This window comes from Corallococcus sicarius (assembly GCF_003611735.1).
Classification (GTDB): Bacteria; Myxococcota; Myxococcia; order Myxococcales; family Myxococcaceae; genus Corallococcus; species Corallococcus sicarius.
On record NZ_RAWG01000062.1, the window covers coordinates 1 to 40644 of the forward strand.

Sequence of the window (40644 nt, forward strand, 5' to 3'; positions counted from 1 at the left end):
AGATGTGTATACGAGACAGGACGGCGGCAGCCCGATGAGGGTCTCCCGACGCGGCTCCGACACGTCCTGCCAGGCCGACGGCACGGGCGTGGCGATGGGCGGAGCAGCCACCGGACCCGCCGCGCCCAGCTCCAGCGCCGGCATGGCCACCCGGTGGGTGCGCGACGGGGGCACGGGCGGCGGGCCTGCATGGGACGGGATCTGGGGCACCCCGGCACCGGCCTCCACCTCCGCCTCGTCCAGCAGCAGCTCCGGCGGCGGCGGCGGGACGCTGCTCATGGGCTCGTCGTCGTCCAGCGGGCGGCCAATGTGCGTGGCGTCCTCGGGCGCGAGGAGCTGATCGGCGAAGAACTCGTCCACCTCCGAGGCGAAGCGGTCCTGCAGGTCCCCGCCCACCACCCGCTCGCCCTGTTCGGTGAGCTTGAGCTGGGCCTCGCGGTCCATGGCGATGTAGTGGAACTTGCGCAGGAAGAAGAAGTAGTTGTCGAACTCCAGCGAGACGGACGGTTCGAGGGCGGCCTTCACGTCGGCCAGCTTGTTCGAGCGTCCCAGGCGGCCGTTCTCCCGCAGATTCTGCAGGATGAGCAGCGCCTCGCCACTGACGGTGTCACGATGGATTGCGGGCTTCGTCATGGGTGCGCGCGACTCTACGCGCCCCCGCCCCGCTGCTTCAACGTCTGCCGCGACGAACTACTTGATGCGCAGCAGCTGCTTCACCGTCTCCAGGACTTCCACGAACCGGACCGGCTTGCGCAGGTAGATGTCCACGCCCAGCTGCATGGCCCGGTCCTGGGCCTCCTTGCCGCCCGCGGAGATGGCGATGACCGGGATGGACTTGAGCGCCTCCTCCTCGCGGATGCGCTCCACCAGGGCAAAGCCGTCCATCACCGGCATGTAGAGGTCCAGCATCACCAGGCTGAAGCGGTCCTCGCGCAGCCGCAGCAGGGCGTGGTGCCCGTCCGGCGCGAAGTGGACCTCCAGCGGCACCTTGCCGTGCAGGTCGTTGCTCGCGAGCTTCTTCAGCACGTAGCTGTACATCTCGATGATGTGGGGGTTGTCCTCGACGATGAGCACACGGTACCCGTCCTGCTCGGAGGGGGTCGTCGCGCTGTCGTCCGGTTCCGCCACAGTCAAGAGATCACCCAGTCGCCGCCGATCCTGCTCGCTCTCCACACGGATGCCGACGCCCCCCGGCTGATCGGGGGCGGCCAGCCGCACCCAGGCCACGGTGCCGCCGACTTCTACCGGATCCAGCAGTCCCGGGAAAGAAAGTGCAAGCCGAAGCTCGTCCCCGACGACGAAGAGCTGCTCCGTCTGCACGAAGAAACCCCCGGCGGACAGGTTCTCCGTCACGTCCCGGAGCGGACGCCCATGCGGGTAGTCCACCCGGAGGATGGTGGGGATACGGGGGTGCTGCCGCTGGTCCGCAGGGTCCGGGCTCATAACAAGGGGTTGAAATCGCTCGGAAATTTGCTGATGGCGGTCCAGTCTACCGCCGAGGGTTTATGTTGACAACGAAGCCATTGCGGCAATACGTACGGCCCGCCATGGCGGAGCCCCTGTTCACTCCTGAAGAGCAGAAGAAGTTCGACGCGGGGATCGCGGAAATCCTCTCGCACTACCCCTCTGATCGCAAAAGCGCCGGGATGTTGCCCGCGCTTCGCCTGCTTCAGGACCTCAAGGGCTGGTTGCCGCCCGAAGGCCTGCGGTTGGTCGCGAAGAATCTGGAAGTCACGCCGGAGCGCGCCTACGAGGTCGCCAGCTTCTACGTGATGTACCACCTGAAGAAACCGGGCAAGTACGTCATCGACGTCTGCACCAACCTGTCCTGCTCGCTGTGGGGGGCGGAGAAGATGCTCGCCTACCTGGAGCAGAAGCTGGGCATGACGGCGGGGGAGACGAACGAGAAGTTCACCCTGCGCGAGACCGAGTGCCTGGCGTCCTGCGGAACGGCGCCCTGCCTGCAGATCAACGAGGACCACCACGAGCGCCTGACCCAGGCCAAGCTGGACGCCATCCTGGCCCGGCTGTCGTGAGTCGCCCCTCCTCCCCCTCGCTTTCCTAGGACACCCATCCATGGCCTCTACGGCAAAGGCGGTTGAACCCGTCATCTCGGCGGCCTGGGGCAAGCCCCAGTCCTGGACCCTGGACAGCTACCGTCAGCGCGGTGGCTACGACGGGCTCAAGCGGGCGCTCACGATGGAGCCTGCGGCCATCATCGACGAGGTGAAGAAGTCCAACCTCCGCGGGCGCGGCGGCGCGGGCTTCCCCACGGGCATGAAGTGGAGCTTCGTCCCCAAGGACAGCCCCAAGCCCAAGTACCTCGCGGTCAACGGCGACGAGTCCGAGCCGGGCACCTTCAAGGACCGCTACATCCTGGAGAACGACCCGCACATGATGCTGGAGGGCATCGCCATCGCGTCGTACGCGCTGGGCGTGCACACCTGCTACGTGTACCTGCGCGGTGAGTTCAAGTTCCAGGCGGAGCGCACCCAGGCGGCCATCGACGAGGCCTACAAGGCCGGCATCTTCGGCAAGTCCATGCTGGGCAAGGACTTCCAGTTGGACTGCTACGTCGTCCGCGGCGCCGGCGCGTACATCTGCGGCGAGGAGACGGCGCTGCTGGAGAGCCTGGAGGGCAAGAAGGGCTGGCCGCGCCTGAAGCCGCCCTTCCCCGCCGTGGTGGGCCTGTTCGGCAGCCCCACCGTGGTGAACAACGTGGAGACGCTCGCCAGCGTGCCCTGCATCCTCGCCAAGGGCGCGGAGTGGTACGCGAAGCTGGGCACGGACAAGTCGGGCGGCACGCACCTGGTGTGCCTGTCGGGGTCGGTGAACCGGCCGGGCGTCTACGAGGTGGGGATGCACACCACCATTCTGGAGCTCATCCACGACGACCAGTACGGCCAGGGCATGCCCAAGGGCCGCAAGGTGAAGGCGGTCATCCCGGGCGGGTCCTCCGCGCCGGTGCTGGGCGCGGACGAGCTGGACGTGGCGCTGGAGTTCGAGGCGCTGAAGATGAAGCAGACGATGGCCGGCTCCGGCGGCGTCATCGTGATGGACGACGCCACCTGCATGGTGCGCAGCCTGTGGCGCGTGGCCCGCTTCTACGCGGAAGAGTCCTGCGGCCAGTGCACGCCGTGCCGCGAGGGCACGCCCTGGCAGACGCGCCTCTTGCGCAAGATTGAAGAGGGCCGGGGCGAGCCGGGCGACATCGACATGCTGTCGAACGTGGCGTCCTCCATCGCGCCCTACCCGCCCATCGGCCTGGGCAACACCATCTGCGCGCTGGGCGACGCGGCGGCACTGCCCACGCACTCCTTCCTCATGCGGTTCCGGGACGAGTTCGAGGCTCACCTGCGGGAGAAGCGCTGCCCGTTCGGTGACCGCCCCTGGGGTTCCTACGGAGACTGGTCTTGAACATCGAGTTGGCTCTCTTCGGCGTTTTCGCCGTCATGACGCTGGTGTCGGCGGGGCTCGTCATCACGGCGCGCAGCCCCATCAACTCCGCCATGGCCCTGGTGTCGACGTTCTTCTTCCTGGCCGGCATCTACGTGCTCCTGTGGGCGCACACGGTGGCCGTCATGCAGGTGCTCGTCTACGCGGGCGCCATCATGGTGCTCTTCCTGTTCGTCATCATGCTGCTGAACCTGGGGGACGCGGCCCACCGCGGGCGCCCCACGGTGACGCGCATCCTGGGAGGGGCCTCCGCGTTCGGCCTGCTCGCCGTGCTGGCCGTGACGCTCGGCCGCACCCAGGCGATGCCCGCCGAACTGGGCCCCCAGGCCCAGGCGACGTTCGGCACCATGGCGGCCATCGGGCAGTCCATCTTCACCTCCTGGCTGCTCCCCTTCGAAGCCGTCAGCCTGCTGCTCCTGGTGGCGATGGTGGGCGCGGTGGTCGTGGCCAAGTCCCGGATCTGATCCCCGCCTTCGGACAACTTCTGCTAGATGGCGCGGGCGGGCTGGTGCAGCCGTCCGCCTGAAAGCCAAGAGCTTCCGCACATGGTCCCCATCACCTACTACCTCCTGCTGGCCGCCGCGCTCTTCTGCATGGGCATGTTCGGCGTGCTGGTGCGCACCAACGCGCTGGTCGTCTTCATGTGCGTGGAGCTGATGCTCAACGCGGTGAACCTCACGTTCCTGGCCTTCGCCCGCATGCACGGCGACGGCATCGGGCATGTGTCCGCCTTCTTCGTCATCGCCGTGGCGGCCGCGGAAGCGGCCATCGGTCTGGCCATCGTCATCGCGGTCTTCCGCAGTCGCGGCTCCGTGAACGTGGACGACATCCGGACGATGAAGCACTGAATCCCGTCACTCCCTGAGCCCATCCATGGACGGAATCGTCGAATTCTTCAGAACGGCACCCATCCCCCCCGAGGTGTTCGCACCCTCGCTGGGATTGATCATCCTGCTGCCGCTCCTGGGCGCGTTCGTGTGCGGCGTGTTCGGCAAGTGGCTGGGCCGGGCGAACGTGCACCTGGTGGCGTGCTCCGCCATCGCCGGCGCCTTCGTGCTGAGCCTGATGGCCTTCTGGGCCACCAGCGACGCGGCGGGCGGGCGCGTGGTGAGCATGCCCAACGCGTTCGGCCTGGACCGGGACGTGGTGCGCTACGCCATCGCGCATGACTACGGCACCTGGTTCGCCGCGGGCGACTTCCGCGTGAACTTCGGCCTGCTGGTGGACCACCTGTCGGGCATCCTGCTGCTGGTCATCACCGGCGTGGGCTTCCTCATCCACCTGTACTCCACCAGCTACATGGAGCACGACGACGGGTACTGGCGCTTCTTCGCGTACCTGAACCTCTTCGTCGCCGCGATGCTGACGCTGGTGATGGCCGACAACCTGGTCCTGCTCTTCGTGGGCTGGGAGGGCGTGGGCATGGCCAGCTACCTGCTCATCGGCTTCTGGTACACGGACAGCGCCAAGGCGTGGGCCGGCCGCAAGGCGTTCGTCACCAACCGCATCGGTGACTTCGCGTTCCTCATCGGCACGTTCCTGCTCATCCTCACGGTGAGCGCGTTCAACCGCCAGGCGGACGCGCGGGACTACGCCGCCGCGGGCAGCGCGAAGGCACGCTACGAGCAGGGCCTGTCGGAGAAGGGCCCCGTCACCTTCAAGGGCCTGGAGAAGATGGCCCTCGCCCTCCCGGAAGGGGTGGGCGGCGCGGTGTCCCTGTCCACGCCCATCGAAGCGGGGCCACTGTCCGGCTACACCTTCGGCGGCGTGATGACGGCCACGATGCTGCTGTTCCTCCTGGGCGCCGCGGGCAAGAGCGCGCAGCTGCCGCTGTACGTCTGGCTGCCGGACGCGATGGCCGGCCCCACGCCGGTGTCCGCGCTCATCCACGCCGCCACGATGGTCACGGCGGGCGTGTACCTGTTCTGCCGCATGAGTTCGCTCCTGGTGCTCTCCCCCACCGCCATGGCGACCATCGCCATCGTGGGCGCGCTCACGTCGCTGCTGGCGGCGCTCATCGCGTTCGCGCAGGACGACATCAAGAAGGTGCTCGCCTACTCCACGGTGTCGCAGCTGGGCATCATGTTCATGGGCGTGGGCATGGGCGTCTTCTGGGCGGCCGCGCTGCACCTGGTGACGCACGCGTGCTTCAAGGCCTGCCTCTTCCTGGGCGCCGGCAGCGTGATGCACGGCAACGGGGATGAGACGGACATCAAGAAGCTGGGCGGCCTGTGGAAGGAGATGAAGTGGACGCACGCCACGTTCCTCGTCTCCACGCTGGCCATCACCGGCATCATTCCGCTCTCCGGCTTCTTCTCCAAGGACGCCGTGTTCCACGGCGTGCACCACAACCACCTGCACGAGCTGCACTGGGTGTCGGGGCTGGTCTACGCGCTGGGCCTGGTCATCACCGCGTGCACGGCGTTCTACATGTCGCGCGTGTACCTGCTGACCTTCACGGGCCGGCGCTCCCCGGAGGCCAGGGTGGCGCACGCGCACGAGAGCGCGTGGCACATGACGCTGCCCCTGGTCATCCTGGCGTTCCTCAGCGTCGTGACGCTGGTGTACGCGCTGCCGCTGATGCCCCGCTCCGGCGGCGGCTTCCAGCCCCTGTTCGAGAACTTCCTGAGCCCCGTGCTGCGCCCGGCGGAGGCCGTGGCCCGCGCGGCGAAGACGGTGGTGCTGGACAACAGCACGCCGGGCTTCGTGGACTACCTCATCGCGTGGATGGTGGCCCTGTCGGGCGGCGCGACGGCGGCGTTCCTCTACCTGAAGTTCTTCCCCGCCCAGGTGGGCAAGCCGGTGCCGGCGTTCGCCCGCGCGGTGCGCCGCACGGCGCAGAACAAGTTCTACGTGGATGAGCTGTACGAGTTCATCCTCATCCGGCCGGTGAAGTTCGTGGCCTTCATCCTCTTCCGCGTGGTGGACGCGCTCGTCATCGACACGGTGCTGGTGCGCGGCACCGCCTACGTGACGGAGAAGGTGGGCTTCGGGCTGCGCCGGCTCCAGACGGGTGACGCGCAGGCCTACGCCGCCATCATGGCGCTCGCCATCCTGGGCGGCGCGGTCTACGCCCTCCTGCAGGTGCTTTCATGAGCTTCTTCGACACCCACCTGTTGAACGTCGTCATCTACCTGCCGCTCGTGTTCGCGGCGCTGGTGCTGATGCTGCCCGCCACGGAGCACGGGCAGGTCCGCACCATCACGTTCGTGGGCATGCTGCTGGACCTGGTGTTCGGCGTCTGGGCGTACTTCCGCTTCGAGCCCTCCGGCGCGGAGTTCCAGATGGAGTACCGCGTCCCGTGGTTCGAGCAGTTCGGGATGAGCTACCACCTGGGCGTGGACGGCCTGGCGGTGAGCCTGCTGCTGCTCACGGTGTTCCTGGGCCCGCTGGTGGTGCTGGCCTCCACCACGTACATCCAGCACCGCATCAAGGAGTTCCACCTGGCGCTGCTGGTGCTCCAGACGACGATGCTGGGCGCGCTGGCGTCCATGGACGTCCTGCTCTTCTACATCTTCTTCGAAGCCATGCTCATCCCCATGTACCTGCTGGTGGGCGTGTGGGGCGCCGAGGACCGGCGCATGGCCGCGGTGAAGTTCTTCCTCTACACGCTGGTCGGCTCGCTGCTGATGCTGGTGGCCATCGTGGCGCTGTACTTCGTGAGCGGCGCCCCGGGCACGCGCTCGTTCGACTACGGCACGCTCTACAACAACCTGCTCGCCGCCAATCAGCAGCTGGCCGCGTGCGCCAACGGACCTGAAGGCGCGTGCGCGTCGCTGACGGGCCTTGCCGCCACGCTGCACACGTATGGCCCGTGGATGTTCGCCGCGTTCGCGCTGGCGTTCGCCATCAAGGTCCCGATGTGGCCGGTGCACACCTGGTTGCCGGACGCGCACGTGCAGGCGCCGGTGGCGGGTTCCATGATCCTGGCCGGCGTGATGCTGAAGATGGGCACCTACGGCTTCTGGCGCTTCGCGATTCCCCTCTTCCCGGTGGCGGCCCAGGCGGCGCGGCCGTTCCTCGCGGTGCTGGCGGTGATTGGCATCGTGTACGGGGCGCTGATGTGCCTGGCGCAGCGGGACATCAAGAAGCTCATCGCGTACTCGTCCGTCAGCCACCTGGGCTACTGCATGCTGGGCCTCCTGGCGGTGACGACCGAGGGCGCCACGGGCAGCGCGTACCAGATGCTGAACCACGGCGTGTCCACGGGCGCGCTGTTCCTCCTGTTCGGCTTCCTCTACGAGCGCCGCCACACGCGCCTCATGTCGGACTACGGCGGCATCGCCAAGGTGATGCCGGTGTTCACCGCGGCGTTCGTCATCATCACGTTCTCGTCGGTGGCGGTGCCGGGCACCAACGGATTCATCGGTGAGTTCCTGGTGCTGATGGGCACCTTCAAGAGCACCCTGCCCATGGGCTTCGGCGCGTTCGCCACGCTGGGCGTCATCCTGGGCGCGGCGTACATGCTGTGGATGGTGCAGAAGGTGTTCTTCGGCGGCATCACCCACCGGGAGAACCAGCACCTGCGCGACATGAACATCCGCGAGATGCTCACCACGGCGCCCTTCATCGTGCTGGTGGCGGTGATGGGCCTGATGCCGCAGCCCTTCCTGGACCGCATCGCCCCGTCCACGGACCGCTACGTGGCGCGCGCCAGCGTGGGCGCTCCGGGCGCCCCCCAGGCGAAGGACGACCAGCTGCGCGTGGAGGTGATGTCGCTGCCCTCCACGGCCACCGTGGCCCGCCCCTCCGTTCCCGCCGCGCCGCTCGCCGCGCGCGAGTAGGCCCCGAAAGACTCCATGAACCTGCCAAACCTCACCCTGGCGGATTTCCTCCCCCTGCTGCCCGCCATCATCATGGTGGTGGCGGCCTCCGTCCTGCTGCTGTCGGAGGTGTTCCTCTCCGCCACCGCGTCCCGCGGCTACCAGGCGGTGCTCACCGTCGTGGCGGCGCTGGCCAGCGGCGCCGTGGCCGTGGGCCTGATGTTCGAGCCTCCGCAGGAGGTGTTCCTCGGCTTCGGCGTGTTGGACCCCTTCTCCAGCTTCCTCACCCTGGTGGTGAGCGTGGGCCTGGGACTGGCGGCGCTGAGCGCGGTGGGCTTCCTGCGCAAGCGCGGGGCGGAGCGCGGTGAGTTCTACGCGCTGATGCTCTTCGCGTCCGCGGGCATGAGCCTGCTGGCCATGTCGACGGAGTTCATCACCATCTTCATCAACATCGAGGTGCTCTCCATCGCGACGTACGCGCTGACGGCGTACCTGCGCCGCGGCACCCGGCCGAGCGAGGCGGGCTTCAAGTACTTCATCCTCGGCGCCTTCTCCTCCGCCATCCTGCTGTACGGCACGGCGCTGCTGTACGGGGCCACGGGCACGACGAAGCTCAACGACATGGTGGGCCCGCTGCAGCAGGCGCTCGCCACCAACCCGGCGCTCGTCTACGTGGGCGCGGTGCTCATCGCCGCGGGCTTCGCGTTCAAGGTGGCGGCCGTTCCGTTCCACATGTGGACGCCGGACGTGTACGAGGGCGCCCCCACGCCGGTGACGGCGCTGATGAGCGCGGGCGTGAAGGCGGCGGCGTTCGCCTCGCTGGTGCGCGTGTTCCTCACGGTGGGCAAGGGCATGGACCCCAAGCTGCCGCTGATGCTGTTCGCCACGCTGGCGCTGCTCACCATGGTGGCCGGCAACCTGATGGCCATCCCGCAGCGCAACGTGAAGCGCATGCTGGCGTACTCCTCCATCGCCCACGCGGGCTACCTGCTGTTGGGCGTGGCGGCGCTGTTCGTCACCGCGCCGGGCGAGAGCTTCCGCGTGCTGTCCGCCTCGTCGCTGACGGGTGGGACGCCGCTGGACGTGGCGCGCTCGGACGCGCTGCGCGGCATCCTGTACTACCTGCTGGCGTACACCTTCAGCGCGGTGGGCGCGTTCGCGATGGTGTCCGCGCTGGAGCGCCGCGAGGACGAAGAGAAGGGCACCGCGTGGGACCTGGAGCGCTTCGCGGGCCTGGCGCAGCGCCGGCCGGGCTGGGCATTCGCCATGGCGGCCTTCATGCTGTCCCTGGGCGGCATCCCCCCCACCGTGGGCTTCATGAGCAAGCTGGTCATCTTCCAGGCCGCCATCGACGTGGGCCTCGTGGGCCTCACCATCGTGGCGGTGCTCTCCAGCGCCGCGGGCGCGTATTACTACCTGCGCGTCGTCGTCTACATGTTCATGCACCCCGTCCCGGAGGGCGCGCAGCCCCTGGAGCGCAACTGGGGCACCGAGGCCGCGCTGGTCATCTCCACCGTGGCCGTCATCCTCCTGGGCATCCTCCCCGGCCACGTCACCGAGTGGCTCGCCCAGGCAGGCACGCTGTTCGGCCAGTAGCTCCTGCTTCCGGAGCGCCCGCAGCACCCGACGCCCGTCGCGGCCCCCTGGCCCGGCGGGCGTTGTCGTTGCGGGCTCGCCAGGGCGCGTGACGCAGGCTGGCAGCGGATCCGCGTGACGCAGGCTGGCAGCAACGCATCAGCGGCACCCCATGCGGCGTCACGGGCCGGCGCGCGTTGCAGAAGTGAAATGGGCGGAGGGCGCTGCGAAGATGCCTGGAGCGGAAAAGAAGGCGGCCCGGCACCCGGAAGGGTGTCGGGCCGCGGGTCTTCTCAAGGTGACACACCGGAAGTGCTGAAAGGGTGGGGGGGAACCACTTTCAGCCTCGCTTCGATGCGTCCCGGACCTAAGCCTTAGCAGGTGCCATGCCAGCCGCTTCGCGAAGCGAAACTCCAAGGTTCTCGGGCACTTGGACGAGAGCTCAACACTCCCGCCCCCACCCTTCCGCATTGCAGGGCTGAAATCACGTTTCAGATTTGAAAAGGCCCAACAAATCCAGGGGTTTGTTTTTTTCAACCTTGAACGGGCCCGATTTCGGATCTGCACTCACCCTTGGGAGGGGTGCGACATGGGCTCCGGGGGCCTACTCGCGGGCGTCGGCGGGGGGCCGGAGGTTGAGGCGCTTCATCTTCCGCCACAGCGTGGTGGAGGAGACGCCCAGCTCGTCGGCCACGCGGGCCAGGTCCACGCCGTGGCGCTCCAGGGCCTGGACGATGGCGCGGCGCTCGGCCTCCTCCACCACCTCCGCCAGCGTGGGGCCGGACGACTCCGGGCCGGTGGCGCGGGCGTCCGTGGGGGGCAGGCCCGGGGAGGCCGCCGGCAGCACGCGGCCCTGGGGGCGCAGCGGGAAGTCCTCGGGCAGCAGCTCATCCGCCTCCGCCAGCGCGGCGGCCTGCTCCACCAGGTTCTCCAGCTCGCGCACGTTGCCGGGGAAGTTGTACGTCATCAGGTGCTCCACGGCGGTGGCGGACAGGCGCCGGGGCCGGGGGCTGCGGAGGTTGGAGCGCTGCAGGAAGTGCTCGGCCAGGGCGGGCACGTCCTCCAGGCGCTCGCGCAGCGGGGGCACGCGCAGCATCACCACGTTGAGGCGGTAGTAGAGGTCCTGGCGGAAGCGCTTCTCCCGCACCTCCAGCTCGATGTCGCGGTTGGTGGCCGCGGCGATGCGCACGTCCACGCGCAGCGCGGTGGACTCGCCCACGCGGCGCACCTCTCCGTCCTGGAGCGTGCGCAGGAGCTTGGACTGGAAGGTGGGGCTCGTCTCCGTCACCTCGTCGATGAAGAGCGTGCCGCCGTCCGCCTCCTCGAAGAGGCCCCGGCGCGTCTTCACCGCGCCGGTGAAGGCGCCCTTGGCGTGGCCGAAGAGCTCGCTCTCCAGGAGCGTCTCGCTGATGGCCGCGCAGTTGACGGGCACGAAGGGCTGGCCGCTGCGGCGGCTGTGGGTGTGGAGGGCGCGGGCCACCAGCTCCTTGCCGGTGCCGCTCTCGCCCTGGATGAGGACGGTGGCGTCACTCTGCGCGACGCGCAGCAGGCGCGTGGTGAGTTCGCGCATCGCCTGGCTGCGGCCCACCAGCGCGGACAGGCCGTGGCGCTGGTTGAATTCGGTGGCGAAGTTGTCCACCGCCTTCTGCAGCTTGGCCCGCTCCAGGGCGCGCTCCACGCGGTAGCGCAGCTCGCCTTCCTTGAAGGGCTTGGTGACGTAGTCGTACGCCCCCAGGCGCATGGCCTCCACGGCGCTCTCGATGGAGCCGAAGGCCGTCATCATGATGGCCTGGAGGCGCGGGGCCACCTCCAGCCCGCGCTTGAGCAGCGTGAGCCCGTCCATGGGCTCCATCTTCAGGTCCGTGAGCAGCAGGTCCACCTGGCCCTGGGAGAGGACGCCCAGGGCCTCCTCGCCGGTGGCGGCCTCGGACACGGTGTAGCCCTCACCGCGCAAGAGCAGCGCGGTGGTGGCGCGCATGTTGCGCTGGTCGTCCACCACGAGGATGCGTCCTCGGGGAATCGGCGTGGTCGCGTCGGTCATGGGAAGGACAGGGGCTGCGTGAGCGGCAGCCGGAAGGTGAAGGTGGTTCCGCGTCCCGGGGCGCTCTCCACCGCGATTTCACCGCGGTGCTCCTCCAGGATGCGCTTCACCACCGCGAGCCCCAGGCCGGTGCCCTGGGCCTTGGTGGTGAAGAAGGGTTCGAAGACGCGGTGGAGCAGCTCCGCGGGGATGCCCGGCCCCTGGTCCGTCACGTCGATGCGCAGCTGCTCCCGGCCGCCGTGCGCCTCGCGGCGGGCCTTCACCTGCAACTGGCCGCCCTGGGGCATGGACTGCAGGGCGTTGACGGCCACGTTGACGAGCGCCTGGCGGATGAGCCGCCGGTCCATGGGCACCAGGGGCATGCCGGGCTCCACCTCCGAGTGGATGTGCACCGGCCGCTCCGTGGCACCCAGCGCCTTCGCCGCCTCCAGCGAGTCCTGGAGCACGCGCGGCAGGTCCTCGTTCTGGAGCACCGGGTTGCGCGGGCGGGTGTAGTCCAGCAGGTCGCCCACCATCCGGTTGAGGCGGTCGCTCTCCTCCACCAGGATGTCCATCAGCATGGCGGCGTCCCCTTCCAGCTTCATGATCCGCCGGAGCGAGGCCACCGCGTTGAAGATGACCCCCAGGGGGTTTCGCACTTCGTGCGCGACGATGGCGGACAATTCGCCCAGGGCCGCCAGGCGCTCGCGCTTCACCATCTCCGCGCGGGTGGCGGCCAGCTCCGCGTAGCTGGCCCAGAGGGACTCGTAGAGGCGCGCGTTCGCGATGGAGAGCGCGAGCTGGCCGCAGGTGGCCTCCGCCAGGTCGATGAGCTCCGGGCCGAAGGGGCGCGGGCCGCGCACGTCGTCCACCATCACCACGCCGATGAGCTCCTCGCGCGACGTGAGCGGCAGGCACAGCAGGGCCTTCTCTCCCAGGCGCTCCACGAGCACGGTGCTGGCGGACGCGCCGCCCCGGGACAGGTCCTCGATGGCGATGGGCTTGCGCTCCCGGGCCACGCGCGCGGCCAGGTCGTCGCTGTCGAGCGGCACCACCACCGTGCGGAACAGGTCGCGGTGCGCCGCCGACGCCGCCGCGCCCCGGAGCACCTTGGCCTGCTCGTCGTAGAGCAGGATGAAGCAGTTGGACACGTCCAGCAGGTGCACGAGGAAGTCGGACGCGACGTCCAGGATGCTCGCCGTCTCCAGCACGCCGGACGTGGTGCGCGCCAGGTCCAGCAGCAGGCGCGTCTCGGTGAGCTGGCGCGCGGACTCGGCCTTGAGGCGGCGCCGCTCCAGCAGCATCACCAGCAGCTCCGCGAGCGTGCCCAGCAGGCGCGCGTCGCGCGCGTCGAACGGCTTCTCCTTCTGCCGCAGGGCCTGCACCGCGCCCACGTCCTCCCCTCCCCGGGTGAGTCGCGCCGCCGCGCCACAGCCGAAGAGGCCCCCGGACAGCGCCTCCAGCGCGCGGCCCTGGGCGTCGGAGGACAGCACGCCCCCATCCTCCCGCAGCGACGCGGCCAGCAGCACGCCGGTGAGGCGCTCCGGGTCCCCACCCTCCGGGTGCCCCTCCAGGCCCACGTGCGCGAAGAGCCGCGAGGGCTGGCCCGGCTCCGGGGCGACGTGCAGTGCCACCGCGCGGGCGTGGAGCAGGTCCGCCATCCGGGCGAGGAACGTCTCCGGCGGCGGGGGCACCGGCTGCGCCACGAAGCGCGCCATCTCCGCCACCGCATCCACCTCCCAGCGGCTGCGCGCGCCGTCCGCCTGGAGGTGCGCGTCCGCGAGCGCGGCGCCCACCACCTTCGCGAACAGCGTCAGCACCGAGCCGTGCCGGGGCGCCACCCACGGCCCCGCCACCCACAGCACCTCCGCTTGCGGCCCGCCCACGGGGAGATACGCATGCGTGGGCTCCGCCTGGTCCGCGCCGCCGAACACCGGGCGCCCGTCCGACAGTGCCTCCAGCGCGAGGTGCGCGTCCGCGGGCGGGGACACGCCGTCACGCACCACCAGCCGCGTGCCCTCCCAGCGCAAGAGCCGCGCCCGGAAGCCCGCGCGCTCCAGCCCCTCCAGCGCCACGCGCCGCACCGCCTCTTCCGAGCGCGCGGACACGAGCCCCGCGGAGGTGTCCACCAGCCCCTCCGCCACCGCCAGCTCCAGCGGCCGGTGCGGCTGGAGGAGGCAGTTGAGGAGCAGGCCGTAGCCGCCGCCTTCCAGTTGCAGCTCCGAGGCCTGCACGGACACCTCGCTCATCCGTCCCTGGAGGCTCGTCACCCGGTAGAGCTGCGTGCGCCCGTCCAGGGGTGAGCCCTTCGCCAGCCGCTGGTAGCGCTCCGCCAGCCGGCTGCGCTCCTCCGCCTGCACGAAGTCCAGGAAGGAGTGGCCCTCCACCTCCTCGCGGGACAGGCCCAGCAGCCGCACGTACGCGTCGTTGGCCACCCAGACGCGGCCGGCACCGTCCAACACCAGCACGGGGTTGGAGAAGGGCTCCACGAGGGCCCGCAGGTCCCTCTGGCTGTAGGTCTTGGGACTCATCCGCGACGCAGCACCCGTTTGTCACCCACCCGGAGCGTCACCTTCTCCCGGTCGAAGTACTCCGACAAGGGGATGATGAACTTGCGGCTCTGCCCGACCAGGTCCTTGAAGCCCTGGGTGGTGATCTCCTTCTGCTCCCGCAGGTGGGCCACCAGCCGCTCCCGCAGGGCCGCGAGCGCGTTCGCGTCGAAGCACAGCTCCTCGCTCACGCGCACCCCGGTCCCCTGCGCCACCAGGACCTTCAACAGCTCCTGGAGCTTCTCCGGGGACAGCCCCAGCTTGCGCGCCAGCTCGGTGACGGTGGGAGGCGCCAGGCCCGCTGCGGACAGCTCCGCCGCCAGGCGCGTGCGCGCGGCCTCGTCCCCCAGCGTGAGCGTGCGGCCCCGGCCCTTCAGGCGCACCACGTCCTTCTCCGACTCCACCTTCCCCGCGTCCACCAGCGCCTGCACCACGCGCTGGAACAGGCGGGCATCCAGCTGCGCGGAGAGCCGCTGGCGGAGCTCCTCGCGCGACAGCCCCTCGCGCATCGGTTCGCGCTCGTGGAACGCGGCGAGCAGCGCGAGCGACCGCTGGCGCAGGCCCTCGAACACGTCGTGCGAGACGTAGAGCCGCTTCTCGCGGTCCACCAGCAGCACCTGGCCCTTCGCGCCCAGCAGCTCCAGCGTGCGCGCCAGCACCTTCGGCCCCAGCCCCGAGCGGCCGAACAGCTCCGTCTGCATCAGCCCCGCGTAGCCCGCCTGTCGCAGAAGCCACGCCACCTGCCCGGCCGCGTCCGCCTCCAGCAGCGGCCGCACCACCGCGGATGCGCCCCGGCGACGTCGCGGCGGGGTGATGGACAGCACGCGTCCTCCGGCCACCGTGGCGCCCCGGCCCGGCAGCGCGCGCGAGCCTCGCAGGATGAAGCGCTGCCCCACGAGCGCGCCCACGGGCGACTGCAACCGCAGCTGCGCGAGCGCCGTCTCCCCGGGCGCCAGCGTGTCCAGGTCCAGGAGCGCCACCGTGGCCTCCACCTGCGCGGTGCCCAGGTGCAGGAGCAGCTTGCGGCGCTTGGCGAGCGGGGCCTCCGCGGCGGGCAGCAGCGTCAGCTCCACATCCAGCATGGACGTCTCCGGTAGCTCGCCCGCGCGCGTGAGCACCATGCCCCGGTGCACATCCTCCGTCTCCACGCCCGTCACGTTCACCGCCGCGCGCTGTCCGGCCTCCACGCGCGTCACCGGCTGGCCGTGGACCTGCACGCCCCGGACGCGGAAGGGGCCGGCCCTTCCTCCCGCCTGCGCCGGCAGGAGCGCTACCGCGTCGTCCACCGCCAGGGTGCCGGACAGCAGCGTGCCCGTGACGACCGTGCCGAAGCCCTTGATGCTGAAGGCGCGGTCCACCGGCAGGAACATGGGCCCCTCCGCGGGGCGCTCCGGCAGCGTCGTGCCCGCGCGGGAGAGCGCCGTCTTGAGATCGCCCAGGCCCGCGCCCGTCCTGGAGGACACCGGCACCACGGGCGCGCCCTCCAGGAAGGTGCCCGCGGTGAGCGCGGCGAGGTCCGCCTCCACCAGCGCGCGCCAGTCATCCCCCAGCGCGTCGAGCAGGTCCGACTTGGTGAGCGCGACGACGCCCGCCTTCACGCCGAGCAGCCGGCAGATGTCCAGGTGCTCGCGCGTCTGCGGCATGACGCCCTCGTCGGCGGCCACCACCAGCACCGCCAGGTCCACGCCGCCCGCGCCCGCGGCCATGGCCTTCACGAAGCGCTCGTGGCCGGGCACGTCCACCACGCCCGCCACCTGCCCGTCGTCCAGGGGCAGGTGGGCGAAGCCCAGCTCCAGCGTGATGCCCCGGCGCTTCTCCTCCGGGAGCCGGTCGGTGTCGATGCCGGTCAGCGCCTTCACCAGGGACGTCTTGCCGTGGTCGATGTGCCCCGCCGTCCCGATGATCATCGCCGCGTCAGCGCCCCGGTCCTGCGCAGGACGCTAGGCCCCGGCCTTGTCGGGATCGTCGTCGAAGTGCGCTTCGGCCATCACGGGCTCGTAGTCCCAGGGGAAGACGAAGAGCGCGTCGGTGGACATGCCAGCATGGTCCGGCGTGAAGCCCTCCGGCCGCGCCACGAGGCACGCCGTCTTGATCTCCTTCGCGCCCATCTTGCGCGCGAGCGCCGTCGCCAGCTCCAGCGTGTCCCCGCTGGACGCGATGTCGTCCACGATGAGCACGCGCAGGCCCTTGATGGCCGGGGGCATCTCCTCGCTCACCTGCTGCTGGGCGCGGTTCTTCGTGCGCTCGACCTTGTCGCGGCTGCGGCGGCTGATGCGCACGGGGAAGAACTGGCAGCCGAGCGCGCCCGCGAGCGCCCCGCCCACGTACACGCCGCCATGGGCCACGCCCACCACCGCCTGCGGCTCAAAGGACTGGCGGATGGTGCGCGCCAGCTTCTGCACGGAACGGTCGAACTCCGCCCACGACAGCTCCACCACCCCGTTGGGCTTCTGCCGGGATTGGTCTCGGCCGGTGGGTTGGCGCGGGGCCTCCACCTGGGGCGCGAGCACCAGGTCGTTGGGGATGGAGACGATCTTCTCCGCCTCCTGCTTCTGGGCGGCGGACGGGATGGGCTGCTTCGGGGAAGGGTTGCGCTGGTCCTGGGACTTCGGCCCAGGCGCTGCCCGCTTGGTGGCCACGGCGAAAGCTCCGGGTGAGGTGCGGCGGCCTTGTCATATCCCGGGCCTCGCGCCCTCGCCACAACCGCCACGCCTGCTTCCTCGGAGGGGGGGAAGCAACGAAGCATCGTTGGGACGCAGAAGATGGCGGCGTCAGACGCTCCCCTCGGTCAGCATCTGCTGGATTTCCACGCCCGGGATGACATAGCGCGTCGTGCAGAACTGGCACGTGGCCTCCGCCTGGCCTTCCTTCTCCAGCAGGTCCTGGAGCTCCTCGCGGCCCATCGCGAGCAGCGCGAGCTTCACGCGGTCGCGGCTGCACGAGCAGGTGAAGCGCAGCGGGTAGCGCGACATCACCTCCAGGTCCGCCTCCGGCACGAGCGAGCGCAGGAGCGTCAGCGCCCCGTCCTCCGCGTGCGCCCGCACCGCCGTCTCGAATTGCGCCCGCAGGCGGGGCCCCAGGGCCTTGAAGGCCTCGCGGTCCCCGTTGGGCAGGGGCTGCACGAGCAGGCCGGCGACGGTGCCAAGCGCGTCCGGCTTTCCCTCCACCACGCCGGGGAGCTGGACCATGAGCAGGTGCGAGGGCACCTGATCCGACTGGTGGAAGTAGCGCTCCAGGTCCGCGACCAGGTCGAAGTGCTCCAGCTCCACGGACGAGCGGTAGTACTCACCGCCGCCCTGGTCGCGCAGCACGGACAGGAACCCGTGGTTCCCCAGCACCGGGCGCCAGTGGTAGCTGCCCTCCGTCCCCACGTACTCCACCAGGGTGTTCTTCACGTAGCCGCGCACGACGCCGTTCGCGTCGCCGTCCACGAAGAGGCCGCGCAGGGGGCCGTCGCACTCCAGCTGCAGGTTGACGCGGGAGTCCGTGCCCTTGCGCAGCGCCCCCATCAGGGCCGCGGCGGTGAGGCCCTGGGAGAGCAGGGCCGCGGAGGCGGGCATGCTCTGGTGCGCGGCACGGGCCTGGCGGGACAGGACGCTGGTGGTGGCCAGCATCAGCCGCAGGTCCGACGCCTTCAACAATCCACTGACGAGCTCATCGGGCATAAGGGTGGTTGTTAGCGTGCCCCACCCGGTCGCGCCCGCCAACGGAAGAGGGCCGGGGACAAGACGCCCGCCCGGCGGCCAGCAGCCGGGACGGGGGGCTGGCATCGGCGGGGCTTATGAGTCGGTGTTCCCCCGCTGGCACACACGGATGCGGAAGAAATCCAGCCCGCGCGGCGGAACGGCTATAAACCGCCCCCTGGCCGTCATGACCTGGCCCTGACTTGGGCGCGCGCGGGGTTCCACACCCCACCCTTCGCGTGCCCGCGCTGGAGACTCGATGAGCACCCAAGCCACCGCCGAAGCCATCACCGACCGGACGCCCCTGTTGAAGTCGCGGCTGGGTTCGTTCCTCGCCGTGGTGCCCCTGAGCATCTGGGTCATCAACCATCTGTGGGACAACCTGTCCGCCTTCAACGGCGCGGCGGCCTGGCAGACGTCGGTGACGCAGTACGCGAACCCCTTCGCCCAGGCGTTCACGTTCCTCATCGTCATGCTGCCGCTGCTCATCCACACGGCCTGGGGCCTGGTGCGCATGTTCAGCTTCAAGCCCAACAACCTTGCCTACAGCAACTACGGCAACCTGAAGTACCTGGTGCAGCGCGTGGCGGGCCTGGGCGTGCTCGCGTTCCTCGGCGCCCACATCTGGCTGGCCTTCCTGCACCCGCGCCTGATGGAGGGTGGCCCGGAGCCGTTCGCCGACATCGCGCGGGAGATGCACCACCACGGCCCCACGCTGATGGTCTACCTGCTGGGCACGCTGGGCACCGCGTACCACCTGGCCAACGGCCTGCAGACCTTCGCCATGGGCTGGGGCATCTTCGCCAGCGACCGCTCCATGCGCCGCTTCGAGCCGGTCTCCATCCTCATCTTCCTCGTCCTGCTCGCCATGGCCTGGGGCAGCATCTACGCCCTCTACACCGCGGGCGCCGCGTTCCCCCCGGAGCTGGACCACTAGCGCGAAGCAGCAGCGCACGCTCCCGCCGAAACACGACCGGCCGCCCCTGACTTCCAGGAGCGGCCGGTTCGCTTTTCAGGGGGCCGTGGGCCCGGCGTCAGAACGGGATGTCTTCGTCCGCGCCGCCATGGCTGCCACCGCCCATGCCGTCGTCCATGCCCATGGGCGGCGACGGCTGACCGTACTCGTCCCCGCCGCGCGCGGGCGCGCCGTTGCCCTGCGACCGGCGTCCACCACCAGCACCGGCACCCGCGCCGCCGCTGTAGCCCTCACCGGCGTCACGTCCGCCGAGGAAGGTCACGGAGGTGGCGACGACCTCGGTGGTGTAGTTCTTCTTGTTCTCCTTATCCATCCACTCACGCGTCTGCAGACGACCTTCGACGAAGCACTGCCGTCCCTTCTTGAGGTACTCGCCGCAGAGCTCCGCGAGCTTTCCCCAGACGACGATGCGGTGCCACTCGGTGCGCTCCTGCTTCTGGCCGTTCTTGTCGTTCCAGCTCTCGCTCGTCGCGATGCGGAAGTTCGCCACGGCCTGACCGCCCGGGGTGAAGCGCACCTCGGGGTCCGCGCCGAGATTGCCGATGAGAATGACCTTGTTCACGCCTCCAGCCATGGTTCCTCCCTAACGAGACCTGGCCCACCAAGGGCCAGGTACAACCCGCGGGGACACACGCCCCGACAGGTCCTTCAGCCCATAGCATCCACCACTGACATTCCCCCCGCTAGAAAGCAGCCACGGGAGGCGGGGACGGACGCCCGCCTGTCCTCCGGGCGGAAAAAGGGCCCGGATTCCAGGAGGTTGGAAGGGAGGAAGCGGACGGCTACCCGCCGGGTCGGCTCTCCGCGGTGGCGGGCGCGCCGGGGCTGGACGACGCGGGGGCCACGACCTGGACGGGCTGGGACTTCTGGGCGCGGGCCTCCGCGGACTTGGTGGTGAGGGTGGTGTCCAGGCCCTTGGCGAAGCTGACGACCTGGGGGTCGGTGCCCGTCGTGCCCAGCTTGCGCAGCGCCTTCCAGAAGGGGTGCTCCGCGTCGCCGTTGCGCACCAGCCCCATGGCCAGCAGGGTGGTGGCGGCGTCGCGCTCCGCGGGGCTGGAGGTGCGCAGCGTGGACACCAGCTCCTGGGGCGCCGTGCGGGCCACTTCACCCAGGCCGCTGGCCATCTCACCCTGGGCATCCACGTCCCCGGAGGTGGCGGACGCGCGGCACAGCTCCATCACGCGGGCCATGGCCTCCGTGTTGCCGCCCGCGGCCAGCTCCACCATGGAGCTGACGCCAGGCACGCCCACCGACAGCGTGTGGGCCACCTGGCGCAGCCGCCCGTAGACGTCGTCGCCCGCGGAGTAGCTGTCCAGGAGCGTGCGCGTGCCCAGGTAGTCGTGCGGGTTGGACTGGTAGAGGCTCTCCGCCAGCACGGCGCGCACGGCGGGGTCGCGCTCGCTGCGCCACGCGGTGCGCAGGAAGCCGATGTTGCGCTGATCGCGCTGCTTGCCCAGCTCCAGGTACGTCTTGATGCGGTTGGCGACGTCGCCCGTGCCGCCCGCGACGGCCTTGGTCCCGTCGGAGAGGGCGGCGACAGCGGTGCCGGGCCCGAGGGTGGAGCCGGTGGCGGCCACCGCCGCGCCCAGGGCGTCCATGCCCGCGACGACGGGGCCGGCGCGGCCCGCGTAGTCGTTGACCATGATGGAGAAGGAGAACTTCTCCCCGCCCGCGGACTGCACGTAGCCGCTGAGCGCGGAGACGCCTTCGAGGGTGCCCGTCTTGGCGCGCAGCCGGCCCACGGCGTCGGTGCCGTCGAAGCGGTACTTGAGCGTGCCGTCCTTGCCGGCGATGCCCAGCGAGGACAGGTACTCCGGGGCGAGCGGGAAGCGCTCGTACATGTGGCGCAGCAGGCGGTCCATCTGCGCGGTGGAGAAGCGGTTGGCGTCGTTGAGGCCGCTGCCGTTCTTCATCACGTAGGTGCCGCGCGGGATGGCGACGTCGCGCTCCAGGAACTCCTCCACCACGTCGATGCCCTTGGCGAACGAGCCCGGCGCGCCGCGCAGCTCCGCGCCCATCGTCTTGAGCAGGGTCTCCGCGACGAAGTTGCTGGACAGCTTGTTGAGGCGCTTGAGGACGATGTCGAACGTGTCGGACTGGGACACGTACACCGCGCGGGCGCGCGACGGCGTCAGGCCCTGCTTCACCTTGCCCTTCACCTTCACGCCGCGCGAGACGAGCAGCTGCTTGAGCGTGCCGCCGAAGTACAGGGGCGGGCTGTCGATCTTCTTCCAGACGCTCACCGCGCCGCGCTCGTCGGGCACCTGGCCCTTCACGACGATCTTCTGCCGGTCCCCGAACGCGTCGGACTTCACGGACACGCGCCGCGCGCGGCCGGGGCCGCTGGTGACGGTGCTGTCCACGATGAAGAAGTCGCTGGGCGGCTCCATGTCCACCACGGCCTTGCCGCCGGGTCCGGAGCGCACGTAGACGGCCACCGCGTTCCAGTTGAGGCTCACCGCGCCGGTGGGCGCCATGTACGCGCGGTCGGAGTCCTCCTGATCATAACCGGGCGGGGTGCGCTCGGTGTCGAACCAGGAGTCGTCCACGACGATGTCCTGCACCTCGCGCAGACCGGCGTGGAGCAGCTCGGAGGTGATGCCGTACAGGCGCTCCGTGGTGATGGTGGGGTCGCCCTTGCCGCGCACGTAGAGCGTCTTGACCTTGCCGTCGGCGGGCAGCTCCGGCTCGACGAGGAACTCCGTCTCGTAGCGGTACTCCGGCCCCAGCGCGACGAGCGCGGCGGAGGACGTGACGAGCTTCACGTTGGAGGCGGGGTTGAGCAGTTCGTCCGCGTTGTGGCTGAACACCACCGTGCCGTCGTCCAGGCTCTGCATGTGCACGCCGACGCGGCTGCTCTTGAGCGCGGTGCGCTGCATGACCTGCACGAGGGCGTTCTTCAGCGCCTCGCGTTCAGCCTTTTTGTCAGAGGACGACGACGCGGCAAGGGTGGCGGACGGAAGCCACAAGGCAATGGCGGTCGCTGCCCAGAAGGGTCTGGCTCGAAAAACCTGCACGCACGCTCCGGGGAAATCGCGTTCCATTATGCGGAAGGGATGAAAGGGGCGGCAAGGGCGGGGGGTGGATGCGTGCGGGCATCGCCCGCCTGCCTGCTTCCTGGAAACAGAGAGGATGCTGGCGCAGCATGGAGGCTCCGCCTGACATCCGCCCGTGACAGAAGCCATGCCTCCCCTGCCCTTCCGCGCCGTCCGGGTGCTCTCCGCCGCGCTGGCCCTGATGCTCTACGCCGGCTGCCGCGAAAAAGCGCCCCCCGCCGGCATCACGGTGTTGATGGAGGCCCCACCGGACACGTTGGACGATCGCTTTGCCCTCACGGCCCATGGACAGCGGCTGGCGCAGCTCATCAGCCCGGGGCTGCTCACCTTCGACGACGCCAGCGCACCCGTGCCCCAACTGGCGGAGTCCTTCCACGACGTGTCCCCCACGGTGGTGGAGTTCCGCCTGCGCCCGGGGCTCACGTTCCATGACGGGAGCGCCCTGACCGCCGAGGACGTGAAGGCGACCTATGACAGCCTGAGGGATCCGAAGCTGGGCAGCCCCAAGCGGGAGCGGTACGAGCCGCTGGAGCGGGTGGAGGTGGTGGACGCCCGCACGGTGCGCTTCCACCTGAAGCGCCCCTATGCGCCGCTGCTCGCGGAGCTGTCCGCGGCCATCCTCCCCTCGGAGCGCACGGGCCCGGAGGGCATCGAGGCCCAGGCGACGCACCCGGTGGGCGCGGGCCCGTTCCGGTTCGAGTCCTGGCCGGACGAGGAGCACCTGACGCTGATTCCCTTCGCGGGCTGGCACGGTGGGACGCCCGCGCTCTCACGGCTGACGTTCCGGGTGGTGCGGGACGAGACGACGCGGGTGCTGGAGTTGCTCAAGGGCCGGGCGGACCTGGTGGTGAACGCCGTGTCCCCGGCGGTGCTGCCCACGCTGCGGGAGGCGCCCCACCTGCGCGTGGTGACGAAGCCGGGCACGGGCTTCACCTACGTGGGGCTCAACCTGCGCGAGGGGCCGCTCGCGGACGTGCGCGTGCGCCAGGCGCTGTGCCACCTCATCGACGTGCGCCCGCTGGTGGAGCACAAGCTGCATGGGCTGGCGGAGCCCGCCTCCAGCATGTTGCCCCGCGAGCACTGGGCGTTCACGGCCACGCCCGCGTGCGGATATTCGCCAAAGGAGGCGGCGCGGTTGCTGGACGCGGCGGGGTATCCGGATCCGGACGGGCCCGGGGGGCGGCCCCGGCTGACGTTCACCTTCAAGACGAGCACGGACCGCTTCCGGCGCGCGGTGGCGCTGGTGTTCAAGGAGCAGCTCGCGCAGGGCGGCGTGGCCGTGGAGGTGCGCGCGCTGGAGTTCGGAACGTTCTTCGAGGACGTGCGCCGGGGTCGCTTCGAGTTGTTCACGTTGAAGTGGGCCGCGGTGATGGAGCCGGATCTGCTGCGCGGCGCGTTCCACTCCGGGAACATCCCCGGGCCGGAGAACCACTGGGGAGGGTTCAACCGGGGCGCGCTGAAGGACCCGGCCCTGGACCGGATCCTGGAGGCGGCGACGCAGGCGCCTCGCGAGGAGCGGCGGGCGCTGTATGCCCGGGCGCAAGAGGAGCTGGATGCGGTGCTGCCCGTGATTCCCCTCTGGCACGAGGCCAGCGTGGCGGTGGTGTCCTCGCGGCTCGCGGACTTCGTCCCCAGCGCGCATGGCCTGCTCACGCCGCTGGCGAGGGCGCGGGAAGTGACCTCCCCGAGTGGCCTCGGGAGGGCACCGTGAGGAGCCGCATTGTTTCGGCGCTCATCGCGCTCGTCGGTGCGCTGCTGCTGGTGTCGCTGTTCCTGCACCTCGTGCCCGGCGACCCGGTGGACGTGATGCTGGGCGAGCAGGCGACGCAGGTGGACCGCGCGGCGCTTCGGCGGGCCGTGGGGCTGGACCTGCCGTGGTACGCGCAGCTGTGGACCTTCGCTCGGGACCTGGCCACGGGGGAGCTGCGCACGTCGCTGCCTCCGTTCCAGCGCAAGGTGCTGCCCGCCCTGGGCGCGGCATTGCCGTACACGCTGCTCCTCACGGTGGCGGCGATGGCGGTGTCGCTGCTCCTGGCCCTGCCCCTGGGGGTGATGGCGGCGGCGCGGCGAGGCACTCCGGTGGACGCAGCGGCGATGGGCGTGTCGGTGGCGGGCGTGGCCCTGCCCCGCTTCTGGCTGGGCCCGGTGCTCATCATCGTCTTCGCACTGAAGCTGGACTGGCTGCCGGTGTCGGGCGCGGAGTCGTGGCGGCACCTCGTGCTGCCGGCCTTCACGCTGGGCACCGCGCTGGCCGCGTTCCTCGCCCGGTTGACGCGCGCGACGATGCTGGAGGCGCTGCGCGAGGACTACGTCACCGTGGCCCGCGCCAAGGGCCTGTCCCCGAGCGTGGTGCTGTGGAAGCACGCCTTCCGCAACGCCCTCCTGCCGCTCGTCACCGTGCTGGGCCTGGAGTTCGGCGCGCTGCTGGGCGGCGCCATCGTCACGGAGAAGGTGTTCGCGTGGCCGGGCATGGGCACCCTGCTGCTCACCGCCATCGAGAAGCGCGACTACAACACCGTGCGCGCCACCGTGCTGCTCTTCACCTTCTGCTACGTGCTCGTGAACACGCTCACCGACGCGGCCTATGCGTGGGTGGATCCTCGCGTGCGGAGGCGCTCATGAGGGGGGCCGCCCGCCGCTTCCGGTTGCAGTCCTGGGGTGCCCGGTTCGGGCTCGCCGTGGCCTGTGTCTGGGTGTTCACCGCGCTGTTCGCCCCCTGGCTCAGTCCGCATTCGCCGGACGCCATCGACCTCACACGCGAGCTGTCGCGCCCGGGCCCCGGCCACCTGCTGGGCACGGCGGAGAACGGCATCGACGTGCTCACCCACGTGCTCCACGGCGCGCGCGTGTCGCTGGTGGTGTCCTTCTTCGCCGTGCTGCTGTCGGCCGCGCTGGGCATCACGCTGGGCGGCATCGCGGGGTATGCCGGAGGGCTCGTGGACGAGGGGCTGATGCGGCTGGTGGACGTGCTGCTCGCCTTCCCCGGCATCCTGCTGGCGCTGTTCATCACCGCCGTGCTGGGCCCCAGCCTCTCCAACGTCGTCTTCGCCCTCTCCTTCAGCGGCTGGACGGGCTACGCACGGCTGACGCGAGGCCAGGTGCTCACCCTGCGCGAGCGCGACTACGTGCAGGCCGCCCGTGCCCTGGGCAGTGGCCCTGGCCGCATCCTCTTGCGCCACGTGCTGCCCAATGCCGCCGGGCCGCTGCTCGTGCAGGCGACGTTCGCGCTGCCGGGGGCCATCGTCGCGGAGGCGTCCCTGAGCTTCCTGGGGCTGGGCGTCCCCCCGGGCACTCCGTCGTGGGGCGCGCTGGTGGACCAGGGGACGCAATACCTCCTGGTGGCGCCGCACGTGGCCCTCTTCCCCGGCATCGCGCTGGCGCTCACCGTGCTGGGCTTCAACCTGCTGGGCGATGCGCTGCGCGACGCGCTGGATCCTCGCCACGAAGGGCCGTGACTTGAAGGCTCCGGGCGTCCCTGGCATCAAGCCTTCGCGGAGGTGACGAAGACATGAAGGCCGTGGTGCAGCGGGTGCTGGAAGCGTCGGTGACGGTGGACGGACAGCGCGTGAGCCAGATGGGCCCCGGCCTGCTCGTGCTCCTGGGCGTGGGCAAGGGCGACACCGACGCGGACCTCGCGTGGATGGTGGAGAAGATCGCGCTGCTGCGCATCTTCGAGGACGCCGACGGGAAGATGAACCTGTCGCTGGAGGACACGTCCCGGCAGCTCATCGTCGTCAGCCAGTTCACCCTCTACGGGGATGCGCGCAAGGGCCGCAGGCCCAGCTTCATCGACGCGATGGAGCCGGAGCCGGCCAAGGCCCTCTACGAGCGCGCGTGCGAAGCGCTGCGCCAGCGCGGCCTCACCGTGGGCACCGGCATCTTCGGCGCGGACATGAAGGTCGCGCTCGTCAACGACGGGCCCGTCACCATCCTGCTGGAGAGCCCGCCCAAGGCCGCGGCGAAGCCCCCGGCCTAACGCACGTCCAGCGTGCGCCGGAAGAACGCCACCCCTTCGGCCTTCGTGCGCGTCTGGGAGGCCGCGCGCGTCCCGGCCACGCCGTCCTGGCACAGCATGGCGACGACCTCGAAGCCCTTGGGCTGGCACTCGGGCAGGAAGGTGAAGTGGCCTGCCTCCTCCAGCACCACCGTCGTCGTGGTCTCCGGAGGCATCCGCCCCGACAGTTGAAGGCCGTGCTGCTCGTGCGGCATCAGCTCGTCCCCCTTGGCGAGGATGAGTTCCACCGGCTGCTGGATGTCCGCCGTGTCCTGGGCTTCGAAGGAGGCGGCCATGCCCGGCGCCATCGCGAAGGCCGCCTTCACGCGCGGGTCCCGGTACGACGCGCGCGACTCCTTGAAGTCGATGCGGCGGTAGTCCACGTCGCGCAGGCTCTCGCAGCCAATCTCCTCGCGGGTGCCGGGCGTCGTGCAGCGCTTCTCAATCCATTCCAGGTTGAGCCGCAGCCCCACCAGCGCCATCGCCGTGTAGCCACCCATGGAGTGCCCCGACGCGCCGATGCGCTCCGCATCCACGCGCGGGCCCCACGTCGGGTCCTTCAGGAGGTGGTCGAGGATGACCGTGAAGTCCTTCGGCCGCTCCCAGGCCCTCGCGAAGCCCAGGGGGCTCGTGTCCTGGAACGTGTTGCCCGGGTGGTTCACCGACAGGACGATGAAGCCGTGCGCCGCCAGGTGCGCGCCGAACCAGGACAGGTCGATGCCCGACCCACCGCTGCCATGCGACAGCAGCACCAGCGGCCAGCGCGCCCGGGCGTCCGACAGCGGCGCGTCCTTCGCGGCGAAGAAGGGCTTGAACACCTCCGAGGGCGCGCGGTTGTCCATCGGCGTGCCGGGGGCCACCGGGTACCAGATGAGCGGCTTCAGCGTGCGGCGGCGGACCGGATCCTCGAAGGTCAGCGATTGGGTGAAGCCCACCGCATGGGCCGCGTCCGCCCCGTAGAGCGATGCGTGGTCCGTGCGCGGCGCGCTGTCCGCGGCCTTCTTCGAGCAGGTACAGCCTCCCGACAGCAGCGACGCGGAGACGAGGAACACGGCCGTCAGCCGGCGGAGGGACGCGGGGGCGGCCTGGGAGAGGCGGAGCATGGGCTGGATCCGGAAGGGGCGTGGAGGCCCGAGGAGCATGGCCGGGATGCGACTTCGCGGGAAGGCGTGAAGTCACCGGCACAAGGGCACGGCCTCCGAGGCCCGCTTTCCGGCCCTGGCGCTCCGTTCCACGCGCTCAGCCAGCGCGGGCCGCTACAACCGGACGGTGGTGCCGCGCGTCACCAGGGCCGCCAGCCCCTGCTTCGTCTGCGCCGCAGAGCGCAGGTGCAGGGTGAGCGCCCCCAGCTCGCGGATCCACGTGGCCGCGTTTGGGCCCAGGCCGGAGAAGAGCACGGAGAGCGGCGGCGGCTGGGCCACGCGGCCCGACCAGTACCCCAGCACCTCGTCGCGCTCCGGGAGCACGGGCAGCTTCATGCGCTCCTGCTCCCGCGTCAGCAGCCGCTCCAGCTTGCGCGGCAGGTTCACCTGCCAGTGCAGCACCGTGCGCGCCGGCCGCCAGGCCCAGTCCGCGAAGGCGAAGCGCTCGCGGACCGCGTACTCGCCCCGGCCCTGCGTGACGAAGACGCGGTCCGGCGGGAAGTCCGGGAAGGGGTCCCACTGCCCGGCCAGGAGCGACGCCAGCCCCTGCTCTCCGGGGGGGCGCAGGCGGAAGCTGTCCCGCACCGCCCGCGCGGCCCGGATGTCCCAGTAGGGATAGGCCGGGTCCTCGAGCATCAGCGCCAGGTTGAGCGCCTCGTCCCACTCATCCGCGTAGCCACCGTGCGCCCCGCCCACCTCCCAGCCGCCCGGCGCCTCGCGCCAGGGCTGGAACACGAGCCGGTCCACCAGGTCCATCCACCCGTCCGAGTCCACCGACCCCACGCCCCCCGGCAACGCCGACATGGCCAGCCGCTGACAGAGGGTGAAGGACTGCGGGTCCCCCAGGTGGTTCGACAGCGCCTCCAGCGCCCCGGAGGCATCCCCCATGGCGCGCGCGAAGAACGGCAGCACCAGCTCATGGAAGAAGCGGTCGTTGATGGGACGCAGGACGACGTCCATGGGGGCGTCCTTCCGGGCCGGCCGTCAGGGCCGCGCGTCTTCCTGGACGATGAGGGCGTGGATGTCCGACGACGTCGGGGCCTCCAGGATGGCCGCCCGGAAGCGCGGGTTCTTGAAGAGGCGCGAGATGCGCGCCAGCGCCTTCAGGTGCACGCCCGCGCTGTTCTCCGGCGCCACCAGGGCGAAGAACAGGTGCGTGGGCTTGCCGTCGATGGCCTCGAAGTCCACCCCCGCGCGCGACACGCAGAAGGCCGCCTGGAGGCTGTCCATGCCCGCCAGCTTGCCGTGGGGGATGGCCACCCCCTCGCCAATGCCGGTGCTGCCCAGCTTCTCGCGCTCCTGGAGCACTGCAACCAGCCGCTCCTCGCGCAGATTGGGGTGCGCCCGCGCCAGGGTGGCACTCAGCTCGCGCAGCACTTCCGCCTTCGTGCGGGCCTGCATGTCCGCGACGACTGCTTGGGGGCTGAGGAAATCGGCGATTCTCAATGGCGCTCCCGCACTGGCGCTCCGGGCCGGCAATGATTCCTCGGCCGGCAATTACTCCTCGCACTGGATTCGCGCAAGGGTCGCCTGGGTGGTGCAAAGCGCTTCGCTCACTGAGCGTCAGCCCCCGGGTCTCCCCTGCTTGCCACGACCGCCCCCCGCGCGTGAGCGGCGCGGGGGGGGCCGGACCTGGTACGTCAGGTGCCGGTGGCGGCCACCGGTTCGGATGGCAGGTGCGGCTCGATGAGGCCGAACCCGCCTTCCTTGCGGCGGTAGACGATGGACAGCGCCTGCGACTGCTGGTTCTGGAAGACGTAGAAGTCGTTGTTCATCAAGTTCATCTGCATCACCGCGTCATCCACCGACAGCGACTGGATGGCCAGGTGCGTGGTGCGCACCAGGCGCGCGATGCCCGCCTCGGCCGCCTGCGCCGTGTCGGGCCGGGAGCCGGCCTTGGCCGGAGTCACGGGCGTGACGGACGCCTGGGCGGGCTCGCCGGCCTCGGTGGACTCCAGCGACTCGGAGACCTCGAAGACGTCGTGGCGGACCTTCAGCGTGTTCACCAGGTCCTGGCGGTGGTGCACCTTCTCCTTGCCGTGGTGCGACTTGAGCTTGTCGCGGTAGCGGCGCAGCTGCCGTTCGATCTTGTCCATCGCGAGGTCGATGGACGCGTACATGTCATCGCTCTTCTCACGCCCCCGGAGGACCCAGGCGCCCGAGTGGATGGTGATGTCCGCGTGGTGCAGGTGCCGCTCCAACGACAGGACCACGTGGGCCTCTCCAGCCCGGTCCAGCAGTCGGTTCACCCGTTCGACCTTCTCACGGGCGTACTCCTTCAGGGAATCCGACGCTCCGAACTGACGGAAGGTGATGTTGAGCTGCATGCGTGGCCGCCTCCTAGGGAGAGAGGTAAGCTCCGTCACAGATCAGAGACGGAGCCCACGCCGAAAGCAACCCGTCCCTCCAGGTTGGCATTTCCCGTTCTCGACATGCGCGCGCGCAAGCGACCGCTAGAGGACACGTGTTGTGTCCGTTGCCGGTCAGGGGTGGGGCATTCCGACCCGGGTCCCATTTTCCGACCCGGGCCCTGCCGGAATCCCCCGCGAGGTCCCCCGCGCGCGCCAGCGCCTGCCCGCCCGCCTCCGGAGCACGGCGTCAGGGAACGACGGAGAGCACGAAGTCCTGCGAGTGGAAGATGCCGCCGTCGCATGACGCCACGCCCACGCACTCGCGCACGACGCCGGCCAGGTCCGCGCCCATCGTGAGGGTGTGGTTCGCCTGCGGGGTGTTGGGCGGAATCGTGATGCTCACCTTGCCGCCCTCCTGCGTGGCGGTGAGGTTGGTGGGCGCCCGGCCGCCCTCGCGGAAGAGGACGACCTCGATGGGGCCAGGGACCTCCGTCGCGGGCTCCCAGAGGAACGCGTAGGTCTGCCCCACGCGCAGCCGGTCCGGGGCGCCCTCCCCCTGGAACGTGAACTGGCGCTTGGCCTTGGCGCCCTGGAGCACCAGCCGCACGGTGTGGGTGGCGTCCTGGAGCTGCACGGTGATGTCGCCCACCGGCTCCCGGCTCCACGCGGCCGGGTCGTAGTTGAAGAAGGCGCGGCTGTTCTCGCACGCGTCCGCGCGGCCCCCCACGTCCGACGCGCCGCCCGGCACCAGCGTCATGGGCTCGCCGTTGAAGGTGGCCGTCACGTCGTCGGCGAAGCGCGAGCACGGGCCGCCGTCCTTCGACACCGAGTAGCTGACCGTGAAGCGGTGCGCCCCCTGCGCGTCCGGCGTCAGGACGTCGTCCACGTCCGCCAGCGCGTAGGTGAGCGAGCGGTCCGACAGCTCCGCGAGCGACATGACCTTCGTCTCGCCGCCGCTACAGCCAGCCAGGGACACCAGTGACAGCAGGGTTCCAAACACACCGAGGGCGCGGAGGCCGCCCACGGTCCGACACGTGAAGAGCACAGGGAAGGACATGGCGCGGCCGACCCTAGCTCACTCCCGCGCGAGCAGTCCGGACAGACGCTGCGCCACGGCCGGCCACTCGGTGTCGAGGATGCTGTAGTACGCGCTGTCGCGCACGAGCCCGCCGCGCACCAGCATGTGGTTGCGCAGGATGCCCTCGAAGGTGGCCCCCAGGCGGGCGATGGCCGCGCGCGAGCGCTCGTTCCGCCGGTCCGTCTTCAGCTGCACGCGCATCACCGCCAGGGTGTCGAAGGCGTGGCGCAGGAGCAGGTACTTGCACTCGGTGTTCACCCGCGTGCGCCACGCCCGCCGCCCCAGCCAGGTGGAGCCGATCTCCAGCGTGCGGAAGTCGCGGCTTATCTCCATGAAGCGCGTGGTCCCCACCACGTCCCCGCTCTGCCGCTCACAGATGGCGAAGGGGCGCTCGGTGCCCGCGTCCGCCGCCCGGAGCGCGGCGGCGACGTAGTCCGCCACGTCCGCCTCCGTGCGCAGCACGCGCGAGAAGTGCGCGAACAGCTCCGGCTCGCAGAGCGCCGCGAGCGCGGGCACGTGGGCCGTGGAGAGGGGCACCAGCCGCACCGCCGTCCCCTCCAGGGTGACGGGCGGCACGACGAGGGGCACGAGGTCGCGGCGGGGAGTTTCAGCGTCGGTGACAGGGGCGTGCGGGTCCATGGACCCGCTTCATGCCCCACTTCCGGCCCGGATGTGCAGGGCCGGGTCGCGGGCCTCCGCTAGCTAGTAGTAGCGCTTGCGCTTGCTGCTGGGGAGGATGCCCAGCACCTCGCGGTACTTGGCCACCGTGCGACGAGCGATTTCCGTGCCCTGCGAGCGCAAGAGCTCCACCAGCTTCTGGTCCGAGTACGGGTTGCGCGAGTCTTCCTGCGACACCAGCTGCTTGATGTGGTGCTTCACGGCCTCGCTGGCCGTGTCCTCGCCGGACACGCGGGAGATGGACGAGTTGAAGAAGTACTTCAGCTCGAAGATGCCCTGCGGCGTGTGCACGTACTTGCTCGTCGTCACGCGGCTGACGGTGGACTCGTGCATGCCGATGTCCTCCGCCACGTCGCGCAGGATGAGGGGCTTCAGGTGCGCGATGCCCTTGTCCAGGAAGTCCTTCTGGAACTTCACGATGCTCTCGGTGACCTTGTAGATGGTCCGCTGCCGCTGGTGGATGGAGCGGATGAGCCACATCGCGCTGCGCAGCTTGTCCTGGATGAAGTCCTTCGTCTGGCCGGGGCTCACCGCGCCGTTCTTCAGCGCGTTCCGATACATGCCGGAGATGCGCAGCTTGGACAGGCCGTCGTCGTTGAGGACGACGGTGTAGTCCTCCTCGCCCAGCTTGTAGACGAAGACGTCGGGGGTGATGTACTGCGCGTCGTCCCCGCTGAAGTTGCGGCCCGGCCGCGGGTCCAGCTTCGGCAGCAGCTTCGCCGCCGACACCACTTCGTCCAGGGTGACCTTGAGGTCCTTGGCGATGGCCGGCAGGTTCTTGGACTCCAGATACTTCATGTGCCGCTTGATGATGAGGCCGAGCAGCGCGGCGTGCGGATCCTTCATCGCCTGCAGCTGGATGAGCAGGCACTCCTGCAGGTCGCGCGCGCCGCAGCCCCGGGGCTCCAGGTTCTGGATGCGGCGCAGGGTGCGCTCGGCGACGTGCATGGGCACGTCCGCCTCGTTGGACAGGCGGATGAGCGGGTCGCCTTCGATGTCCGGGAGCTTGAGGTAGCCGTCGTCGTCCAGGTTGCCCAGGATGAGCACCGCCACGCGGCGCTCGGCCTCGTTGAGCCGCAGCGTGCCCAGCTGCTCCTGGAGATGGTCGACCAGGTCCTCCTTCTTCACCATGTTGGCTTCGAACGACGGCAGGTCGTCCGTGGCCACGTTGCCCTTGTTGGAGGCGGTGGTGGGCTCGTTGAACTGGTAGCTGTTGAGGTAGGCCTCCCAGTCAATCTCCGGGGGGCCCTCGCCGTCCGCCTTGAACTCCTGGGCGGTCTCCGGGTTCGCGGAGGGCATGTCGCCGTCGCGGATGGCCTCGGCGTTGTCGGCCTCCAGCGAGGCCTCGCCCGGCTCCTTCTCGCTCACCTCTCCCGGCATCCCCTCTTCGGGCTGCTCCAGGAGCGGGTTCTGTTCCATCTCCTCGCGGACCTGGTCCAGGAGCTCCATTCGCGAGAGCTGGAGGAGCTTGATGGCCTGCTGCAACTGGGGCGTCATCACCAGCTGCTGGGCAAGCTTCAGGCTCTGTTTGAGTTCCATCGCCATGAGGGGGCGTCTCCAGTGGACGGGCATGCCACTTGAATGGAGTTTCCAATCAAGGACCGTGCCAACCTAACAAGGACCCTCGGCCACGTCCAGTGCCCCTCCGCGTGGTTCCTGGATTGCAGTGTGAGAAATCTGCAAGAAATCCAGAAGGTTGCCACAACCCCCGCCTGCCTGCCCGATGTTCAAACGTCGACGCAAAAGCGGGGCCAACTTCACCCGGAGCATCTGGAGGCACACGCAGCGTCTGGATCGTCAGGGCGCTTGTAAACGGAAGCGGTCTCCCAGGTAGACGGCTCTGGCACGGGCGGACCCGGCGATCTGCGCGGGGGTGCCCTCTTCCAGGATTTGCCCCTGTGCGATAATGTAGGCCCGGTCACAGATGCCCAGGGTGTCCTGGACGTTGTGGTCGGTGATGAGGATGCCCAGGCCCCGCTCGCGCAGCAGGTGGATCTGCCGCTGGAGGTCGCCCACGTTGATGGGGTCCACGCCGGCGAAGGGCTCATCGAAGAGGATGAAGCGGGGGGCGGGGATGAGGCTGCGGGCAATCTCCGCGCGCCTGCGCTCGCCGCCGGAGAGCGTCTCGCCCCAGGACTCGCCCACGTGGGTGAGGCCGAACTCCTCCAGGAGGGTGTCGGCGCGCTTCTCCCGCTCCGCCCGGGAGAGCCCCTTCTGGAGCTCCAGGACGGCCAGGAAGTTCTGGCGCACCGTGAGCTTGCGGAAGACGGAGGCCTCCTGTGGCAGGTAGCCCACGCCCCGGCGCGCGCGGCGGTGCATGGGCAGGTGGGTGAGGTCCTCGTCCCCCACGCGCACGCGGCCCGCGTCCGGCGTCACCAGCCCCACCACCATGTTGAAGCTCGTCGTCTTGCCGGCGCCGTTGGGGCCCAGCAGGCCCACCACCTCGCCCGGGGCGACGTTGAAGGAGACGCCCTGCACCACCTGGCGGCGGCGGAAGGCCTTCTGGAGCCCTTCCGCGTACAGCTTCGCGCCATCCGTCATGGCGCGGTGCCTCCCGGCGGCGCGGGCCTGGGCGTCGCGGGGGTCTTCTTGCGGGTGCCGGGGGCGACGGTGGAGTTGGGGGACTCCACGAGGATGCGGGCGTTCTCCACCTCCACGCGCTCGTTGCCCAGCACCAGGCGCACCTTGGTGCCGGTGACGTAGGTGTTGCCCTGGCGGGCCTCCGGGGAGCCCGTCACCACCAGCACGCCGGAGGGGACGTCGTAGTCGGCGCGCTCGCCGCGGGCCTGCCGGTCGCCATCCACGGCGCGCACGTTGCCGGCGCACACCACGCGCGTCACCTGGCGCGGCTGGTTGTAGTAGGCGGTCATCTTGTCGCAGCGGATGTCCATGGTCTGGTGCTTCACCCGCACGTTGCCGGTGAGCACCGCCTGGGCGCGGTCGCCGCTGACGTGGTCCGCGGAGAGGTCCACCGGGTTGCGCAGGTCCATGGGGGCCAGCGAGGCGCCCGGCGCGGGCAGCGGTGCGGGAGGCGTGCCCGCGTCGGGGGGCTTCGGGGCACCGGGCTTCGGCGTCACGGAGCCGGGCTTCGGGGCCACGGCCTGCGTGCCCGGGGCGGCAGGCGGCGTGGCCTGGGCGGCCTGGGCCGGTACGGGCTGGGCCAGGAACAGCGCCATCACGAGGAACTCAATCACTGCGTCGCTCCACCCAGCACGGTCTCGACCGCGCCCTCGAAGGTGAACGTCTCATCCGGGGCGGACAGCACGAAGCGGTCCGCCCGCATCTGGTAGTCGGGGCCCTTCATCGTCACGCCCTCCTCGCCATGCGCCCGCTGCACCGTGGCGTCGTACGTGAGCTTCGGCGTGCGGGCCACCATGCCGTCGCCCGTGCGGACGACGACACCTCCGGTGCCCACCCACTGTCTGGACGCGAGGCTGCCGTCCATATTCGGGGCCGTGATTTCCGTCCCGCCCTCCAGGGGGAGGGGCGAGCTGCGTGTGCCCTGGCCGGGCGGCAGCCGCACGGTCACGTTCGTCGCCTGCACCTCGCCGCCCGCGCGTCGGTAGAGGACGCGCGCGGCGGTGCCAGAGACCACCAGCTTGTCGCCTTCGAACGAGCGCAGGCGCGCGCCCTCCAGCACCACGTCCGGGCGCGGCTCGTTCGCGGCGCCCTCGGCGGGCCGGCGCGGCGCGCAGGCGGTGGCGAGGAGTCCCAGGAAGCTCAAGGCAAGCAGGCGCGACACGGGTCCTTCCTTATCACCGCGACGGGGCGGACGCTGTGTCGGCAAGGGCCGGGCGGGCGTCCTCGGGAGGACGCGTCTTCCACCGTTGGTGCATCCACACCCACTGTTCGGGCGCCCGGCGGATGGCCGCCTCGATGCGCTGCGACAGGGCGGCGGTGAGGGCCTGGACGGCCTGCTCGCGGTCCGTCACCTCCGGGGCAGGCACCTCCTCCATGGTGAGCCGGTAGCCCGGGCCCTCGCGCTGGCAGAAGCCCACCACCACCGCCGCGCCGGTGCGCAGCGCCAGGTCCGCCGCCGCGCGCGGGGTGGCGGCCAGCTCCCCGAAGAAGGGCACGAAGACGGACTGCACCCTGGTGTCCTGGTCGATGAGGATGCCGAGAATCTCCCCGCTGCGCAGGGCCCGGAGCATGGCCCGGGCCGCGCCCTCCTGGCCGCGCCAGATGCTGCGCACCCCGCCCTTCGCCCGGAAGTCCTCCACGAGCGCGGTGAGGCGCGGGTCGCTGGTCTCCTTCGCGATGCTCTGGCTGGGGTAGCCCGCCTTCGCCACGCGCCGGGCGAGCAGCTCCCAGTTGCCCACGTGGCCGGACACGAAGACGACGCCCTTCCCCCGGGCCAGCGCGGCCTCCAGCACCCGCCGGTCCTCGGCGGGCCAGGACACCAGGGTCTCCAGCCCGGCCTCCAGCGCGCGCGTGGAGGCGACCTCCAGGGCGGCGGCGGCCAGGTGGCGGAAGGCGTCACGGGCGAGCGCGTCACGTTCGGCGTCGCTGCGGTCGGGGAAGGCGCGGGCGAGCGACTTGAGGGCCTTGCGCCGCTCGCCGCCGGCCAGGGCATAGGCCCAGCCGCCCAGCGTCATCCCCAGGGCGCGGGCCGTCCCCAGCGAGAGGAACTGGAGCAGGCGCAACATCCCGGCGATGAGCAGGTAGCGCAGGGTACGCTTCAGGCGCTTAGTTAGGGGAGGACGCTCCACGACGCGTCTCCATATCCCATGCGCGAATACAACTTCGACGGCCTCATTGGTCCGACCCACAATTACGCCGGCCTCTCGCCGGGCAACCTGGCGTCACAAACCCACGGGGGCCAGTCCAGCCAGCCCCGGGAGGCGGCGCTCCAGGGACTGGAGAAGATGCGCTTCGTCGCGGAGCTGGGCGTGGGGCAGGCGGTGCTGCCGCCCCAGCCGCGCCCGTCCCTGCGCACGCTGCGCACGCTGGGCTTCACGGGCACCGACGAGGAGGTCATCACGCGCGCCGCGCGCGACGCGGAGCACCTCCTGCGCCTCACCTCCAGCGCCTCCGCCATGTGGACGGCGAACGCGGCCACCGTCGCGCCGTCGGCGGACACCGCGGACGGCCGGGTGCACCTGACGCCCGCGAACCTCACGCAGATGTTCCACCGCGCCATCGAGGCGGACACCACCCACGCGGTGCTGCGCGCCATCTTCGCGGATCCGAAGCACTTCCAGGTCCATGCCCCGCTGCCGGGCGCCGCGCACTTCGCGGACGAGGGCGCGGCGAACCACACGCGCCTGGAGACGCGGGGGCACAAGGCGGTGCACCTGCTCGCGTGGGGCCGCAGCGCGTGGCAGGACGTGAAGGGGCCGCAGCGCTTCCCCGCGCGTCAGACGCTGGAGGCAAGCGAGGCCCTGGCGCGGCTGCACCAGCTGGACCCCGGGCAGGTCGTCCTTCCGCAGCAGCATCCGGACGGCATCGACGCGGGCGCGTTCCACACCGACGTGCTCGCGGTGGGCAACGAGCGCTTCCTCATGCTGCACGCGCTGGCGTTCGTGGACCACCCCGCGCTCCTCCAGACGCTGCGCCAGAAGCTGGGGGCGGACTTCCGCTCCGTGGTGGCGACGAACGACGAGCTGCCGGTGAAGGACGCGGTGAAGGCCTACCCGTTCAACTCGCAGGTGCTGTCGCTGCCGGACGGCACCATGGCCATCGTCGCGCCCATCGAGAGCCGCGAGACGCCCCACGCGCGCGCCTTCCTGGAGCGCGTCGTCGCCGAGGACAACCCGGTGAAGGCGGTGCACTACCTGGACGTGCGGCAGTCCATGAACAACGGCGGGGGCCCGGCGTGCCTGCGCCAGCGCATCTCCCTGACGGACGCGGAGCGGGCCGCCATCACCGCGGATGTCTTCTACTCACCCGCCCTGCACGAGACGCTGGCGGCCTGGGTGCGGCGCCACTACCGCGACGTGCTGCGCCCCGACGACGTGAGGGATCCGCTGCTGGCGCGCGAGACGATGACCGCGCTCGACGAGCTGACGCGCCTGCTCAAGCTGGGCAGCGTGTACGATTTCCAGCAGTAGGCCGTGCGCAAGCCTTGCCTGCCCGCCCTCCGAAGCGCCGGACGGGCGCAGGCAGGCGCGTCCGCCCTGGACCGAATGGCGAATGGCCCCACGCGTCGTCCGGACACACCTTCATGGCAAGGAGGTGACGTCCCCATGATCCCGACCGCCATCCAGCAGTACCTCCGGCGCCATCGCGTCCCCTTCGAGCGCTATGCCCACGCTCGGGCTGAGAGCGCGATGGAGCTGGTGGAGGTCCTGAATGTGCCGAGCTGGCGCGTGGCCAAGTCCGTCATCGTGAAGGCGAACCGACAACCGTGGATCATCGTCGTGCCCGCGCTCGCCTCGGTGGACCTGCGCCAGGTGCGCGACATGCTGGGCGCTCACTCGGTGCGGCTGGCCACGGAGGCCGAGTTCGTCGACCACTTCCCGGGGTGTGAGCCGGGGGCCGAGCCGCCTTTCGGAGAGCTGTACGGCATGCCCGTGGCGATCGATGAGTCGCTCAGCCTCAATGAGCGCCTGCTCTTTCGCGCGGGCTCGCACGAGGAGGCCCTGGAGCTGCGCTTCCAGGACTTCGCGCGGCTGGAGTGGCCGCTGGTCGCGTCGTTCATCCAGCCCCCCTCCGAGGAGTCGCACGCGGAGGACGAGCCCTACCCGGGTTCCATCGAGGAGTCGGGCGCCCAGGCCTGATGTCGTCAGGGGCCGGGGGCGTCGCTGATCCGCTCCTGGCGGCGTGCGTCCACCTGAGCACGCTCGTGGGCTTCCAGCCGCGCTGCCCAGGCCTCGGCCTGGGTGCGCTGGCTGCTTCTTCCGGGCGGCATGAGCCGCAGTCCTTCGTGGACCGACCGCGCCGCCGCGTCATGGCGCGACAGCTGCTCCTGCAGGCGGGCCACCGCGAAGTGGCCGTCCGGGTTGGGCACCAGTCCCACGACCGAGCGCCGCTGCTCCAGCGCGCGGGCCAGCAGCCCCTCGCGCTCGAAGCAGTCCGCCTCCAGTGAGAGCAGCCGCGCGCGCTGCTGGAGGTTCGTGAGGAAGGGCGCCACCGCGGCCAGCGTGTCGCGCGACCGCCGCGTCAGCCCCGCCTCCTGCTGCCGCGCCGCCAGGGAGAAGGCCAGCTCCACGTCCTGGGGGAAGCGCTTCGCGAGGGCCTCCAGGGCCTGGAGCGCCTCCGCCCCCCTGCCCTGCGCGCGCCACACCTCCGCGCGCAGCAGGTGCGTGGCCAGGGCGTCCGGCGCACGTCGCTCCACCTCCGCGCAGGCCGCCTCCGCCGCGGGCAGCTCTCCCTGCGCCAGCCGGCCGCGCGCCTCGTGCATCCACAGCGCCGTGGCGTCGGGCCGCCCCTCGAAGTGCTCGCGCGCCCAGGCGAGCCAGGCCAGCCCCAGCGCGCGACGCTCGGGCACGGCGAGCAGCGCCGCGGCCAGCTCCAGGGCCTGTCCGGGCGCCTCGGACGTGAGCGTCCGCAGCTCCTCCGGCGTGCGGGCCAGGGGCAGCGCTTCGGAGAGGAGCACGCGCGTGTCGCCGGCCTCGTGGGACAGGCGGTATTCGAGGAAGCCCTGCGCGCGCCGGCCCAGGTGCAGGAGCGCGCGCGCCGCCACGCGGTGCGACGGGGCATCGAGCGGACGCAGGTACAGCGCGCGGTTGACGAACGCCAACGCCTCCTGCGCGCCCGCCGCCCCGTCCCTCGCGGAGGCCATCGCCACCAGCCGGTACAGCAGGTAGTCCGCCGGGTGCGCGTCGATGAGCTCGAGCCCCAACGCGCGGACCTCCGCCCCGGGGGCCCGGGCCGACACGCGGTCCGCCAGTCGGGCTTCCGCGTCCACCATCCGCTGAGCGCCCGGCACGAGCGCGACGAGCACCCCCGCCGCGAGCCCCGCCGCCAGCGCCAGCGCGGGGCCCGTGGGCAGCGCCCCCGTCCGCGTGCGCCGGGCGAACATGCGCTCCGCTTCGCGAGGCCGCGCCACCGCGCCCAGGGCCACCGCCACGGCGACGGCGCACGCGGGCAGCTCCAGGCTGAAGTCGAAGAGGTTGTGCAGCGCCAGCGCCGCCACGCCCGACAGCGCCGCCAGGTCCACCGGCCCGTGGCCCTCGCGCCGCACGAGGCGCACGAAGCCCCAGAGGCCCAGCGCCAAGAGCAGCAGGCCCGGCACGCCCCACTCCGTCGCCACCTGGAGCACCGCGTTCTCCGGGTGCGTGAAGGTGTTGGGGTTGGGCTCGGTCTGGTAGCGCGGGAAGGCGGCCTCGAACGCGCCCCGCCCCATGCCCAGCACCGGGAAGGCGCGGGCCGCGCGGGCCATCATCGGCCACGGCTCCACCTTGCCGCGTCGCAGGGACGCCACGCTGTCCGCCGTGCGCGCCTCCGCCCAGAGCTGATCCGCCGCCAGGTACGCGCCCACCGACAGCGTCGCCAGCAGCCCCAGCAGCACCGCCGCGCCCCGTCCCCAGGAAGGCCTGGAGGGCGTGCGCGCCTCACGCCGCTGCTTCGACAGCCAGCCGGCGAGCAGCACCTGCCCGAAGATGAAGAACACGATGCCCGCACGCGACAGCGACAGCAGCACGCCCGCGCCGGAGACGAGCGCCGCCGCCGCGAAGGGCCACGCCCGCGCGCGCGGCTGCTTCGACAGCGCCAGGCCCACCGCCACCGTCGCCGCCAGCCCCAGGAAGCCCGCGAGGTGGTTGGGGTTGCCGAACGGCGTCACCAGCGGCGGCCTCGCGTGCACGTACGCCCGGAGGCCGAACAGCATCTCCACGCCGAAGAGCGCATGGCCCAGGCCCACCGCCGCCACCGCCGCGCCCGTGAAGGCCAGCACCGTCAACAGCCGCTTGCGCGACGCCCGCGCGCGGCACACCTGCGCCGCCGCCAGGAACGTCAGCAGATATGCCCCGTGCTTCGCCAGCTCCCGCCAGGTGGCGGCGGGCTCCAGCGACACCGGCCGGAAGCCCGTGAGGCCCAGCGGCACCAGCAGGTCCTCGCGCAGCGCCGCGGCCTCCGGGCTCACCCACGCGAGCACCGCCGGCGGCAGCGGCACGAGCTGCAACGCGCACAGCAGCACGCCGCCCACGAGTGGCGCCGCGAGGAGCGGGATGCGCGGGGACTCCCCCTGCCGCCGCGCGCCCAGCACGGCGAGCACCGCGGCCAGCCCGGCCAGGACACCCAGCGGCCAGGACACCCAGCGCGCCGCGCCGCCCAGCGCCACCGGCCCCAGCACCAGAAGCGCCGCGAGCGCGGCCTCGGCGGACAGGGTGTACCGGGAGACGCGGCGGGACTCGGGGGCCATGGACAGGGCGGAAGTATGT

Annotated in this window: 34 protein-coding genes and 1 pseudogene; 14 read left to right on the forward strand and 21 right to left on the reverse strand. The window is 70.9% G+C overall.

All coding sequences use genetic code 11. The features are described 5' to 3' along the window. Together D7X12_RS12445 and D7X12_RS12450 are read right to left on the reverse strand one after the other, a co-directional pair. Positions 1–633, reverse strand: a pseudogene (locus D7X12_RS12445) (serine/threonine-protein kinase); the annotation flags it as partial. A gap of 57 nt (positions 634–690) precedes the next feature. Next, entirely contained in the window at positions 691–1443 is a 753-nt protein-coding gene (locus tag D7X12_RS12450) for a TIGR02266 family protein (RefSeq protein WP_120625492.1), read from the reverse strand. Between the two features lie 104 nt (positions 1444–1547). Between D7X12_RS12450 and D7X12_RS12455 the strand changes: the two genes are divergently transcribed. The 7 genes from D7X12_RS12455 (at position 1548) to D7X12_RS12485 (ending at position 9815) form a co-directional block, all read left to right on the forward strand. Beyond that, positions 1548–2036 carry an NADH-quinone oxidoreductase subunit NuoE family protein gene (locus D7X12_RS12455; protein ID WP_120611775.1) on the forward strand — a complete coding sequence of 163 codons (489 nt, stop codon included), beginning with the start codon at positions 1548–1550 and terminating at the stop codon, positions 2034–2036. A 40-nt stretch (positions 2037–2076) separates the two neighbouring features. Further along, positions 2077–3417 (forward strand): NADH-quinone oxidoreductase subunit NuoF, encoded by a 1341-nt coding sequence (gene nuoF / locus D7X12_RS12460; RefSeq protein ID WP_120625493.1) that lies wholly within the window; start codon positions 2077–2079, stop codon positions 3415–3417. Next, the gene (locus D7X12_RS12465; RefSeq protein ID WP_120625494.1) at positions 3414–3920 is read left to right on the forward strand and encodes an NADH-quinone oxidoreductase subunit J family protein; all 507 of its coding nucleotides are present in this window, start codon (positions 3414–3416) and stop codon (positions 3918–3920) included. The genes nuoF and D7X12_RS12465 overlap by 4 nt, the downstream gene beginning before the upstream one ends. Before the next feature lie 81 nt (positions 3921–4001). Continuing rightward, positions 4002–4304, forward strand: coding sequence for an NADH-quinone oxidoreductase subunit NuoK (gene nuoK / locus D7X12_RS12470; protein ID WP_120535510.1), 303 nt, complete (start codon positions 4002–4004; stop codon positions 4302–4304). Between the two features lie 25 nt (positions 4305–4329). Further along, a complete protein-coding gene (gene nuoL / locus D7X12_RS12475; RefSeq protein ID WP_120625495.1) occupies positions 4330–6552 on the forward strand; it encodes an NADH-quinone oxidoreductase subunit L in 2223 nt (740 codons plus the stop codon). Next, a complete protein-coding gene (locus D7X12_RS12480) occupies positions 6549–8240 on the forward strand; it encodes a complex I subunit 4 family protein (protein WP_120625496.1) in 1692 nt (563 codons plus the stop codon). The genes nuoL and D7X12_RS12480 overlap by 4 nt, the downstream gene beginning before the upstream one ends. Before the next feature lie 15 nt (positions 8241–8255). Then, positions 8256–9815, forward strand: a complete 1560-nt coding sequence (locus D7X12_RS12485; protein ID WP_120625497.1) for an NADH-quinone oxidoreductase subunit N — start codon at positions 8256–8258, stop codon at positions 9813–9815. A 583-nt stretch (positions 9816–10398) separates the two neighbouring features. On the opposite strand, the gene D7X12_RS12490 is transcribed toward D7X12_RS12485, so the two are convergent. From D7X12_RS12490 to D7X12_RS12510, 5 genes are all read right to left on the reverse strand, one after another. Next, entirely contained in the window at positions 10399–11835 is a 1437-nt protein-coding gene (locus D7X12_RS12490; protein ID WP_120625498.1) for a sigma-54-dependent transcriptional regulator, read from the reverse strand. Beyond that, on the reverse strand, positions 11832–14345 hold the full coding sequence (locus D7X12_RS45010; protein ID WP_120625499.1) for an ATP-binding protein: 2514 nt from the start codon (positions 14343–14345) through the stop codon (positions 11832–11834). Before D7X12_RS45010 ends, D7X12_RS12490 begins: the two co-directional genes overlap by 4 nt. Further along, positions 14342–16270 (reverse strand): selenocysteine-specific translation elongation factor, encoded by a 1929-nt coding sequence (gene selB / locus D7X12_RS12500; protein WP_120625500.1) that lies wholly within the window; start codon positions 16268–16270, stop codon positions 14342–14344. Before selB ends, D7X12_RS45010 begins: the two co-directional genes overlap by 4 nt. 33 nt (positions 16271–16303) lie before the next feature. Beyond that, the gene (locus D7X12_RS12505; protein WP_120625501.1) at positions 16304–17002 is read right to left on the reverse strand and encodes a phosphoribosyltransferase; all 699 of its coding nucleotides are present in this window, start codon (positions 17000–17002) and stop codon (positions 16304–16306) included. 132 nt (positions 17003–17134) lie between these two features. Continuing rightward, complete coding sequence (locus tag D7X12_RS12510; RefSeq protein WP_120625502.1) at positions 17135–18028, reverse strand: Hsp33 family molecular chaperone HslO; 894 nt, start codon at positions 18026–18028, stop codon at positions 17135–17137. Positions 18029–18305: 277 nt separating this feature from the next. Here D7X12_RS12510 and D7X12_RS12515 point away from each other — a divergent pair, with 277 nt between their 5' ends. After that, positions 18306–18983, forward strand: a complete 678-nt coding sequence (locus tag D7X12_RS12515; RefSeq protein WP_120625503.1) for a succinate dehydrogenase/fumarate reductase transmembrane subunit — start codon at positions 18306–18308, stop codon at positions 18981–18983. A 97-nt stretch (positions 18984–19080) separates the two neighbouring features. On the opposite strand, the gene D7X12_RS12520 is transcribed toward D7X12_RS12515, so the two are convergent. Both D7X12_RS12520 and dacB read right to left on the reverse strand, forming a co-directional pair. Further along, on the reverse strand, positions 19081–19596 hold the full coding sequence (locus tag D7X12_RS12520) for a single-stranded DNA-binding protein (protein WP_120625504.1): 516 nt from the start codon (positions 19594–19596) through the stop codon (positions 19081–19083). A gap of 208 nt (positions 19597–19804) precedes the next feature. Beyond that, entirely contained in the window at positions 19805–22039 is a 2235-nt protein-coding gene (gene dacB, locus D7X12_RS12525; RefSeq protein ID WP_120625505.1) for a D-alanyl-D-alanine carboxypeptidase/D-alanyl-D-alanine endopeptidase, read from the reverse strand. A gap of 166 nt (positions 22040–22205) precedes the next feature. Here dacB and D7X12_RS12530 point away from each other — a divergent pair, with 166 nt between their 5' ends. Genes D7X12_RS12530 through dtd form a run of 4 tightly spaced genes read left to right on the forward strand, consistent with a single transcriptional unit; the run spans position 22206 to position 26054 of the window. Then, entirely contained in the window at positions 22206–23789 is a 1584-nt protein-coding gene (locus tag D7X12_RS12530; protein ID WP_244224509.1) for an ABC transporter substrate-binding protein, read from the forward strand. Further along, on the forward strand, positions 23786–24700 hold the full coding sequence (locus D7X12_RS12535) for an ABC transporter permease (protein WP_120625506.1): 915 nt from the start codon (positions 23786–23788) through the stop codon (positions 24698–24700). Before D7X12_RS12530 ends, D7X12_RS12535 begins: the two co-directional genes overlap by 4 nt. After that, entirely contained in the window at positions 24697–25533 is an 837-nt protein-coding gene (locus D7X12_RS12540; RefSeq protein WP_120625507.1) for an ABC transporter permease, read from the forward strand. The genes D7X12_RS12535 and D7X12_RS12540 overlap by 4 nt, the downstream gene beginning before the upstream one ends. A gap of 53 nt (positions 25534–25586) precedes the next feature. Further along, the gene (gene dtd, locus D7X12_RS12545) at positions 25587–26054 is read left to right on the forward strand and encodes a D-aminoacyl-tRNA deacylase (protein ID WP_120625508.1); all 468 of its coding nucleotides are present in this window, start codon (positions 25587–25589) and stop codon (positions 26052–26054) included. On the opposite strand, the gene D7X12_RS12550 is transcribed toward dtd, so the two are convergent. From D7X12_RS12550 to D7X12_RS12600, 11 genes are all read right to left on the reverse strand, one after another. After that, complete coding sequence (locus D7X12_RS12550; RefSeq protein WP_120625522.1) at positions 26051–27175, reverse strand: alpha/beta hydrolase family protein; 1125 nt, start codon at positions 27173–27175, stop codon at positions 26051–26053. The two genes, dtd and D7X12_RS12550, sit on opposite strands and share 4 nt — an antisense overlap. Positions 27176–27328: 153 nt before the next feature. Then, complete coding sequence (locus tag D7X12_RS12555; RefSeq protein ID WP_120625509.1) at positions 27329–28174, reverse strand: hypothetical protein; 846 nt, start codon at positions 28172–28174, stop codon at positions 27329–27331. Between the two features lie 24 nt (positions 28175–28198). After that, a complete protein-coding gene (locus D7X12_RS12560; RefSeq protein WP_120625510.1) occupies positions 28199–28660 on the reverse strand; it encodes a PTS sugar transporter subunit IIA in 462 nt (153 codons plus the stop codon). A 194-nt stretch (positions 28661–28854) separates the two neighbouring features. Beyond that, positions 28855–29541, reverse strand: a complete 687-nt coding sequence (gene hpf, locus D7X12_RS12565; RefSeq protein WP_120625511.1) for a ribosome hibernation-promoting factor, HPF/YfiA family — start codon at positions 29539–29541, stop codon at positions 28855–28857. Positions 29542–29812: 271 nt separating this feature from the next. After that, positions 29813–30622, reverse strand: a complete 810-nt coding sequence (locus D7X12_RS12570; protein ID WP_244224510.1) for a hypothetical protein — start codon at positions 30620–30622, stop codon at positions 29813–29815. 18 nt (positions 30623–30640) lie between these two features. Beyond that, a complete protein-coding gene (locus tag D7X12_RS12575; RefSeq protein WP_120625512.1) occupies positions 30641–31282 on the reverse strand; it encodes a GNAT family N-acetyltransferase in 642 nt (213 codons plus the stop codon). A gap of 63 nt (positions 31283–31345) precedes the next feature. Further along, positions 31346–32866, reverse strand: coding sequence for an RNA polymerase factor sigma-54 (gene rpoN, locus D7X12_RS12580; protein WP_120625513.1), 1521 nt, complete (start codon positions 32864–32866; stop codon positions 31346–31348). Between the two features lie 252 nt (positions 32867–33118). After that, a complete protein-coding gene (gene lptB, locus D7X12_RS12585; RefSeq protein WP_120625514.1) occupies positions 33119–33862 on the reverse strand; it encodes an LPS export ABC transporter ATP-binding protein in 744 nt (247 codons plus the stop codon). Beyond that, the gene (locus D7X12_RS12590) at positions 33859–34515 is read right to left on the reverse strand and encodes an LptA/OstA family protein (protein ID WP_120625515.1); all 657 of its coding nucleotides are present in this window, start codon (positions 34513–34515) and stop codon (positions 33859–33861) included. The genes lptB and D7X12_RS12590 overlap by 4 nt, the downstream gene beginning before the upstream one ends. Then, complete coding sequence (locus D7X12_RS12595) at positions 34512–35063, reverse strand: LptA/OstA family protein (protein ID WP_120625516.1); 552 nt, start codon at positions 35061–35063, stop codon at positions 34512–34514. Before D7X12_RS12595 ends, D7X12_RS12590 begins: the two co-directional genes overlap by 4 nt. Positions 35064–35076: 13 nt before the next feature. Beyond that, positions 35077–36030, reverse strand: coding sequence for a lysophospholipid acyltransferase family protein (locus tag D7X12_RS12600; protein WP_120625517.1), 954 nt, complete (start codon positions 36028–36030; stop codon positions 35077–35079). Positions 36031–36048: 18 nt separating this feature from the next. On the opposite strand from D7X12_RS12600, the gene astB reads away from it, so the two are divergent. Both astB and D7X12_RS12610 read left to right on the forward strand, forming a co-directional pair. Further along, entirely contained in the window at positions 36049–37371 is a 1323-nt protein-coding gene (gene astB, locus D7X12_RS12605; RefSeq protein WP_120625518.1) for an N-succinylarginine dihydrolase, read from the forward strand. 135 nt (positions 37372–37506) lie between these two features. After that, complete coding sequence (locus tag D7X12_RS12610; RefSeq protein WP_120625519.1) at positions 37507–38040, forward strand: aminoacyl-tRNA deacylase; 534 nt, start codon at positions 37507–37509, stop codon at positions 38038–38040. A gap of 5 nt (positions 38041–38045) precedes the next feature. Here the strand turns inward: D7X12_RS12610 and D7X12_RS12615 are convergent. Beyond that, positions 38046–40644: O-antigen ligase family protein (locus D7X12_RS12615; protein WP_439329362.1), on the reverse strand; the 2599-nt coding region annotated here is incomplete at its 5' end.

What these genes read in the sequence shown, in the direction of transcription:
- D7X12_RS12570 (WP_244224510.1), bottom strand. Translation starts at nt 30,622, where the DNA reads ATGTCCTTCCCTGTGCTCTTCACGTGTCGGACCGTGGGCGGCCTCCGC.
- D7X12_RS45010 (WP_120625499.1), bottom strand. Translation starts at nt 14,345, where the DNA reads ATGAGTCCCAAGACCTACAGCCAGAGGGACCTGCGGGCCCTCGTGGAG.
- dtd (WP_120625508.1), top strand. Translation starts at nt 25,587, where the DNA reads ATGAAGGCCGTGGTGCAGCGGGTGCTGGAAGCGTCGGTGACGGTGGAC.
- D7X12_RS12555 (WP_120625509.1), bottom strand. Translation starts at nt 28,174, where the DNA reads ATGGACGTCGTCCTGCGTCCCATCAACGACCGCTTCTTCCATGAGCTG.
- D7X12_RS12575 (WP_120625512.1), bottom strand. Translation starts at nt 31,282, where the DNA reads ATGGACCCGCACGCCCCTGTCACCGACGCTGAAACTCCCCGCCGCGAC.
- astB (WP_120625518.1), top strand. Translation starts at nt 36,049, where the DNA reads ATGCGCGAATACAACTTCGACGGCCTCATTGGTCCGACCCACAATTAC.
- D7X12_RS12450 (WP_120625492.1), bottom strand. Translation starts at nt 1,443, where the DNA reads ATGAGCCCGGACCCTGCGGACCAGCGGCAGCACCCCCGTATCCCCACC.
- selB (WP_120625500.1), bottom strand. Translation starts at nt 16,270, where the DNA reads ATGATCATCGGGACGGCGGGGCACATCGACCACGGCAAGACGTCCCTG.
- nuoL (WP_120625495.1), top strand. Translation starts at nt 4,330, where the DNA reads ATGGACGGAATCGTCGAATTCTTCAGAACGGCACCCATCCCCCCCGAG.
- D7X12_RS12530 (WP_244224509.1), top strand. Translation starts at nt 22,206, where the DNA reads ATGCCTCCCCTGCCCTTCCGCGCCGTCCGGGTGCTCTCCGCCGCGCTG.
- D7X12_RS12485 (WP_120625497.1), top strand. Translation starts at nt 8,256, where the DNA reads ATGAACCTGCCAAACCTCACCCTGGCGGATTTCCTCCCCCTGCTGCCC.
- D7X12_RS12550 (WP_120625522.1), bottom strand. Translation starts at nt 27,175, where the DNA reads ATGCTCCGCCTCTCCCAGGCCGCCCCCGCGTCCCTCCGCCGGCTGACG.
- D7X12_RS12480 (WP_120625496.1), top strand. Translation starts at nt 6,549, where the DNA reads ATGAGCTTCTTCGACACCCACCTGTTGAACGTCGTCATCTACCTGCCG.
- D7X12_RS12520 (WP_120625504.1), bottom strand. Translation starts at nt 19,596, where the DNA reads ATGGCTGGAGGCGTGAACAAGGTCATTCTCATCGGCAATCTCGGCGCG.
- D7X12_RS12540 (WP_120625507.1), top strand. Translation starts at nt 24,697, where the DNA reads ATGAGGGGGGCCGCCCGCCGCTTCCGGTTGCAGTCCTGGGGTGCCCGG.
- D7X12_RS12510 (WP_120625502.1), bottom strand. Translation starts at nt 18,028, where the DNA reads ATGCCCGATGAGCTCGTCAGTGGATTGTTGAAGGCGTCGGACCTGCGG.
- nuoF (WP_120625493.1), top strand. Translation starts at nt 2,077, where the DNA reads ATGGCCTCTACGGCAAAGGCGGTTGAACCCGTCATCTCGGCGGCCTGG.
- D7X12_RS12455 (WP_120611775.1), top strand. Translation starts at nt 1,548, where the DNA reads ATGGCGGAGCCCCTGTTCACTCCTGAAGAGCAGAAGAAGTTCGACGCG.
- hpf (WP_120625511.1), bottom strand. Translation starts at nt 29,541, where the DNA reads ATGCAGCTCAACATCACCTTCCGTCAGTTCGGAGCGTCGGATTCCCTG.
- nuoK (WP_120535510.1), top strand. Translation starts at nt 4,002, where the DNA reads ATGGTCCCCATCACCTACTACCTCCTGCTGGCCGCCGCGCTCTTCTGC.
- D7X12_RS12515 (WP_120625503.1), top strand. Translation starts at nt 18,306, where the DNA reads ATGAGCACCCAAGCCACCGCCGAAGCCATCACCGACCGGACGCCCCTG.
- lptB (WP_120625514.1), bottom strand. Translation starts at nt 33,862, where the DNA reads ATGACGGATGGCGCGAAGCTGTACGCGGAAGGGCTCCAGAAGGCCTTC.
- rpoN (WP_120625513.1), bottom strand. Translation starts at nt 32,866, where the DNA reads ATGGCGATGGAACTCAAACAGAGCCTGAAGCTTGCCCAGCAGCTGGTG.
- D7X12_RS12610 (WP_120625519.1), top strand. Translation starts at nt 37,507, where the DNA reads ATGATCCCGACCGCCATCCAGCAGTACCTCCGGCGCCATCGCGTCCCC.
- D7X12_RS12490 (WP_120625498.1), bottom strand. Translation starts at nt 11,835, where the DNA reads ATGACCGACGCGACCACGCCGATTCCCCGAGGACGCATCCTCGTGGTG.